The organism is Teichococcus aestuarii (genome assembly GCF_003116135.1).
Classification (GTDB): Bacteria; Pseudomonadota; Alphaproteobacteria; order Acetobacterales; family Acetobacteraceae; genus Pseudoroseomonas; species Pseudoroseomonas aestuarii.
Genome location: NZ_PDOA01000026.1, coordinates 1 through 41,965 on the forward strand (window position 1 = coordinate 1; position 41,965 = coordinate 41,965).

The 41,965-nt window shown below is 72.3% G+C and carries 46 protein-coding genes and 1 pseudogene; 27 read left to right on the forward strand and 20 right to left on the reverse strand.

Going from position 1 to position 41,965, the window contains the following annotated elements; all coding sequences use genetic code 11:
- The 9 genes from CR165_RS21695 to CR165_RS21735 form a co-directional block, all read right to left on the reverse strand.
- Positions 1–115 (reverse strand): transposase (locus tag CR165_RS21695; protein WP_367604219.1); only part of this gene is annotated, 115 nt, incomplete at its 3' end.
- A 213-nt stretch (positions 116–328) separates the two neighbouring features.
- Entirely contained in the window at positions 329–1,111 is a 783-nt protein-coding gene (locus CR165_RS21700; RefSeq protein ID WP_109519008.1) for an amino acid ABC transporter ATP-binding protein, read from the reverse strand.
- 49 nt (positions 1,112–1,160) lie between these two features.
- Positions 1,161–1,841 (reverse strand): amino acid ABC transporter permease, encoded by a 681-nt coding sequence (locus CR165_RS21705; protein ID WP_109519009.1) that lies wholly within the window; start codon positions 1,839–1,841, stop codon positions 1,161–1,163.
- Positions 1,842–1,853: 12 nt separating this feature from the next.
- Complete coding sequence (locus CR165_RS21710; RefSeq protein ID WP_219929826.1) at positions 1,854–2,522, reverse strand: amino acid ABC transporter permease; 669 nt, start codon at positions 2,520–2,522, stop codon at positions 1,854–1,856.
- 87 nt (positions 2,523–2,609) lie between these two features.
- The gene (locus tag CR165_RS21715; RefSeq protein WP_109519010.1) at positions 2,610–3,497 is read right to left on the reverse strand and encodes a transporter substrate-binding domain-containing protein; all 888 of its coding nucleotides are present in this window, start codon (positions 3,495–3,497) and stop codon (positions 2,610–2,612) included.
- Positions 3,498–3,573: 76 nt separating this feature from the next.
- A complete protein-coding gene (locus tag CR165_RS21720) occupies positions 3,574–4,815 on the reverse strand; it encodes a D-amino acid dehydrogenase (RefSeq protein WP_109519011.1) in 1,242 nt (413 codons plus the stop codon).
- Between the two features lie 9 nt (positions 4,816–4,824).
- Positions 4,825–6,054, reverse strand: a complete 1,230-nt coding sequence (gene thrC / locus CR165_RS21725; RefSeq protein ID WP_109519012.1) for a threonine synthase — start codon at positions 6,052–6,054, stop codon at positions 4,825–4,827.
- 82 nt (positions 6,055–6,136) lie between these two features.
- Positions 6,137–6,904 (reverse strand): SDR family oxidoreductase, encoded by a 768-nt coding sequence (locus CR165_RS21730; RefSeq protein WP_109519013.1) that lies wholly within the window; start codon positions 6,902–6,904, stop codon positions 6,137–6,139.
- Positions 6,905–6,932: 28 nt separating this feature from the next.
- Positions 6,933–7,622 carry a GntR family transcriptional regulator gene (locus tag CR165_RS21735; protein ID WP_109519014.1) on the reverse strand — a complete coding sequence of 230 codons (690 nt, stop codon included), beginning with the start codon at positions 7,620–7,622 and terminating at the stop codon, positions 6,933–6,935.
- A 140-nt stretch (positions 7,623–7,762) separates the two neighbouring features.
- Between CR165_RS21735 and CR165_RS21740 the strand changes: the two genes are divergently transcribed.
- The 7 genes from CR165_RS21740 (at position 7,763) to CR165_RS21770 (ending at position 16,655) form a co-directional block, all read left to right on the forward strand.
- Positions 7,763–9,001, forward strand: a complete 1,239-nt coding sequence (locus CR165_RS21740; protein WP_109519015.1) for an ABC transporter substrate-binding protein — start codon at positions 7,763–7,765, stop codon at positions 8,999–9,001.
- An 83-nt stretch (positions 9,002–9,084) separates the two neighbouring features.
- On the forward strand, positions 9,085–9,960 hold the full coding sequence (locus CR165_RS21745; RefSeq protein ID WP_109519016.1) for a branched-chain amino acid ABC transporter permease: 876 nt from the start codon (positions 9,085–9,087) through the stop codon (positions 9,958–9,960).
- A gap of 10 nt (positions 9,961–9,970) precedes the next feature.
- On the forward strand, positions 9,971–12,484 hold the full coding sequence (locus tag CR165_RS21750) for a branched-chain amino acid ABC transporter ATP-binding protein/permease (protein WP_245906678.1): 2,514 nt from the start codon (positions 9,971–9,973) through the stop codon (positions 12,482–12,484).
- Between the two features lie 124 nt (positions 12,485–12,608).
- Positions 12,609–13,544: a 3-hydroxyacyl-CoA dehydrogenase gene (locus CR165_RS21755; protein ID WP_181378289.1), complete on the forward strand. Its 936-nt coding sequence runs from the start codon at positions 12,609–12,611 to the stop codon at positions 13,542–13,544.
- A 1-nt stretch (position 13,545) separates the two neighbouring features.
- On the forward strand, positions 13,546–14,472 hold the full coding sequence (locus tag CR165_RS21760) for a BKACE family enzyme (RefSeq protein WP_109519017.1): 927 nt from the start codon (positions 13,546–13,548) through the stop codon (positions 14,470–14,472).
- A 180-nt stretch (positions 14,473–14,652) separates the two neighbouring features.
- Positions 14,653–15,597, forward strand: a complete 945-nt coding sequence (locus CR165_RS21765; protein ID WP_109519018.1) for a transglutaminase family protein — start codon at positions 14,653–14,655, stop codon at positions 15,595–15,597.
- Between the two features lie 245 nt (positions 15,598–15,842).
- On the forward strand, positions 15,843–16,655 hold the full coding sequence (locus CR165_RS21770) for a transglutaminase-like domain-containing protein (RefSeq protein WP_109519019.1): 813 nt from the start codon (positions 15,843–15,845) through the stop codon (positions 16,653–16,655).
- A gap of 29 nt (positions 16,656–16,684) precedes the next feature.
- Here CR165_RS21770 and CR165_RS21775 read toward each other — a convergent pair whose 3' ends face one another.
- Positions 16,685–17,173, reverse strand: coding sequence for a GFA family protein (locus CR165_RS21775; protein WP_109519020.1), 489 nt, complete (start codon positions 17,171–17,173; stop codon positions 16,685–16,687).
- 153 nt (positions 17,174–17,326) lie between these two features.
- Here CR165_RS21775 and CR165_RS21780 point away from each other — a divergent pair, with 153 nt between their 5' ends.
- The gene (locus CR165_RS21780; protein WP_109519021.1) at positions 17,327–17,485 is read left to right on the forward strand and encodes an aa3-type cytochrome c oxidase subunit IV; all 159 of its coding nucleotides are present in this window, start codon (positions 17,327–17,329) and stop codon (positions 17,483–17,485) included.
- 148 nt (positions 17,486–17,633) lie between these two features.
- Here the strand turns inward: CR165_RS21780 and ndk are convergent, their stop codons facing one another.
- Positions 17,634–18,056, reverse strand: a complete 423-nt coding sequence (gene ndk, locus CR165_RS21785; RefSeq protein WP_109519022.1) for a nucleoside-diphosphate kinase — start codon at positions 18,054–18,056, stop codon at positions 17,634–17,636.
- A 225-nt stretch (positions 18,057–18,281) separates the two neighbouring features.
- Between ndk and CR165_RS21790 the strand changes: the two genes are divergently transcribed.
- Positions 18,282–19,322: an AI-2E family transporter gene (locus CR165_RS21790; protein ID WP_109519023.1), complete on the forward strand. Its 1,041-nt coding sequence runs from the start codon at positions 18,282–18,284 to the stop codon at positions 19,320–19,322.
- Between the two features lie 12 nt (positions 19,323–19,334).
- On the opposite strand, the gene CR165_RS26065 is transcribed toward CR165_RS21790, so the two are convergent.
- Positions 19,335–20,528 (reverse strand): energy transducer TonB, encoded by a 1,194-nt coding sequence (locus CR165_RS26065; RefSeq protein WP_109519024.1) that lies wholly within the window; start codon positions 20,526–20,528, stop codon positions 19,335–19,337.
- 225 nt (positions 20,529–20,753) lie between these two features.
- On the opposite strand from CR165_RS26065, the gene CR165_RS21800 reads away from it, so the two are divergent.
- From CR165_RS21800 to CR165_RS21810, 3 genes are all read left to right on the forward strand, one after another.
- Positions 20,754–21,530, forward strand: coding sequence for a class I SAM-dependent methyltransferase (locus tag CR165_RS21800; protein WP_181378290.1), 777 nt, complete (start codon positions 20,754–20,756; stop codon positions 21,528–21,530).
- A 152-nt stretch (positions 21,531–21,682) separates the two neighbouring features.
- Positions 21,683–22,705: a Bug family tripartite tricarboxylate transporter substrate binding protein gene (locus CR165_RS21805; protein WP_181378291.1), complete on the forward strand. Its 1,023-nt coding sequence runs from the start codon at positions 21,683–21,685 to the stop codon at positions 22,703–22,705.
- A gap of 69 nt (positions 22,706–22,774) precedes the next feature.
- Positions 22,775–24,661 carry an ABC-F family ATP-binding cassette domain-containing protein gene (locus CR165_RS21810; RefSeq protein ID WP_109519027.1) on the forward strand — a complete coding sequence of 629 codons (1,887 nt, stop codon included), beginning with the start codon at positions 22,775–22,777 and terminating at the stop codon, positions 24,659–24,661.
- Between the two features lie 22 nt (positions 24,662–24,683).
- Here the strand turns inward: CR165_RS21810 and CR165_RS21815 are convergent, their stop codons facing one another.
- A complete protein-coding gene (locus CR165_RS21815; protein ID WP_109519028.1) occupies positions 24,684–25,142 on the reverse strand; it encodes a DUF2171 domain-containing protein in 459 nt (152 codons plus the stop codon).
- Positions 25,143–25,332: 190 nt separating this feature from the next.
- Between CR165_RS21815 and CR165_RS21820 the strand changes: the two genes are divergently transcribed.
- The 7 genes from CR165_RS21820 (at position 25,333) to purQ (ending at position 31,057) form a co-directional block, all read left to right on the forward strand.
- On the forward strand, positions 25,333–25,797 hold the full coding sequence (locus CR165_RS21820; protein WP_181378292.1) for a DUF4267 domain-containing protein: 465 nt from the start codon (positions 25,333–25,335) through the stop codon (positions 25,795–25,797).
- 362 nt (positions 25,798–26,159) lie between these two features.
- Complete coding sequence (locus CR165_RS21825) at positions 26,160–27,662, forward strand: tripartite tricarboxylate transporter permease (RefSeq protein ID WP_109519030.1); 1,503 nt, start codon at positions 26,160–26,162, stop codon at positions 27,660–27,662.
- Between the two features lie 111 nt (positions 27,663–27,773).
- The gene (locus CR165_RS21830; protein ID WP_281262124.1) at positions 27,774–28,781 is read left to right on the forward strand and encodes a Bug family tripartite tricarboxylate transporter substrate binding protein; all 1,008 of its coding nucleotides are present in this window, start codon (positions 27,774–27,776) and stop codon (positions 28,779–28,781) included.
- 209 nt (positions 28,782–28,990) lie between these two features.
- Complete coding sequence (gene purC, locus CR165_RS21835) at positions 28,991–29,755, forward strand: phosphoribosylaminoimidazolesuccinocarboxamide synthase (RefSeq protein WP_109519032.1); 765 nt, start codon at positions 28,991–28,993, stop codon at positions 29,753–29,755.
- Positions 29,756–29,784: 29 nt separating this feature from the next.
- Positions 29,785–30,024 (forward strand): phosphoribosylformylglycinamidine synthase subunit PurS, encoded by a 240-nt coding sequence (gene purS, locus CR165_RS21840; RefSeq protein WP_109519033.1) that lies wholly within the window; start codon positions 29,785–29,787, stop codon positions 30,022–30,024.
- 36 nt (positions 30,025–30,060) lie between these two features.
- Positions 30,061–30,315, forward strand: a complete 255-nt coding sequence (locus CR165_RS21845; RefSeq protein WP_109519034.1) for a hypothetical protein — start codon at positions 30,061–30,063, stop codon at positions 30,313–30,315.
- 43 nt (positions 30,316–30,358) lie between these two features.
- Entirely contained in the window at positions 30,359–31,057 is a 699-nt protein-coding gene (gene purQ, locus CR165_RS21850; protein ID WP_109519035.1) for a phosphoribosylformylglycinamidine synthase subunit PurQ, read from the forward strand.
- A 30-nt stretch (positions 31,058–31,087) separates the two neighbouring features.
- Here purQ and CR165_RS21855 read toward each other — a convergent pair whose 3' ends face one another.
- Positions 31,088–31,441, reverse strand: a complete 354-nt coding sequence (locus CR165_RS21855) for a hypothetical protein (protein ID WP_109519036.1) — start codon at positions 31,439–31,441, stop codon at positions 31,088–31,090.
- Positions 31,442–31,566: 125 nt separating this feature from the next.
- Between CR165_RS21855 and CR165_RS21860 the strand changes: the two genes are divergently transcribed.
- Together CR165_RS21860 and CR165_RS21865 are read left to right on the forward strand one after the other, a co-directional pair.
- Complete coding sequence (locus CR165_RS21860) at positions 31,567–31,983, forward strand: pyridoxamine 5'-phosphate oxidase family protein (RefSeq protein WP_109519037.1); 417 nt, start codon at positions 31,567–31,569, stop codon at positions 31,981–31,983.
- A gap of 106 nt (positions 31,984–32,089) precedes the next feature.
- Positions 32,090–33,136, forward strand: a complete 1,047-nt coding sequence (locus CR165_RS21865) for an SDR family oxidoreductase (protein ID WP_109519038.1) — start codon at positions 32,090–32,092, stop codon at positions 33,134–33,136.
- Positions 33,137–33,211: 75 nt separating this feature from the next.
- On the opposite strand, the gene CR165_RS21870 is transcribed toward CR165_RS21865, so the two are convergent.
- Genes CR165_RS21870 through CR165_RS21880 form a run of 3 tightly spaced genes read right to left on the reverse strand, consistent with a single transcriptional unit; the run spans position 33,212 to position 35,204 of the window.
- On the reverse strand, positions 33,212–33,463 hold the full coding sequence (locus CR165_RS21870) for a hypothetical protein (RefSeq protein ID WP_181378293.1): 252 nt from the start codon (positions 33,461–33,463) through the stop codon (positions 33,212–33,214).
- Positions 33,460–34,650: an MFS transporter gene (locus CR165_RS21875; protein ID WP_109519039.1), complete on the reverse strand. Its 1,191-nt coding sequence runs from the start codon at positions 34,648–34,650 to the stop codon at positions 33,460–33,462. The genes CR165_RS21870 and CR165_RS21875 overlap by 4 nt, the downstream gene beginning before the upstream one ends.
- A complete protein-coding gene (locus CR165_RS21880) occupies positions 34,647–35,204 on the reverse strand; it encodes a TetR/AcrR family transcriptional regulator (RefSeq protein WP_219929827.1) in 558 nt (185 codons plus the stop codon). Before CR165_RS21880 ends, CR165_RS21875 begins: the two co-directional genes overlap by 4 nt.
- 118 nt (positions 35,205–35,322) lie before the next feature.
- Between CR165_RS21880 and CR165_RS21885 the strand changes: the two genes are divergently transcribed.
- From CR165_RS21885 to CR165_RS21905, 5 genes are all read left to right on the forward strand, one after another.
- Positions 35,323–35,925 carry a transposase gene (locus CR165_RS21885; protein WP_109519041.1) on the forward strand — a complete coding sequence of 201 codons (603 nt, stop codon included), beginning with the start codon at positions 35,323–35,325 and terminating at the stop codon, positions 35,923–35,925.
- Entirely contained in the window at positions 35,925–38,225 is a 2,301-nt protein-coding gene (gene purL / locus CR165_RS21890; RefSeq protein ID WP_408887548.1) for a phosphoribosylformylglycinamidine synthase subunit PurL, read from the forward strand. The genes CR165_RS21885 and purL overlap by 1 nt, the downstream gene beginning before the upstream one ends.
- A gap of 47 nt (positions 38,226–38,272) precedes the next feature.
- Positions 38,273–38,515 (forward strand): BolA family protein, encoded by a 243-nt coding sequence (locus CR165_RS21895; protein ID WP_109519042.1) that lies wholly within the window; start codon positions 38,273–38,275, stop codon positions 38,513–38,515.
- 11 nt (positions 38,516–38,526) lie between these two features.
- The gene (grxD, locus tag CR165_RS21900; protein WP_109519043.1) at positions 38,527–38,865 is read left to right on the forward strand and encodes a Grx4 family monothiol glutaredoxin; all 339 of its coding nucleotides are present in this window, start codon (positions 38,527–38,529) and stop codon (positions 38,863–38,865) included.
- A 179-nt stretch (positions 38,866–39,044) separates the two neighbouring features.
- Complete coding sequence (locus tag CR165_RS21905) at positions 39,045–39,845, forward strand: hypothetical protein (RefSeq protein WP_109519044.1); 801 nt, start codon at positions 39,045–39,047, stop codon at positions 39,843–39,845.
- 59 nt (positions 39,846–39,904) lie between these two features.
- On the opposite strand, the gene CR165_RS21910 is transcribed toward CR165_RS21905, so the two are convergent.
- Positions 39,905–40,234: a glycosyl transferase family 39 gene (locus CR165_RS21910; RefSeq protein ID WP_109519045.1), complete on the reverse strand. Its 330-nt coding sequence runs from the start codon at positions 40,232–40,234 to the stop codon at positions 39,905–39,907.
- Between the two features lie 131 nt (positions 40,235–40,365).
- Between CR165_RS21910 and CR165_RS21915 the strand changes: the two genes are divergently transcribed.
- Positions 40,366–41,283: a LysR family transcriptional regulator gene (locus tag CR165_RS21915; RefSeq protein ID WP_109519046.1), complete on the forward strand. Its 918-nt coding sequence runs from the start codon at positions 40,366–40,368 to the stop codon at positions 41,281–41,283.
- A gap of 92 nt (positions 41,284–41,375) precedes the next feature.
- On the opposite strand, the gene CR165_RS21920 is transcribed toward CR165_RS21915, so the two are convergent.
- Positions 41,376–41,705 (reverse strand): glycosyl transferase family 39, encoded by a 330-nt coding sequence (locus tag CR165_RS21920; RefSeq protein ID WP_109519045.1) that lies wholly within the window; start codon positions 41,703–41,705, stop codon positions 41,376–41,378.
- Positions 41,706–41,847: 142 nt separating this feature from the next.
- A pseudogene (locus CR165_RS21925) lies at positions 41,848–41,965 on the reverse strand (IS5-like element ISMex42 family transposase); the annotation flags it as partial.

Here is a 41,965-nt window from a genome sequence, read left to right on the forward strand (position 1 = left end):
CGCGCAATGAATGCTCCCGCTGTCCGACGTCCTCCGGCAGGAGCGTCAGATAGGGCGCGACCAGCACCCATTCTTCATCAGACACATCAGATGGGTACGGCTTGCGGGCAGTCATGCCCCGCAACCTGATCGTTACCAGGCCAGAGGTCCATAACAACCTCTAGAATGAGGGTTTTGTTATGAGATCTTGCTTCTATATAAGCTTTATGACTTTCAAAGCACTTTATAAGCAAAGAATCAGTGTCTGCATCAATTCCGCCAAAATTTGCAACGGCGTTAAGATCCATTTCGATTAACTCCACAATGATTTGTGAATAATTTCAATATTTTATATCCCAAACATCCCGTGAAACCGCCCCAAAAAGCTCCGCAGCCTCTCGCTCTCCGGGTTCCCGAACACCGCCTCCGGCGGCCCCGCCTGGGCCACCCGGCCCTGGTCCATGAACACCACGTGGTGCGAGACCTCCCGCACGAAGAGCATCTCGTGGCTCACCACCAGCATGGTCATGCCGCTCTCGGCCAGGCCCTGCATCACGCCCAGCACCTCGGAGACCAGTTCGGGGTCCAGCGCGCTTGTCACCTCGTCGAACAGCAGCAGGCGCGGCTCCATCGCCACGGCGCGGGCGATGGCCACGCGCTGCTGCTGCCCGCCGGAGAGCTGGTAGGGGTAGTGGCCGCGCCGCTCGGCCAGGCCGACGCGGGAGAGCCAGTGGGTGGCAATCTCCCGCGCCTCGGCCTTGGGTTTGTTCAGCACCTTGGTCAGGCCCAGCATCACGTTCTCCTCCGCCGTCAGGTGCGGGAAGAGGTTGAACTGCTGGAACACCATGCCGATCCGCGCCCGCTGGGCGGAGATGGCGGTCTCGCTCAGCCGCCGCCGGCGGCCGCCTTCGGTGCGGTAGCCCACCGGCTCGCCATCGAGCAGGATCTCGCCGCCATCATGCTCCTCCAGCAGGTTCACGCAGCGCAGGAAGGTGGTCTTGCCGGAGCCGGAGGCGCCGATCAGCGAGACCACCTGCCCCTGGCGCACCTCCAGGTCGATCCCCTTCAGCACCTCCACGGCGCCGAAGCTCTTGCGCACGCCCCGGGCGCGCAGCAGCACGTCATCGGCCATGCGGCCTCCTGCCTGTGTGGGTGGGGTCATGGTTGCCTTCCTCCGCGCGCTAGTAGCGAAGGTAGGAGAAACGCCGCTCCAGCCGCGCGCCGAGCCAGGCGATGGTGGCGTTGATCATCAGGTAGAGCAGCCCGGCAAAGAGGTAGAAATCGACGATCAGGTAGTTGCGGGCGACGATCTGCTGGTTGGTCAGCAGCAGCTCCACCACGCCGATGATGGAGAGCAGCGTGGTGCCCTTCACCACCTCCAGCCCGGTGTTCACCCAAGGGGGCAGCATCCGCCGCAGCGCCTGCGGCAGGATCACGTAGCGCAGCCGCTGGGAGAAGCGCAGCCCGATGGCCTTGCCCGCCTCCATCTGCCCCGCCGGCACCGATTCCACCGCGCCGCGCAGCGTCTCCGCGATATGCGCCGTGGCGAAGGCGGAGAGCGCGATCACCCCCGCCCAGTAGGCCGGCAGATTGATGCCGAACAGCGACAGCCCGTAATAGGTGAACAGGATCAGGACCAGGATCGGGATGCCCCGCATGAAGTCCACATAGATCCGCGCCAGCAGCCGCAGCCACCACCAGCCATAGGCCAGCGCCACCCCCATCGCCACGCCGAACAGGGTGGCGAAGAGGATGGTCAGCGCCGAGGCGCTCATCGTCACCCACAGCCCGTTCAGCAGGGAGAAGCGCGCCACCCAGGCCTCGAACCAGAAGGTGCCGGGGGCGAAGGAGAAGTCGAGCATCGGCGCCCTCCCTCAGCGGATGGTGGCGTAGCGGCGCTCCACCTGCCGCAGCAGGGTGGCGAGCAGCCAGGCGGTGGCGAGGTAGAGGACGCTGGCGGTGAGCCACACCTCCATGACGCGGAAGGTGTTGGCGTTGATCTGCCGCGCCACGAAGGTCAGCTCCGGGATGGCGATGGCCGCGGCCAGCGAGGTGTCCTTGAACAGCGAGATGAGGTTGTTGCTGATGCTGGGCAGGGTGATGCGGAACATCACCGGCAGCACCACCCATCTCTGCCGCTGCCAGGGCCGCATGCCGATGGCCTTGGCCGCCTCCACATACTGCTTCGGGATGGAGGCCAGCCCGGCGCGGAACACCTCGCTCATATACGCCCCCGCATAGAGCGAGAGGGTGAGGATGAAGCTCTGCGTCTTGTCGAGGAAGTAGATGCCGAATTCGGGCAGCCCGAAATAGACGAAGAAGATCAGCAGCAGCAGCGGCGTGCAGCGGATGATCTCGACATAGGCCCAGACCGGCCCCGAGAGCCACCGCTTGCCCGAGACCCGCGCATAGGCCGCCGCCAGCCCGATGACGCTGCCGATCAGCAGCGACACCACGGCCAGCCCCAGCCCCAGCGCGAGCGCCTCCAGGAACAGCCCCCAGTTGCGGGTGATGACGCTCCAATCGAAGTAGTACTGGATCATGCGGCCCTGCTGCCCGGAATGGCGGGGTCCGGGGTGACACTGTCACCCCGGCGGGGGTCCAGGGGGCGGCGCCCCCTGGCGCTTCGGTCAGGAGAATTCGGCCGGATAGCCGATCTTGGGCGTGGCCAGCTCGATGCCGAACCACTTCTTGTAGGAGGCGGCGAAGGTGTCGAAATCCACCCCCATCATGGCTTCCTTGTACACGGTGTTGACCCAGTTCAGCCAAACCGGGTCCCCCGGCTTGACGGCCGAGGCGTAGGAATTGGGCATCCACCCGTATCCGGCATCGACGAAGCGCCCCGGCGCCTGCTGCATCAGCCAGCGGGCGGCGGACTGGTCGGCCATGTAGGCGTCGACGCGGCGGGCGTTGAGCGCCTGCAGCGTGGCGTCCGGGCTCTCGAAGGCATCGACCTTGGCCTGGGGCAGCGCCTTGCGCACCCACTCGGTGAGGAACACGTTCTGCATGCCGCCGATGGTGACGGCGTTGCCCGCCGCCTTGAGCGCCTCGAAATTCTGGTACTTGGCGCCGCGCGCCAGCAGCAGCAGGGTCACGCCCTCGCGGTAGTAGGGGATGGTGAATTCCACCTGCTGCGCGCGGCCGGGCGTCACGGTCATCCACTGCACCACGATGTCCACCTTGTCGGTGACCAGCGAGGGGATGCGGGCGTCCGAGCCCTGGAGCACGAACTCCACCTTGCTCTCGTCGTCGAAGAGCGACTTGGCGAGCAGCCGCGCCAGGTCGATGTCCATGCCCTGCAGCTTGCCGTCGGCGCCCTCGAAGTGCCAGGGCGGGTTGGTGCTGCCGGTGCCGACGATGAGGCGGCCCCGCTCCTTGATCACCTGGAGCTTGCTCTTGCCCAGCGTCTGGGCAACGGCCCCCTTCGGCGCGAAGAGGGCGGCGGCGCCGCCCAGCATCGCCCCCAGGCCGAACAGCCCGCGCCGCTCCATGCCGGCGGCCTTGTCCTTCTGGTCCATGGTCGGTCCCCTGCTCTCCCTCGCATGCCTTGGGTGGCATGTCCGGGGAGAAGGTCAGCAAGAAACGCGCCGCTTGTCACGCCACCGCAGCGAGTGAATTGCGGCGGCCGTCGATGATCTCGGCGATGCGCTGGCCGGAGCCCGCCCCCATGGTCCAGCCCGTATGGCCGTGGCCGGCATTCAGGTAGAGCCCGCCCAGCCGCGTGGGGCCGATGCGCGGCAGGCCATCCGGCACCATCGGCCGCAGCCCGGCCCAGCGTATGGCGCCCGCCGCCGAGTCGGCCCCCTCGAAGGCGGGGAAGAGCTGCGTCACGCCGCGCATCAGCGCGCCGATGCGCGCCGGCGAGGGGGTGGTGTCGAAATCCGCCACCTCGGCCGATCCGACGATGCGGTAGCGGTCGCCGAGCGGGGTGAGGGCGAATTTGCGGCCATCGTCGAGGATGGCGTTGCGCGGCCCCTCCGGCCAGACGGCGCGCGGCAGGGTGACGGAAAGCCCCTTCACCGGGTGGATCGGCACATGGATGCCGAGCGGCCGCAGCAGCGTGGCCGAGTGCGGCCCGAGCGCCACCACCACCGCGTCGCACGCCATCTCGCCGGCGGAGGTGGCCACCGCCGCCACCCGCCCGCCACGCTGCACCAGCTTCTCCACCGTGGTGCCGTAGTGGAACTCCACCCCGCGCGCGGCGCACCAGGCGGCCAGGCCCTGGCTGAACTTGCTGCAATCCCCCACCTCGTCCTGCGGGAAGTGCAGCCCGCCCGCCACCTTCTCGGCCACCGGGGCCAGCGCCGGCTCGCGGGCAATGCAGGCGGCGCGGTCCAGCCGCTCCGTCACCAGCCCGTGCGGCGCCAGCGCCTCATGCGCCCGGGCGGCGGCCTCCCACTCGGCGGCGGTGCCGAAGGTCTTGAGCACGCAGCCGCCGGCATAGTCGTATTCCACGCCCGTCCCGGCGCGGATCTCGGCCATGCAGCGCGCCGAGTGCAGCGCCAGCTCCAGATTGGCCAGCGCCCCCGCATTGTGCACGGCGGTGCGGGAGGCGGCGAGGAAGCCCAGGCCCCAGCGCCACATGCGCGGCAGGGCGGAGGGGCGCAGCAGGAAAGGCGCGTCCTCCTGCCCCAGCCATTTCAGCACCTTGAGCGGCATGCCCGGCGCCGCCCAGGGCTGCACCGAGCTGACATGGATGATGGCGCCATTGCCCCAGCTGGTTTCCAGCCCGGCGGCCTCGCGCCGCTCCACCACGCTCACCTGATGGCCGGCGCGCAGCAGCCAGTAGGCGCTGCTGACGCCGATGACCCCGGCGCCCAGGACGATGATGCGCATATCCCTGCCTCAATCCTTCTCCGCCAGCGCAGACTCACAGAGGCGGGCCACGGCGGCAAGGTCGCCCGGCTCCGGCACGGGGTGGATGCGCGCCGGCATCTCCTGGTAGGCCCGCCCGTCCTTGAAGCCGTGGCCGGTGATCAGGCAGACCACCACCGCCCCCTCCGGCACCAGCCCGCGCGCCAGCAGCGCCGGCAGGGCGGCGATGGGGCTGGCCCCCGTCGGCTCGGCATAGAGCCCGGCGCGGCGGGCGAGCAGGCGCATGGCCCCGCGCAGGGCGTCGTCGCTCACCGCCACCGCCGTGCCGCCGCTCTGGCGCACCAGGCGCAGCGTGTGGGTGCCGTCCCGCTCATAGCCGATCAGCGGGTCGCTGATGCCGGAGGCGATGGTGTCGGGCATCCCCCAGGCCTCCACCCGCTCCGCCCCCGCCTCGAAGGCCCGCACGATGGGCGCGCAGCCTTCCGCCTGCACGGCGACGAGGCGCGGCCCCGCCGCCCCGGCGAAGCCCTCGGCCGCGAAGCCGCGCGCCACCCCCTCGACCAGCGGCCCGCTGCCGGTGGGCACCAGCACGAGGTCCGGCACCCGGCCGCCGAGCTGGGCGCGGATCTCGGGCCCCACCAGCTTCAGCCCGTCCACCGCCCAGGGGTTGATGAAGGTGGTGGTGAGGTTGGCGTAGCCGTGGCGCTCGGCCAGCGCGGCGGCGAGGTCGTAGGAGCGGCTGTAGTGCCCCGGCACCTTCAGCAGCACCGCGCCATGCGCCGCGATCTGTGTCACCTTGCCGTCCGGCGTGTGGGCGGGCACGATAATGATGGCCCCCAGCCCCGCCCGCGCCGCATAGGCCGCGACCGACGCCCCGGCATTGCCGGAGGAGGCGCAGACCACCCCCCGCGCGCCCAGCTCGATCGCCTTGCTGATGCCGGCGCTGATGGCGCGGTCCTTGAAGGAGCCGGAGGGGTTGCGGGTCTCGTCCTTCAGCCACAGCTCGCCGCGGAAGCCGGGGATCGCCGCCTCCAGATGCGGGGCGCGCAGCAGCGGCGTCTCCCCCTCCCCCAGCGAGACGATGGCGCCGGGGTCGGTGACGCCGAGGCGGGCGGCGTGGCGCCACATGCCGGGCGGCAGGCCGGGGGGCGGGGCGAGCCCGCTCTCGCCCTCCACCCGCAGGATGCCGCCGCAGGCCGCGCAGGCATAGCGCAGCGTGGGCGGGTGAGTGTGGCCGCATTCGATGCAGCGCAGGTACATGGCACGCCTCCCGGAGCTTCCTCGGCGGCCACTCTGCGGAAAGCCCGCCCCGGAGCCAAGCGGCGGCGGGGCGGGCGGCGGGTCAGGAGAGCATGCGCGTGTCGCCATCCACGCTGATGGCCTGGCCGGAGATGGTGCGGCCGCGCGGGCTGCACAGGAACATCACCTGGTCCGCCAGCTGCCGCGCCGTGACGTATTCCTTGATGGAGGTGAAGGAGAAGGCCAGCGCCTCCATCTCGCTGAAAGGAATACCCTTCTGCTGCGCCTTGGCCTCCAGCACGCGGCGCTGCCGGTCGCCGGCCACCAGCCCGGGCAGGATGGCGTTCACCCGGATGCCGTCATCCCCCAGCTCGATCGCCAGCGACTTCGTCAGGCCGATGACGCCCCACTTGGCCGCCGCATAGGGCGCCCGCAGCGCGAAGCCGTGCTTCCCCGCCGCCGAGGAGAGGTTGACGATGCTGGCGTTGGACGAGCGCCGCAGATGCGGGATGGCCAGCCGCGCGCAGTTGAACTGGCTGGTCAGGCACACCTCCACGCAGCGGTCCCAGTCCTCCGGGTTGATCTCGTCGAGCCGGCCCGTGGGGCCGGCGATGCCCGCGTTGTTCACCAGGATGTCGAGCCCGCCCAGCTCCGCCAGCGCGGCGTCGAACAGCGCGGCGACATCGGCGCGGTCCGCCACGTCGGCGCGGCGGTGGCCGACGCCCGCCGGCAGGGTGGCGAGCCCGGCCTCGTCGAGGTCGCAGGTGAAGACCTTCGCCCCCTCCTCCACGAAGGCCTCGACGATGCCGCGGCCGATGCCGGCCGCCCCCGCCGTCACCAGCACCCGCGCGCCCTGCAATCCGAGATCCATGTCGTATCCCCCTGTTCCGGGCGGTGCCTCAGGCTTCGGGAAGCCCGCCCTTGTCGATGATGAAATCCGCCGCCCGCGTGATGTCCTCGGCGATGGCGGCGCGCGCCGCTTCCGCATCCCGCGCGCGGATGGCGCGCAGCGCCGCGGCGTGGCAGCGCAGCGCGTGCCCCGCCGTCAGCCGGTCGCGCGAGTGGCGCAGGTCGAGGTTGATCACCGGCCCCGCCTTCAGCCAGAGCGCGCCGATCACGTCGAGCAGCGTCGGCAGCCCGGCGGCGGCGTAGATGGCGAAGTGGAAGTCGCGGTTCAGCGCCACGGCGTCGCCCAGGTCGGCGGTGGCGCTGCCCTCGCGCATGGCGGCCTCGGCGCTGGCGATGGCGCGCAGCTGCGCCGGGCCGCGCGCCAGCGCCGCCCGCGCCGCCGCCCAGCCCTCGATGCCCGCGCGCGTCTCGGCCAACTCGCGGAACTGCGCGCGGGTCATCACCGGCACGCGCACGGCGCGGTTCGGCGCCACCTCCAGCGCATGGTCGGCGATCAGCCGGCTCACCGCCTCCCGCACCGGCATGACGGAGACGCCGAGCGCCTCGGAGAGGTCGCGCAGCGAGAGCTTCTCCCCCGGCGCCACACGCCCCGAGGCCAGCAGGTCCCGCAGATGCGCGTAGGCCGCCTCCGAGAGGGTGCGGCGCTCCAGCAGCGGCAGGCTGGCGATGGCGTGGTTCACGCATTCCCCTCTGGACAATCCGGTGCGGATACGCAACCCTGCCTGTGATCACAGATCACGACAAGGGATCGGATCGCGGCAGGGGCGGAAAAACGCCCCGCTGAACGAGGCCCGCTGAACAAGGGTAGAGGAACACGAGAATGACCGAGCTTCCCCGCATCACGCGGCGGGGCGCGCTGCTTGGCGCCGCCACGCTGCTCGCCGCCCCCGCCATCTCCTACGCGCAGTCCGATGTCATCCGCATCGGCCACCTGACGCCGCGCACCGGCTTCCTCGGCCCGCTCGGCGAGTTCGCCGTGCAGGCCGGCCAGCTCGCCATGGACGAGATCAACGCCGCGGGCGGCATCCTCGGCCGCAAGCTGGAGATCACCTTCGAGGACAGCGTCAACCCGCAGACGGCGAGCGCCAAGGCGGAGCGCTACATCCAGCGCGACAAGGTCAGCTGCATCGTGGGCGAGATCAACTCCGCCTCGGCGCTGGCCATCGGCCAGGTGGTGCAGCGCGAGAAGGCGCTGTTCATCAACACCGGCGCCAATTCCGACGCGCTGCGCGGCAGCGACTGCCGCAAGTTCATGTTCCACATCGAGGGCCAGAACTCGATGTACGTGAAGGCGGTGGGCCGCGTGCTGGTGCAGCAGGGCCTCATCAAGGGCAAGAAGGTCTATGCGCTCACCGCCGACTACGCCTTCGGCCACGACCTGCTGCGCGTCGCCAAGCGCTTCATGGGCGAGAATGGCGGCACCGTCGCGAACGAGGACCTGATCCCGACCGACCTGACCGACTTCTCGCCCTTCCTGCTCAAGATCCGCCAGGCGCGGCCGGACGTCATCATCGCCAACCTGGCCGGCGCGCAGATCACCAACTTCCTCAAGCAGTATTCGGAGTTCGGGCTGCGCTTCCCGGTGGCGGGCTTCGGCTTCGACACGGCGCTGGCCTGGGGCGCCGGCCAGGGCAACTTCCTCGGCACCTGGCCGACCATGTGGCACCACCGCCTCGACAACCCGGCGGCGAAGAAGTTCACCGCCGATTTCCGCCAGCGCTTCGGCCGCCCGCCGGAGAACCAGGCCTGGGGCGACTACAACGCCATCAAGATCGTCGCCCAGGCGATGACCGAGACCAAGGGCACCGACGGCCCGCGCATCGTCGAGTACCTGGAGAGCGGCGCCAAGTTCGGCGTGCTGAAGGCGCGCGAGAGCTATTTCCGCGCCCGCGACCACCAGATCATGACCGAGATGTACGCCATCACCGCCCTGCCGCCGGCGGAGCAGAAGGACCGCTACGACATCTTCACCGCCACCGCCACCGTGCCGGGGCCGGAGGAGAGCCTGGAGGCCATCGGCGCCACGCCGGAAGAGAACAGCTGCACCTTCCCGGCCTGACGCGGGCCTCGGCCTGAACACCCCCCGCCGCACGCCTACATGGCGCGCGGCGCGGGCGCCCCATCGGCGCAGGAGCCTCCGCCTTGGAAATCGTCTTCCTCATCGAGCAGATCCTCAACGGGCTGCTGATCGGCGCCTATTACCTGCTGATCGCGCTCGGCCTGTCGCTCATCTTCAGCCTGGGCGGCATCGTCAACCTGGCGCATGGCGCCTTCTACGCCATCGGCGCCTACCTCACCGTGGCGCTGGCGCCGACCATCGGCTTCGGCGGCGCCTTCGTGGCGGCGCCCGTGCTGGTGGCGCTGCTCGGCCTCGTCATCGAGCGCTTCCTGCTGCGCCGCTTCTACCGGGCCGACCCCATCCTCTCGCTGCTGCTCACCTTCGGCCTGGCCATGGTGGCGGAGCAGACGCTGCGCATGGTGTTCGGCGCGCCGCCGCTGCCCTTCTCCATCCCGCTCGCGCTGCGGGGCCAGGTGTTCATCGGCGATTTCATCTATTCCCGCTACCGGCTGATGATCCTCGGCGTCGCGGCGCTCTGCGTGCTGGGGCTGTGGCTGCTGCTGCAACGCACCCATTTCGGCCGCGTCGTCCGCGCCGGGGTGCAGAACCCGGACATGGTGGGCGCGCTCGGCATCTCGCTGCGCCCCTACATGTCGGCGGTGGTGATGATCGCGGTGGGGCTCGCGGCACTGGCCGGCGTCATGCTGGCGCCCGTCATCGGCGTGCACCCGGCGATGGGGGCGGAGATCCTCACCTTCGCCTTCGTCGTCGTCGTCATCGGCGGGCTCGGCTCCTTCTGGGGCGTGGTCGTCGCGGCGCTGATCGTGGGCGTGGTGCGCGGCATCGCCGCCTATGCCTATCCGCCGGCCACCGAGGCCTCCGTCTATCTCCTCATGCTGCTCGTCCTGCTGCTGCGCCCGCGCGGCCTGTTCGGCGAGCGCATCGCGAAGTTCGAGTGAGCGCCACGCCATGATGACCCGCGAACTCCGCCCCCTGCTCATCGCGCTCGCCGCGCTGCTGCTGCTGCCGGTGCTGCTGCCGGCGCTGGGCCTGACCCTGAAATCCGCCACCGACGTGGTGGTCTTCGCCATCGCCGTGATGGGGCTGAACATCCTGGTCGGCCACACCGGCCTGGTCTCCTTCGGCCATGGCGCCTGGTTCGGCATCGGCGCCTATGCCGCCGGCATCCTGCAGCGCCACTTCTTCCCCGGCGACATGGTGCTGCCCGCGCTGATCGGGCTGGCGGTGGTGGCGGCGCTGGCCGCCCTGATCGGCATGCTGATCCTGCGCCGCAGCGGCGTCTATTTCTCGCTGCTGACGCTGGCGCTCACCGCCATGCTGTTCACCATCGCCTTCCGCTGGACCGAGCTGACCGGCGGCGAGGACGGCTTCGGCGGCATCACCCGCTACGCCTTCCTCGACGAGCCGGCGGCCTACTACGCGGTGGTCGCCACCATCGGCTTCGCCGTGGTGTTCGCGCTGTGGCGCTTCCACCACGCGCCGGCCGGCACCGTGCTCGTCGCCATCCGCGAGAACGAGCAGCGCGCCCGCTTCGTCGGCTACGACACCACACGCTACAAGCTGCTGGCCTTCACCCTCTCGGCCAGCGTCACCGCACTGGCGGGCATGCTCTCCGCCTACAACCACCGCTTCGCCTCGGCCGAGCCCATCGCCATCGCCTTCTCGGGCGAGCTGCTGGCGATGGTGGTGATCGGCGGCATGCGCTCCTTCCTGGGTCCGGCCCTCGGCGCACTGTTCTACATCCTGTTCCGCGAGTTCCTCTCGATCTACACGGCCAACTGGCTGCTGATCTTCGGCCTGCTCTTCGTCGGCTTCATCGTCTTCTCGCCGGACGGGCTGGTGGGCGTGGGCCAGAGGCTGCTCGCCCCCTTCCGGAAGAAGGTGGTGGAGGACGCGGCGATGTCCGCCCGCCGCACCGCGGCGCCGACGCCGGTGCCCACGCGCTTCATCCGCCCCGGCGCCGCCGCCGGCGGCCCGGTGCTGGCGGCGGAGGCGCTGGAGAAGAAGTTCGGCCGCATCCAGGCGGTGCGCGGCGTCTCCTTCCAGGTGGGCGACCGCACCCTGCACGCACTGATCGGCCCCAACGGCGCCGGCAAGACCTCGGCCTTCAACCTGCTCTCCGGCATGTTCCCGCCGGATGCCGGGCGCGTCACGCTGGACGGGCGGGATGTCACGGGCTTCAGCCCGCAGGCCATCACCCGCGCCGGCATCGGCCGTTCCTTCCAGATCACCAACCTCTTCCCCGGCCTCTCCATCGCCGAGAACCTGCGGCTGGCCATCCAGGCGCGCCACCCCGCGCGCTTCGGCCTGTGGCACGACGCCCATTCCTATGACGACATGGCGGACGACACCGCCACGCTGCTGCACTGGATGGGCCTGGCCGGCATCGAGCGCGCCGAGGCCGGCGCCCTCTCCTATGGCGGGCAGCGGCTGGTGGACATGGCGGTGGCCGTCGCCACCCGCCCGCGCATTCTTCTGCTCGATGAGCCGCTGGCGGGGCTGGCGACGGCGGAACGCACCCGTGTCGGCGAGCTGATCAAGCGCGTCTCCACCGACATCCCCGTGCTGCTGGTGGAGCACGACATCGACCGCGTCTTCGCCCTGGCCGACCGCGTGACGGTGATGAACGACGGCGAGGTGCTGGTGGACGGCACGGTGGAGGATGCGCGCACCGACCCGCGCGTGCAGGCTGTCTATCTCGGCTCCGGCAACACCGCCATCGCGGCGAAGGAACGCGCCTCGGCGATGACCGACGCGGTGCTGCTGAAGCTCGACGGCATCAACACCTTCTACGGCAAGAGCCACATCCTCCAGGGCGTCTCGCTGGAGGTGCGGCAGGGCGAGATCCTGGCCCTGCTCGGCCGCAACGGCGCCGGCAAGTCCACGCTGCTCAAGTCCATCATGGGCATCGCGCGGCCGGCCAGCGGCAGCATGACGCTGGCCGGCGAGCCGGTCGCCGGCCTGCCCTCCGACCAGATCGCCCGTCGCGGCGTGGGCTTCGTCCCCCAGGGGCGCGGGCTGTTCGCCGGCATGTCGGTGGCGGAGAACCTGGCGCTCGGCCGCCTCAAGCGCCTCACCGGCGCCGGCGACCACTGGACGGAGGAGAAGGTGCTGGAATTCTTCCCGCGCCTGAAGCAGCGCTGGCGCACGCCGGCCGACGCCCTCTCGGGCGGCGAGCAGCAGATGGTGGCGGTCGCCCGCGCCCTCTCCGGCGACACCCGTCTGCTGCTGCTGGACGAGCCCTTCGAGGGCCTCTCCCCCGCCGTGACGGAGGAGCTGTTCGAGGCCTTCGACAAGCTGCGGCGGGAGATCTCCATCATCATCGTCGACCACAACCTCGACCTCGCCCTGGCGCTGTCGGACGGCACGGTGGCGCTGGAGCGCGGCGCGGTGACCTGGGCCGGCGCCTCGCGCCTGCTGCGCGACGACCTGGAACTGCGGCGGAAGGTGCTGTGGCTTTGATCGGGCAAGATCAGGGGAGAATGAATTCTCCCCCGAACCCCCTCATCTTTTTTCTGCAAGTTTCCCTGATGGCGGGGTCCGGGGAAGGCAGCGCCTTCCCCGGCAGACACACGGGACACAACCGATGACCATGCATCCCTCCAAGGTCGCCATTGTCGGCGCCGGCCTGATCGGCCGCGCCTGGGCGATGATCTTCGCCCGGGCCGGCTGGCAGGTGGCGCTGTTCGACCCCGCCCCCGGCATCGCCGCGCAGGCCGAGGGCCTCTGCGCCCAGGGCCTGACCGACCTCGCCGAGCAGGGCCTCTGCGAGGACCCGGCCGGCGCCGCGCGCCGCATCCAGGCGGTGGGCAGCCTGGCCGAGGCGGTGTCGGACGCCGCGCTGGTGCAGGAGAACGGCCCGGAGCGGCTGGAGGTGAAGCAGGAGTTGTTCGCCGAGCTGGACCGGCTGGCGCCGCCCGGCTGCATCCTGGCCTCCTCCTCCTCCGCCATCCGCGCCTCGCTGTTCACGGAAGCGCTGCCGGGCCGCGGCCGCTGCCTCGTCGCCCACCCGGTGAACCCGCCGCACCTGATCCCGCTGGTGGAGCTCTCCGGCGCGCCCTGGACTTCGCCCGAGAGCATCGCCCGCGCGCGGGAGATCTATGCCGCCATCGGCCAGGTTCCCATCGCCGTGCTGAAGGAAGTGGAGGGCTTCATCCTCAACCGCCTGCAGGGCGCGCTGCTGGCCGAGGCCTTCCGGCTGGTGTCGGAGGGCTATGTCAGCCCGCAGGATCTCGACCACACGGTGAAGGACGGGCTCGGCCTGCGCTGGTCCTTCATGGGGCCGTTCGAGACCATCGAGCTGAACGCGCCGGGCGGCATCCCCGATTACTGCGCGCGCTACACCGGCTTCTACAGGCGCCTCGCCGCCGACCCGGCGCGGCCGGAGGTCTATGAGGCACCGGCCGTCGGGCGCATCCTGGAGGAATGGGGGGCGCCGCCCGACCTGCCGGAGAAGATGCGCTGGCGCGACCGGCGCCTCGCCGCGCTGCGCGCGCACAAGCTGACACAAGAGGAGGGCTGACATGGCCACGCGGAAAGTCGTCATCACCTGCGCCGTCACCGGCGCGATCCACACGCCGAGCATGTCGCCCGCGCTGCCCGTCACCGCCCAGCAGATCGCCGACGCGGCGATCGGCGCGGCGGAGGCAGGCGCCGCCATCGTCCACCTGCACGCGCGCAACCCGGTGGACGGACGCCCGGACCAGACGCCGGAGGGCTTCTCGCCCTTCCTCCAGGTCATCAAGCAGCGCTGCGACGCGGTGATCAACATCACCACCGGCGGCGCGCCGACCATGACCATCGAGGAGCGGGTGCGCCCGGCCGCCACCTTCAAGCCGGAGGTGGCCAGCCTGAACATGGGCAGCATGAATTTCGGCCTGTTCGGCATGCTGAACCGGTTCAAGGAGTTCAAGCACCCGTGGGAGAAGGAATACCTCTCCGACAAAGGCATCATCTTCCGCAACAGCTTCGCGGATATCGAGTACATTCTGACCACCTGCCGCGAGAACGGCACGCGCTTCGAGTTCGAGTGCTACGACACGGCGCATCTCTACAACCTGAAGTACTTCTTCGATCAGGGCATCGTGACGGGGCCGCTGTTCATCCAGACGGTGTTCGGCCTCCAGGGCGGCATCGGCGCCCACCCGGAGGACGTGATGCACATGAAGCGCACGGCCGACCGGCTGTTCGGCGACAATTACCGCTGGTCGGTGCTGGGCGCCGGGCGCAACCAGCTCCCCATCGCGGCGATGGCGGCGGCGATGGGCGGCAACATCCGCGTCGGTCTGGAGGACAGCCTGTGGGCCGGCCCCGGCAAGTTCGCCGAGAGCAACGCCCAGCAGGTGCGGCTGGCGCGGCAGATCGTCGAGGGGCTGGGGCTGGAGATCGCCTCGCCGGACGAGGCTCGCGAGATCCTCGACCTCAAGGGCCCGGACCGCGTGGCCTTCTGAAGCGGCCGGCGGCGGGGGCGCGCACCGTCCCCCCGTCCCGCTTGCCAGCCGGGCCGCCATGCGCCATGGCAGGGCTTCCCGGTGGCCGGCACCCCCGCCACCCGCCGGGCGGGACGAGCCGGAGCCACAGCCGATGCGCCTTCCCCGCCTGCCGCCCGCCCCACCGGGGCGCGCCCCGGCATGACGCTGTTCAACGTTCGCCACCTCACCGAATACCGCTATGCGAAGCCGGTGCGCTTCGGCGAGCACCGGCTGATGTTTCGCCCGCGCGACAGCCACGACCAGCGCCTGCTGGAGGCCACGCTGGCGGTGGACCCCGAGCCGGCCGAGCTGCGCTGGATCCACGACGTGTTCGGCAATTGCGTGGCGCTGCTGCGCTTCGGCCGGCCCGCCGCGCGCCTGAGCTTCGACACGCGCATCCGGCTGGAGCACACGCCACAGCACGGGCCGGCCTTCCGCACCGACACCGCCGCCCTCACCTACCCCTTCGCCTACGACGCCGAGGACCTGCCGGACCTGCTGCGCACCATGGCGCCGCACCACCCCGATCCGGGCGGCGAGGTGGCGCGCTGGGCGCGGCAGTTCATCCGCCCCGGCCGGCCCAGCGAGACGGGCCACCTGCTGATGACGCTGTGCTACGCCATCCGCGAGAGCTTCTCCTACGCCCGCCGCACCGAGCCCGGCACCCAGCCGCCGCTGCAGACGCTGCACCTGCGCCGCGGCACCTGCCGCGACTTCGCGCTGCTGATGATGGAGGCGGTGCGCCACCTCGGCTTCGCCGCCCGCTTCGTCACCGGCTATGTCTATGTGCCGGACCGCGACGGCTCCACCACGCTGGGCGGCGGCTCCACCCATGCCTGGTGCCAGGTCTACCTGCCCGGCGCCGGGTGGGTGGAGTTCGACCCGACCAACGGCATCGTCGGCAACCGGGACCTGATCCGCGTCGCCGTCACCCGCACGCCGGAGCAGGCGGTGCCGCTGCAGGGCAGCTACCACGGCGCGGCGGAGGACGGGCTCGGCATGCGCGTGCAGGTCAACGTCACCACGGAGGCCGCCCTGCCGCCCGGCCAGGATGCGGCCCCCCGGCCGGGTGCCGGCGGCCTCCTGAGGGCCCGCCCGGGCTGAGGGCCCCCGCCCGATCCAGGGGTCCCGCCTGATCCAAGGGTCCCGCTTCGGGGCCGCCGGGCGGCGAACCCCGTATCGCCGCCTGGCAAGGACGGCGTATAGGAACAGCATGAGCAGGGCCGGCGCAACGGCCCGCCACAGGGATTGCGGCGGCGCAGCAACCGGCGGTGCCGGGGCCGCGTTCCGTCGGACACGGCCCCGCCCACATTCAAGCCCGGCGCCCCTCGCGGCGCCCCGGAGACGCGATGAAGATCCGCGCAGGCTTCACCCTGGCCTATGAGTGCCCGCAGCCCACGCCGATGCTCCTGGTGCTGAACATCCACCCCTCGCGCCGTGCCGACCTGCTGACCGGGCAGACCCTCTCCTACGACCGCCCGGTGCAGGCCCGGGAATACATCGACGGCTTCGGCAATGCCTGCACGCGCATCCTGGTGCCGGCCGGCCGCACCACCCTCTCCACCCGCTTCGAGATCCGCGACAGCGGCCTGCCGGACCCGGTGACGCCCGAGGCCGCGCAGCACGAGATCCAGGACCTGCCGGACGCGGCGCTGGTCTACCTGCTGGGCAGCCGCTACTGCGACACGGACCGGCTGGCCGACTTCGCCTGGGCGCAGTTCGCCCACACACCGCAGGGCTGGGCGCGGGTGCAGGCCATCTGCGACTTCGTGCACGGCCACATCACCTTCGACTACCAGAAGGCGGATTCCACGCGCTCGGCGCATGACGGCTTCACCGGCCGCTACGGCGTCTGCCGGGACTTCGCGCACCTGGCCATCACGCTGTGCCGCTGCATGAACATCCCGGCGCGCTACTGCACCGGCTATCTCGGCGACATCGGCGTGCCCGCGGTGCCGGACCCGATGGATTTCAGCGCCTGGTTCGAGGTCTATCTGGGCGGCCGCTGGCACACCTTCGATGCCCGGCACAACCGCCCGCGCATCGGCCGCATCCTCATGGCCACGGGCCGGGACGCGACGGATGTGGCGCTCTCCACCAATTTCGGCCCCGCCACCCTGGCGCGGTTCGAGGTGGTGACGGAGGCGGTGCCCAACGCCTGAGCCTGCCTATCGCCTGAAAGCCGGGCGGCTCAGTCCACCCACAGCCCGCGCCGGCGGTGCCACTGCTCGATCGATTCCTCTGGATAGGCGTCGAAGCAGGCATCGCCGGGGCCGGTCTGCGGCTCCACCCAGGGGGCCTTGTCCTTCAGCATCAGGTGGACGCGCGCGGGCGGCACGGGCAGCGCGGTGTCGATGGCCGAGGCGAAGGGGTGCACCAGATCGGGCCAGGAGGGGTCGGCCATCCACAGCGCGCTGGCGCAGCGGGGGCAGAAATGGCGCTCGCCGCTGCTGGTCTCGCAATGCCCGTCATCGGCGCGGATCTCGGCGTGGTAGATGGCGGTGCGGCCGCTGTGCCGCAGCGTCTCCGCCACCCCCATGATGTTGATGGCATAGCCCCCGCCCCCCGCCGTCTTGCGGCAGATGCTGCAGTAGCAGCGCTGGTAGGGGTGCGGCGTGTGGCTGGCGACCGAGAAGCGCACGGCGCCGCAGCGGCAGGAGCCTTCCAGGGTGATCGGCATGGGCTTGGTCCTCCTGCCGGGGGCAACGCCCTCCAGGGGGGGAGGGTTCCTGGAAGCGGCGCCCTCGGCACCGTGCCCCCGCCAAGCCTCTTGCCGATGCGGCGCGCGATCCGTATTCCTGCGCGCTCAGGCTGGCGCAGCAGAGGGAACCCCATGGCCGAGGTGAATCACGAGATCGACTTCGTCGAGGTGAAGTCCGAGGACATCCTCGCCGAGCGCACCCATGGCTGGGACATGTTCACGAAGGCCACCAAGTGGGGCATCGGCGCCGTCATCGTGCTGCTGCTCTTCCTCTACGTCTTCTGGGGCTGAGGCCCCGCCCCGCCGGCGTCCTGTGGCCGGCGGCGGGAGGAAAGCGAAAAAAAAAGGCGGGCCGCTCCGGCGGCCCGCCTTTTTTCATGCGTGTGTCACGCCCGCCGGGCGGGCCGGAGGCGGGGGGAGCGAACCCCCCGCGCCCGCTTCAGCCGACGATCTCGGTGCCGGCGAAGAAGAAGGAGACCTCGCGGGCCGCGGCCTCGGGGCCGTCGGAGCCGTGCACGCTGTTCGCCTCGATGCTCTCGGCGAACTCCTTGCGGATGGTGCCCTCGGCGGCGTTGGCCGGGTTGGTGGCGCCCATGATCTCGCGGTTGGCGGCGATCGCGTTCTCGCCTTCCAGGACCTGCACCACCACCGGGCCGGAGGTCATGAAGGCCACCAGGTCGTTGTAGAAGGGGCGGGCCTTGTGCTCGGCGTAGAAGGCGCCGGCCTGCGCCTGGGAGAGCTGGATGCGCTTCTGCGCGACGATGCGCAGGCCCTTCTCCTCGAACTTGGCGTTGATCTTGCCGGTCAGGTTGCGGCGGGTGGCGTCCGGCTTGATGATCGACAGGGTGCGCTCGGTGGCCATGGGAATGTCCTCACGGATAGGGGGCGGTTGCCGCCGCCGGATAGGCGGGCTGGCCGATCGGCGCAAGGGGCCATGGCCCGGCGCGGGCATGGGCGCCGGCATGGGCATGGGCATGGGCATGGGCATGGGCGCCGCCCCTCGGCAGTTCCTCCCCGGCGCAACCCCGGCCGCGCCCGGGCTTTAACCGCCCGCCTCCCCGGCGGGAGCGCTTGGGGGAGGCCCGGCATGCCGCGCAAGACCGTTTCACTGCTCATCCTGGCGGGCGCGCTGCTGCTGCTGCTCTGGATGATGCCGGAGGTGCCGCTGCTGGTCTTCGCAGCGGCGCTGCTCGGCGTCTTCCTGCATGCGGGGGCGCGGCTGCTGCGCCGGGTGCTGCCGGTGCCGCACGGCGCGGCGGTGGGGCTGTTCCTGCTGCTGCTGCTGCTGCTCGCCGCCGGCATCGGCATGCTGGCGGCGCAGCCGATCGCCGAGCAGCTCAACGAGTTGTGGCGCCAGGTGCCCGCCGCCACCCGGCGCCTGACCGACATGCTCTCCCGCTACAGCTGGGGGCAGGAGATCCTGCAGCGCCTGCAGCCCGGCAACATGGAGCTGCCGGCGGGCGGCAGCAGCACCGCCTTCTCGGCGCTGAACACCACCTTCGGCGCCCTGGCCAACGTGGTGCTGGTGGCCTTCCTCGGCCTCTACTTCGCGCTGGACCCGAAGCTCTACCGGCGCGGCATCGAGGCGCTGGTGGCGCCCTCGCTGCGCCCGCGCGCGCGGCAGGTGTGCGAGGAGGCCGCCGCCACGCTGCGCGGCTGGCTCGGCGCGCAGATGGTCTCGATGGCGGTGGTGGGCATGCTCACCGGCCTCGGCCTGTGGCTGATCGGCATTCCGCTGGCGCTGGTGCTGGGCCTCATCGCCGCGCTGCTGGCCTTCATCCCCACCCTCGGCCCGGTGCTGGCGGCGGTGCCGGCGGTGCTGCTCGGCCTGTCCGAGGGCTTCTCCGGCGCGTTCTCCGTCATCGGCGTCTATCTCGTGGTGCAGTCGGTCGAGAGCTACCTGATCACCCCTTATGTGCAGAAGCGCAGCGTGGACCTGCCGGAGGCCGCCACCATCATCGCCCTGGTGGCCTTCGGGCTGATGTTCGGCTTCCTCGGCATGCTGCTGGCGACGCCGATGGCGGCGCTGCTGCTGATGCTGGTGCGCCGCCTCTATGTCGAGGACTACCTGGAGCACGAGCCGGCGGAGGAGCAGCTGGTGCAGCGGCCGGTGATCCTGCGGAGCTGAGGCGCGCCGCGCTCAGCGGTAGACGATGCGGTAGTTCACCGTGAAGGTCAGGGTGGTGCTGTCGCCCTCCATCTCCGCCGTGAAGGCGGGGCCCACCTGGTCGCGGAACAGCGAGAGCGCCGCCGCGTCCAGCCAGCGGGAGCCGGAGCGGCCGGTGATCTGCACCGCCTCGATCCGCCCGTCCCGCGCCACGGTCACGCGCAGCACCACGGGGCCGTCCTCGCCGGCGGCGGCGGCCTGCGGCGGGTAGAAGCCGCGCGACTGCACCCAGGCCTGGAAGGCCCGCCCCCAGTTCCGCCCCGGCCGCGCGCCGCTGACATGCGCCATCGCGGCGCTGCCGCTGTAGGCCGGCTGCCCCGGCGCCAGCGAGCGCTGCGGCACCGGCCCGATCGCCATGTCGAGCTGGCCGGGGCGGCCCGGCGCGGGGCGGGCCTGCGGCGCCGGGGCGATCGGCCGCGCCGCCTGCGGCCCCAGGCTCAGCGTGCCGGCCAGCGGGTTCGGCCGCGGCGGCGCCTCGGGCTGCGGCGGCGCGAGCGGCAGGCGCGGCGGGCTCAGCCGGAAGGGGGTGGGCGGCGCCAGCTCGGCCGAGAGGTCGGGCAGGGGCGCGGGCGGCGGCGGCGCGGGCAGCTCGCCCTCCGGCACCGGGGGCGCCTCGGCCACCAGCGGCGGGGCGGCGGGCGGGGCGGGCGGCGCCTCGGCCGGCGGGGCGGGCGGCGGCGGTGCCTCGGCCACGGGGGGCGGCGGAGGGGCGGCCGTGGGCGGCGCGGCCAAGGGCGGCGTGGCCAGGGGTGTCTCGGGCTGCGGAGGCACGGCCAAGGGCGGCGCGGTCAGGGGCGGTGCGGGGGGTACTGGCGCGGCCTGCGGCGGGGGCGGAGGCGGCGGCTGGCTGGGGCCGGGCGGGGCCGAGACATCGGGCGGCTCCAGCGGGGCCGGGGCGCCGCCCGGCACCTCCGGCGCGCCCACCGGCGCCTGCGGCTGCGGCAGGGCCGGCCCGGCCTCGCCCGCCGCCGATTCGAACACCACCGGCACCCCCTCCCCCTCGGCGGGGCGGGGCAGCGGCTCCGGCGTGTGCGACCACAGCAGCCAGGTGGCCAGCGCGGCGTGCAGCAGCAGCGAGGCCGCCAGCCCCGGCCCCAGCCGCAGGCGCGGCCGCCCGGGCCGCCCGCCGGAGGGCGGGGCGGTGACGCCTGTCAGGCTCGTGCTCATGCGTGGCTCGGGGGCGGGAAAGGCGGCAAGGGCAAAGGCGATCCTGTCTGCCGCGCCGGGCCATGGCGCGGGGCACCCGACCCTAGAGCAGATCGCCCCCGCCCGGAACGCCCGATGCCGGGACGAGCCGCAGCCGCAACGCTCGCGCGGGGCAGCCGGACGGATGGCTTTACGGCCGTAACGTTCCGGGCCTAGCTAGGACCATTCCCCTGCATGGAACGCCCGATGCCTGAACTGCCCGCGGTCGACGCCCTCCATCTCCGCAACCCCGCCGCCCTGTTGCTGGGCCAGGTCTCGCGGGAGCTCTCGCCGGAGGATGGCATGTTCCACGGCAATGCCGAGCACTACCTGAGCTGCGGGGCATCGGCCTACAACGTCATCTCCGCCGCCCTGGACCTGTCGGGCGTCCGGCCGCGGTCCATGCTGGATTTCGGCGCGGGCGCCGGGCGGGTAACGCGCTGGCTGCGGGCGGGCCATCCGCAGGCCGCCATCGCCACCACGGATATCCGCCCCCGGGACATCGCCTTCTGCCAGGCAGCCTTCGGCACCCGCTCCTGGCTCTCCGGCATCGACATCGACCGGCTGTCCGCGCCGGAGACCTACGACCTCATCTGGGTCGGGTCGGTCATCACGCACCTGTCCGAGGAGAACTCGCTCCGCCTGATGCGGAAGCTGTTCTCCTGGCTCAATCCGCTCGGCCTCCTCGTGGTCAGCCTGCATGGCCGCTTCGTGCAGCACCGGGCGGCGCAGTTCGACCATTACGGCGTGGGCGCCGGGCGCTGGGCCGACATCGAGCGGGACTACGCGGCGCGCGGCTTCGGCTATGCGGACTATCCCGGCCAGGAAGGGTACGGCATCTCGCTGTGCTCGCCCGCCTGGATGGCCGCGGCGGCCGAGCGGGTCGCGGGCGCCAGGGTCGTCCTCTTCAGCGAGCGCGCCTGGGACGGCCACCATGACGTGGTGGCGCTGCAGAACCGGCCGGTGACGGGACAGTCCGGCTGACGCCCCGCGGCCGGGCGGCGGCGGCGGCAGCCCCGTCCGGCCGATTTCCGGATGAGGCTGTGGCCAGCCCCGCCGGCCGGTGTCTATGCTGCCTCCCTGCAACGCAGGGGCGCGCCGATGCAGCCGCCCCGCATATGGGAGAACAACCAAGAATGACGCGACGCCCCCTGCTGGCGGCGCTGCTGGGCCTGTGTGCCCTGTCCGCGCCGCTGTCCCGCCTCTCCGCCCAGACCGCCGACCGCCCCTTCCCCGACCGCGCCATCAGCCTGGCCACCGGCTACGCCCCCGGCGGCTCCACCGACATCGCCGCCCGGCTGCTGGCCGAGCGGCTCGGCGTGCACCTGGCCGGCCCCGGCGGCGAGCCGGCGCGGGTGGTGGTGGAGAACCGCCCCGGCGCCGCCGGCGTCGTCGCCAGCGAGTGGCTGCGCCGCCAGCCGGCGGATGGCCACACCATCATGCTGGTCGAATCCGGCTCGCACGGCATCGCCCCATCCGCCCTGGTGGGCGGCACGCGCTACGACCCGGTGAAGGACTACACCCAGCTCGCCGTGCTCGGCACCGGGCCGCTGGTGATCATCGCCAGCCCGGACTTCCCGCCGCGCGACGCGAAGTCGCTGCTCGCCGCGCTGCGCGAGGCGCCGCCCGAGAGCATCACCTACGCCTCCTCCGGCGTGGCGACGCCCAACCACCTGGCCTCGGAGATGCTGGCGCTGACGCTCGGCGCGCGCTTCGTGCATGTGCCCTACCGCAGCGGCGGGCAGCAGGTGCAGGCCATCCACCAGGGCCAGGGGCAGTGGGGGGTGGCGGTGCTGGCCTCGGCGGCGGGGCAGATCCGCGGCGGGCTGGTGCGCCCGATGGCGCTGACCGCGCCCGAGCGCTTCCCCACCTTCCCCGAGATCCCGACCCTGGCCGAGAGCGGCCTGCCCGGCTTCGACCTGCAGACCTGGAACGTCATCCTCGGCCCGCCGGACATGCCGCCCGCCGTGGTGGCGCGGCTGAACAAGGCGATCAACGCGGCGCTGGGCGAGGAGGCCTTCCGCAACCGGCTGATCGAGACTGGCGTGGCGCCCTGGCGCCAGGCCAACAGCCCGGCCGACGCCCGCGCCTTCCTGGAGCGCGAGGTCGCCAAGTTCAAGGACGTGGTGCAGCGCACGGGGGTGAAGCTGGAGCAGTAGGGCGGCGGGGCGGGCGGCGGCGCCACACGCCGCTTCCGCCCATGGCCCCGGATGCTCTAAACCCCGGCCATGACCGTCCTCGCCATTCGTGACCTGACCATCCGCATCGCCGGCCGCCCGCTGCTGGAGAATGCCGAGCTGATGGTGGACCCCGGCCGCAAGATCGGGCTGGTGGGGCGCAACGGCGCGGGCAAGTCCACGCTGCTGCGCGCCATCACCGGCCAGTTGCAGCCCGATGGCGGCGAGATCCGCCTCTCCGCCCGCGCCCGCATGACGCATGTGGCGCAGGAGGCGCCGGGCGGCAGCCAGGACCTGCTGGAGACGGTGCTCGCCGCCGACACCGAGCGCGCCGCCCTGCTCGCCGCGCTGGAGACGGAGAGCGATGGCGCGCGGCTGGCCGAGATCCACGAGCGGCTGATCGCCATCCGCGCCGACAGCGCCCCCTCCCGCGCCGCCATCGTGCTCTCCGGCCTCGGCTTCGACGCGGCGGCGCAGGCGCGCCCCGTGGGCGAGTTCTCGGGCGGCTGGCGGATGCGCGTGGCGCTGGCCCAGGCGCTGTTCCTCGAGCCCGACATCCTGCTGCTCGACGAGCCGACCAACCACCTCGACCTCGAGGCCACCATCTGGCTGGAGGGGTGGCTCGCGCGCTTCCCCGGCGCCGCCATCGTCGTCAGCCACGACCGCGGGCTGCTGCAGCGCTGCGTCGATTCCATCGCCCATCTCGACCGGCAGAAGATCACCCTCTATCCGGGCGGCTTCGACAATTTCGTGCGCATCCGCACCGAGCGGGCCGCGCAGCTCGCGGCCCAGGCCGAGAAGGTGGCGGCGCAGCGCGCGCACATGCAGTCCTTCGTGGACCGCTTCCGCGCCAAGGCCACCAAGGCCCGGCAGGCGCAGTCCCGCCTGAAGGCGCTGGAGAAGCTGCCCGAGATCGAGACGGTGGTGGAGGACGCCCCCACCCGCTTCGCCTTCCCCGAGCCCTCCGAGCTGGCACCGCCGATCCTCGGCCTCTCCCGCGTTGCCATTGGCTATGACGGGCGGCCGATCCTGCGCGAGCTGAACCTGCGGCTGGACCAGGAGGACCGCGTGGCCCTCCTCGGCGCCAACGGCAACGGCAAGTCCACGCTCGCCAAGCTGCTGGCCGGGCGCCTCGCGCCGCTCGCGGGCGAGGTGCAGCGCGACCGGCGCCTCAAGGTCGGCTACTTCGCGCAGCACCAGGCGGAGGAGCTGGACCTTGCCGGCACCCCCCTCTCCCACATGCAGGAGGCGCTGGGGCCGAAGGCCACCGAGACGCAGTGCCGCGGCCAGCTCGCCCGCTTCGGGCTGGACGAGGAGCGCGCCACGACCAAGATCGGCGCCCTCTCCGGCGGCGAGAAGGCGCGGCTGCTGCTGGCGCTGTGCACGCGCGACGCCCCGCACCTGCTGATCCTCGACGAGCCGACCAACCACCTCGACATCGACGCGCGCGACGCGCTGGTGAAGGCGCTGGCCGGCTTCGGCGGCGCCGTGGTGCTGATCACCCACGACCCGGACATGGTGACGCTGGCGGCCGACCGGCTCTGGCTGGTGGCCGATGGCAAGGTGACGCCCTTCGAGGGCGACCTCGACGACTACCGCGCCCACCTGGCCGAGCGCGCCCGCGCCGCCCGCGCCGCCGCCGGCGGGGGCGCCGCCGATGCCGGCGCCACCCGGCGCGACGAGCGGCGCGAGCGGGCCGAGAACCGCCAGGCCCTCGCCCCCCTGCGCCAGCGCGTGGCGAAGGTGGAGGCCGAGATGGCGAAGCTCCAGAAGGAGGCCGCGCTGCTGGAGCGCAAGCTCGGCGACCCGGACACCTATGCCCGCTTCAAGGCGGAGGACATCGCCTGGGCCACCCAGCGCCAGGGCGCCATCGCCAAGCAGGTGGCGGCGCTGGAGGAAGAGTGGCTCGAACTGCAGGAGAAGCTGGAGGCCGCCTGAAGGCGGCCTCCGCCCCGCCGCCCTACCGGCCGCGCTGGTTCTCGATGGTGTTGTGGGTGGTCCGCTCCGGCGCGGCGTCGGTCGCCCCCGGCCGCCGGCGCTCGATGTCGCCGGGGCTCTGGCCCTTCGGCCCGCCATGGGCGTGGCCGCGGCTGCCATGCGGCGCGTCGTCGGTCGGCCGGCCGAGCTGCGCCGCGGCGTCGGGGTCGAGCGACAGGCGCTGCGCCATCTCCGCCTCGTCCACGCAGGCATCGGCCGCCTGCGCGGCGGGCATGGAGAGCCGCACGACGCCGCCCTCCAGCCCGGCCACCGTGCTGCGCGGCAGGTAGCGGTGCCGCCCGCCCGCCGTGGGGTCGTTGCGGGCGAGCTTGATGTAGTCGCCCTCCACCCGGTCCACCACGCCGAAGGCCTGGCCGTCGCTGCCCACCACGGGCATGTGGTCCTGCACCTCGCCCTGCTCGATCTTCGCTGCGTTGACCATCCGGATTCTCCCTGTTGCCGCGGCCATGGCGGCGCTTCGGATCGAAGGTCCCGCCCGTGCAGCACACTCTCGCGCAGGCGGGTCTGCGCCGGGCCGCGGATCAGGGAGGAAACGGCGCCCCCCCGCGCCGGTTCCGGCAAGGGCCCCCGCCACCGCCCCTCTTTCACAGCCCTTTTCCACGGAGCAGCGCATGACCCCGCCTCCCGGCCCCGACCGGCTTCACCGCGCGGAGGCCGCCCTGGTGCTGGCCCTGGCGGGCGTGTTCCTGCTGCTGGGGGCGCTCTTCCTGGCCGCGCCCGGCGTGGGGGCGGCGCTGTTCGGCCTTCCCGCCCCGGGCGCCGAGGCGCTGGCCTGGGTGCGCACCGTGGCGCTGCGCGACCTGGCGCTCGGCCTCTACCTCGCCGGGCTGTGGTGGCTGGGCAGCCGGCGGGGGCTGGGGGTGGTGCTGGCCGCCACGGTGGTCATCCCCCTGGGCGACATGCTGATGGTGTTCCTCTGGCATGGCGGCGCCACGCCGTGGCTGCTGCCGCACGCGGCCAGCGCCCTCGCCACCGCCGGGTTGGGGGGCTGGCTGCTGCGCCGGCCGCGAGGGCTGCCTCCCGGCCCGGAAAAGGTGGAGAATTCTTCACATGAAAGGCGGTTCACCCGGCGGTGAAGCCTTGCCTATGGTGGCCGCCGAGAACGAGAACCGCAGGGAAACGTCGCCGGGACATGCCCGCCCACCTCCGCGCAGGCCCGCATGGCTGAGGCACAGCACGCCTTCCGCAGCGCCGTCAGGGCGCGCGGGCGCGCGCCCGTGCGCCGCTGGACCCTGCGCGGCACCGGCCGTTCCTCCGAGGGTGCCCGACAACCCGCGTGACGCCGCGCGCGCCTGAACCCGGCGCCGCGCCCACCCCTGCCTCCCCTCGACCTCACCGCAGCGACCGCGCGGCCGCCCCGCCCTGCGTCCCGGCTTCACGTGCCGGGCCCTGGCGGGCGCGTGGCCGCCTGCGCGCCGCCCACCGGGAATGACTGTCCATGCTGGAGAATCTGGCGCTCGGCTTCGATGTCGCGCTGTCCTTCCAGAACCTGTTCTTCGCCTTCCTCGGCGCGCTGATCGGCACCGCCATCGGCGTGCTGCCGGGGCTCGGCCCCACCGCCACCATCTCCCTGCTGCTGCCGCTGACCTTCGGGCAGGAGCCGGTGACGGCCATCATCATGCTCGCCGGCATCTACTACGGCGCGCAGTATGGCGGCTCCACCACGGCCATCCTGCTCAACCTGCCGGGCGAGATCTCGGGCGTCGTCACCGCCATCGAGGGCCACCAGATGGCCAAGCAGGGCCGCGCCGGCGCCGCGCTGGCGGCGGCGGCGATCGGCTCCTTCTTCGCCGGCACCGTCTCCACCGCCGTGGTGGCGGCGGCGGGGCCGGCGCTCACCTCGGTGGCGCTCTCCTTCGGGCCGCCGGAATACTTCGCGCTGATGGCGCTCGGCCTCGTCGTCTCCTGCGTGCTGGCGCAGGGCAGCGTCTTCAAGGCGGTGGCCATGGTGGTGCTGGGCGTCATGCTCGGCCTCGTCGGCACCGACATCCAGACCGGCCAGCAGCGCTTCACCTTCGGCGTGCCGGAGCTGGCGGACGGCATCAACTTCGTGGCGCTCGCCATGGGGCTGTTCGGCGTCTCCGAGATCATCCTGAACCTGATCAACCCGGAGAACCGCGAGGGCACGGTGGCCAAGCGCGGCCGGCTGTGGCTGACGAAGGAGGAGTGGCGCTACGCCGCGCCCGCCAGCGTGCGCGGCACGCTGCTCGGCACCATCCTCGGCATCCTGCCCGGCGGCGGCGCCTCCATCTCCTCCTTCGGCTCCTACATGCTGGAGCGCAAGATCACCCGCCGGCCGGAGCGCTTCGGCAAGGGCGCCATCGAGGGGCTGGCGGGGCCGGAGAGCGCCAACAACGCCGGCGCGCAGAGCGCCTTCATCCCGCTCCTCACCCTCGGCATCCCGTCGAACTCGGTGATGGCGCTGATGGTGGGCGCGCTGATCATCCAGGGCATCCAGCCCGGGCCGCGCATGATCGAGGCGCAGCCGGAGCTGTTCTGGGGCCTCATCGCCTCGATGTGGGTGGGCAACCTGATGCTGCTCATCATCAACCTGCCCATGGTCGGGCTGTGGGTGCAGCTGCTGCGCGTGCCCTACAAGTTCATGTACCCGTCGATCCTGGTGTTCTGCTGCATCGGCGCCTACAGCCTGAACAACAGCGTGTTCGACATCTACGTGATGATCGGCGCCTCGGGGCTGGGCTACGTGCTGACGCGGCTGGGCTGCGAGACGGCGCCGCTGCTGCTGGGCTTCGTGCTGGGCCCGATGATGGAGGAGCATCTCCGCCGCGCCATGCTGCTCTCGCGCGGAGACTGGATGACCTTCGTCGAGCGGCCGATCAGCGCCTCGCTGCTGGCCGTGGCGGCGATCGCCCTGGCGCTGATGATCTCGCCCTCCATCCGCCGCAAGAAGGACCAGGCGCTGGCCGAGGAAGCCGCCTGAACGGGGCGCTGGGCCGGGGCGCGCCTCCGGCGCGGCGCCCCTTGGCGGCGGCGCCCGGCCATGGGATTGAGCGGACAACGCCAAAGCCCCATGGGAGAGGGAACCGCCGCCATGCAACGCCGCACCTTGCTGCTTTCGGGGCTGCACTCGGGCCTCGCCGCCACGGCCCTCGCCGCCACCGGCCTCGTCGGCACCGGCCTCGCCCGGCCGGGTCTGGCCCGCGCCCAGGCTGCCACGCCGCTGCGCATCATCGTCCCCGCCCCGCCCGGCGGCCCCACCGACATCCTGGCCCGTGCCCTGGCCGAGCGCGCCCAGCCGGCGCTCGGGCGCCCCGTGGTGGTGGATAACCGCGCCGGCGCCGGCGGCATCATCGGCACCGAGGCGGCGGCGCGCAGCGCGCCGGATGGCGACACCATCGTGCTCGGCCACAACCAGACCCATGCCAGCAACCAGGCGATGATGGCCCGCCTGCCCTACCATGTGTCCGAGAGCTTCGCCCCCGTGGCCAAGCTGGCCACCGTGCACCACGCGCTGGTGGTGCCGGCCAACTCCCCCTCCGCCACCCTCGCCGCGCTGATCGCGCGCGGGAAGCAGGGGCGGCTGACCTACGCCTCCTCGCAGGCCGGCTCGGCCAGCCATGTCATCGCCGAGACGCTGGTGCGGCGGGAGAAGCTGGACGCCACCCACGTGCCCTACCGCGGCGCCGCGCCGGCCGCGACCGACACGGTGGCCGGCATCGTCGATTTCTACATCGCCACCTTCCCCTCCGTGGCGGGGCTGGTGCGGGACGGGCGGCTGCGCGCGCTGGAGATCGGCGCCCCCGCCCGGCTGGCGGACTTCCCCGACGTGCCGACGGCGGCCGAGGCCGGCGCGCCCTACCTGGCGGTGGATGCCTGGTTCGGCCTGTTCGCCCCCGCCGGCACGCCGGACGCCGCCATCCAGCGCATCGCCCGCGCCATGCTGGACGCGCTGGGCGAGGCGGAGGTGGAGGCGCGGCTGATGGCCGCCGGCTTCACGCTCGACCCGCTGCTGCCCGCCCCCTTCGGCGCGTTCCAGCGCCAGGAGATCGCCCGCTGGGCGGAGATGGTGAAGCTCACCGGCGTGACGATGGAGGGCTGAGGCGCCCCAGGGACGGAAGCCAGGGGCGCACGCCAGGGGCACAGCCCGGGTGCGCCAGGCCGGGCGCGCGCCCCGCCCCGCTCCAGCCTCCCTTTGCCGTCATGCGCGCAATGCGGCCATGGGCGGTGGCGATCCGCGCCACCCCCTGCTATACGGCCAGCCGCAGAAACCGCCGGCCCCCGCTTCGGCGGCGAGAGGGATTCTGGATCATGGCGCGACGCCGGCAGCTCTATGAAGGCAAGGCGAAGGTCCTGTTCGAGGGGCCGGAGCCCGGCACCCTGGTGCAGTACTTCAAGGATGACGCGACGGCCGGCAACGGCGCCAAGAAGGGCGTCATCACCGGCAAGGGCGTGCTGAACAACCGCATCAGCGAATACCTGATGACGCGGCTGGCCGAGATCGGCGTGCCGACGCACTTCATCCGCCGCCTGAACATGCGCGAGCAGCTCATCCGCGAGGTGGAGATCATCCCGCTCGAGGTGGTGGTGCGCAACGTCGCCGCCGGCAGCCTGGCCAAGCGCCTCGGCCTGCAGGAAGGCACCCGCCTGCCGCGCTCCATCGTCGAGTACTACTACAAGAACGACGGCCTGCAGGACCCGATGGTCTCCGAGGAGCACATCACCTGCTTCGGCTGGGCCTCCACCCAGGACCTCGACGACATCGTGGCGCTGACGCTGCGGGTGAACGACTTCCTCTGCGGCCTGTTCCTCGGCGTCGGCATCGTGCTGGTGGACTTCAAGCTGGAGTTCGGCCGCCTCTACGAGAATGACGAGATGCGCATCGTCCTGGCCGACGAGATCAGCCCGGACAATTGCCGCCTGTGGGACGCCAACACCGGCGAGAAGATGGACAAGGACCGCTTCCGCCGCGACCTGGGCAAGGTCGAGGAAGGCTACCAGGAGGTGGCGCGCCGCCTCGGCATCCTGCCCGAGGCCGGGCTGCGCGACCTCAAGGGCCCCGAGGTGATGCAGTGACCGCCCCTCTCCCCGCTGCGGAGCAGACCATGAAGCTGATCGTCACCGTCATGCCCAAGAACGGCGTGCTGGACCCGCAGGGCAAGGCCATCGAGCACGCGCTCGGCACGCTGGGCTTCGAGGGCGTGGGCGAGGTCCGCACCGGCAAGGTGATCGAGCTGGAGCTGGCGGGCAGCGACCCCGCCGCTGCCAAGGCCCAGGCCGAGGAGATGGCCCGCAAGCTGCTGGCCAACACCGTCATCGAGAGCTTCAGGGTGGAGCTGGCCTGAGGGCCGGCCCCGCCCGGCGGCCGGAGTAACGCACGGATGGTCAAGGCCTCCCTCTTCCTGATGGCCCTGCTCACCGTGCTGATCGGCATGGGGCTGCGCTGGCGGCAGGACCGGCTCAACCCGGTCCGTGCCGAGGGCCGCGCCGAGAGCCGCGCCCGCGCCCGCCGCCCCGGCCTGCTCGCCCGCGGCAAGGCCCGGCTCGATCTCTGGATCACCGCCGCCGCCATCGCCTCCGTCGCCACCATCCTGCTGATGGGCGGCCTGCACTGGATCCGGGTCTGGCTGCAATGAGCCGCGCCCTCCCCTCACCTTCGCGCGCCGAGGCCGTCACGCCATGAACGCCGTCATCCTCCTCTTCCCCGGCACCAACCGCGAACGCGACATGGCCATCGCGCTGCACAAGGCCACGGGGCGCAAGCCCGCCATCCTGTTCCACCAGGAGACCAGCCTGCCCGCCGGCACCGACCTGGTGGTGCTGCCCGGCGGCTTCTCCCATGGCGACTACCTGCGCTGCGGCGCCATGGCGGCGCGCTCGCCCATCATGCCGGCGGTGCGGGACTTCGCGCTCAAGGGCGGCCATGTGCTGGGCGTCTGCAACGGCTTCCAGATCCTCACCGAGGCCGGGCTGCTGCCGGGCGCGCTGCTGCGCAACGCCTCGCTGCGCTTCCTCTCGATGGACTGCCACCTGCGCGTCGAGACCACCCGCAGCCCCTTCACCGCGCGCTGGCAGAAGGGCGAGACCTTCCGCGCCCCCATGGCGCATGGCGACGGCAACTATTTCTGCGATGACGAGACCCTGGCGCGCCTCCAGGCCGAGGACCGCGTCGCCTTCCGCTACGCCACCGCCCGGGGCGAGGCCACGGCCGAGGCCAACCGCAACGGCGCGCGCGACAACATCGCCGGCATCCTCAGCGAGAACCGCCGCATCCTCGGCATGATGCCGCATCCGGAGGATCTGGTGGACCCGCTGATGGGCGGCACCGACGGCCTGCCGCTGTTCGAGAGCATCGCCGAGGCCCTGGCCACCGCCTGAGCCGGGCGCGGCGGGCGCGCCCCGCCGCCCTCAATCCTCGCCGTCTTCTTCCTCTCCGGGCGCCCCCGCCACCTCGAAGGCGGCCACCACATGCGCCAGGTTCACGGTGGCGCGGGGCCGCCCGGTGCGGGCCAGCAGCACCGGCTCCGGCACCACCACCCCTTCCGCCTCCGTCTCCATCAGCATTTCCACGTCGAGCAGCACCTGCCCGCCGGGCGAGAGGTGCACCGCCTCGATCCGGCTGATCAGCATGGTCTGCCCGGTGGATAGCAGCAGGCCGAACTTCCACTCGTCGGCCAGCATGCGGCCGGCGAACCATGCCGGCATCACCTCGCCAAGACGCAGGTCGTCGGGCCCGTCGATGGTTGTCCAGCTCTCGTCCATGCACAACCTTAACTTGTGCTTTATGGCGGAACAATGCCCCCATCTTGGGCATTCCAAGACATTTTCGCAGCTTCCCGCCCCAATCCGCGTTGTCCACGCATCGCCACTGACCAAGGACACGCCTCATGGGCCAGAAGACCCTGCCAGAGCTTTCCGAGCGCATGCGCCAGATCGACATCGCCATGCTCGCCACCCACACCGAGGGCGGCGCCATTGCCAGCCGCCCCATGAGCAACAATGGCGATGTCGCGTATGACGGCCACTCCCACTACTTCTCCTATGGCGATGCCCGCACCGTCAGCGACATCGAGGGCAACCCGAAGGTCACCCTCTCCTTCCAGGGGCCGAAGCGCTTCGCCGTCGCCGTCGAGGGCAAGGCCACGCTGATCCGCGACAAGGCCGCCTTCCGCGAGCACTGGACGCCCGAGCTGGACAAGTGGTTCGAGCAGGGCATCGACACGCCCGGCATCGTGCTGATCCGGGTGGATGCCGAGCGCGTCCACTACTGGGACGGCACCGAGCAGGGCGAGCTGACCCCCTGAGCCGCGCCCTCTGAGCGCGTCCGGGCGGCGCCCAGCGGCGCCGCCACCCCCGCCCCCGCGCGGGCGGCCCCTCGGCCTCTCCCCCCTTCCTGACCGGAACCGCCCCATGAGCAGCACGCCCCCCGCCTCCCGCCGAGACCTCGTGCGCGGCCTCGCCGCCGGAGGCCTGGCCGCCGGCAGCCTCGCCGCCGCCCGCCCCGCCGCCGCCCAGCCGGCCGCCACCCAGCCGCAGGGCGCCGCCCCGGCCGGCCAGCCCGCCCCCACGGGCGCGCCTGTCCTCGCCAACCCGCAGGACCGCTTCCCCAAGCCGCCCTTCCCGGCGCAGTCCCAGCCCTGGCCCGCCCTGCAATCGAAGATGGACCCGGTGCCGGATTGCGGTGAGGCCTCCTACCGCGGCTCCGGCCGCCTCGCCGGCCGCCGCGCCCTGATCACCGGCGGCGATTCCGGCATCGGCCGCGCCGCCGCCATCGCCTATGCGCGGGAGGGGGCGGATGTCGCCATCAACTACCTCGAGGCCGAGCAGCCGGACGCCGAGGATGTCGCCCGCCACATCCGCGAGGCCGGCCGCAAGGCCGTGCTGATCCCCGGCGACCTGCGCGACGAGGCCTTCTGCACCCGGCTGGTGGAGCAGGCGCGCGAGCAGCTCGGCGGGCTGGACATCCTGGTGAGCAACGCCGCCTACCAGCACGCGCAGCAGAAGCTGGCCGACATCAGCACCGAGCAGCTCGACCAGACGATGAAGACCAATGTCTACGCCATGTTCTGGCTGACCAAGGCGGCGCTGCCGCATTTGCCGCCGGGCGCCGCCATCATCGTCACCTCCTCGGTGAACGCCGACCGCCCCTCGCCCATGATCCTGGACTATGCCTGCACCAAGGCCGCCAACGAGGCCTTCGTGAAGGCGCTGGCGAAGCAGGTGATCGGCCAGGGCATCCGCGTCAACGGCGTGGCGCCGGGGCCGTTCTGGACGCCGCTCCAGGTCGGCGGCGGGCAGACGGAGGAAGGGCTGAAAAATTTCGGCACCACCGTGCCGATGGGCCGCCCCGGCCAGCCGGTGGAGCTCGCCTCCACCTATGTCGAGCTGGCGGCGGCCACCTCCAGCTACATCACCGGGCAGATCTACGGCCAGACCGGCGGCGTCGGCTGGCCCTGAGCCGGGGCTGACCGGAGGGGAGGGCCGCCCGGCCCTCCCCCACCCGTCACGCCCGCCGGGTGCGGCGGCGGCGCCTCAGCGGTTGCCGCGGCCGCGCTGCGCCGGGTTCACGCCGCCCTGCGCCGTGGTGTCGTTCAGCGTGTCGCCCTCATCCGTGTTCTCGCCCTGCAGCACTTCCGGGTCCGTGCCGCGCCCGAAGGTGCCCTTCGAGGCGCCGATCCCCGGGTTCCGCTCCAGGTCGCCGGGCGGCTGCGGCGTGTCCTGCATCAGCCCCTTCTCGCGCTCCTCGGCGCTGTGCTGACCCTTCGGGTGCTTGGAACTGGTCATGGCCGGTCTCCCTTCTGGTGCCGGGAAGCAACCGGGGCGGCGGCGGCGGGTTGCGGCGCCGCGCCCATCCGCCACGCCATCGCGCCGCCGGCCAGCGCCGCGGACAGCGCCAGCGCGGCCAGCGCGCCGCTGCCCGCCAGCACCGCGCCGAGGAGCGGCGCGCCCACCATCTGGCCGACCGCGATGGCCAGGAAGGGGATGCCGAGGCCGAGGCCCGCCCGGTCGGCGAGCAGCGCGGTGCCGCGGATCAGCAGCACGCCGCTCGAGGCGATATAGGCGGCGCCGAACAGCGCCATCGCCGCGAAGGCGAGCGTCGGCAGGGCGGGGGCCATGGCCAGCAGGGCATAGCCGAGGACCATGCCGGAGAGCGCCAGGCGGTGCGCGCGGCCGGTGCCGAGATGGCCGACGAGACGGCCGGTCAGCCCGCCGGCCAGCCCGCCGAGGCCGAGCACCATCCAGGCGGCCGCGATCCGCGCCCCGGCGAAGCCGGCCTCGCCGCGCAGCATGTCGGCGCCGAAGGTCCAGACCACGGTGCTCGAAGCGCCCATGAGGAAGGCGGCCGCGCAGAGGGGGGCGAGGCCCGGCCGCGCCAGCCCGCGCGCCGGCGCGCCGGCGGAGGGGCCATCGCGCCCGGGCGGCACCGCGAACCACAGCCAGGCCGTGACGGCGGCGCCGGCCAGGGCGAACAGCGCGTAGAGCTCGCGCCAGGCCGCCGCGAAGGCCAGGGCCGCGGCACCGGAGAGCACGATGCCGGCCGCGGTGCCGGCGTTGATCGTCCCGTTCGCCGACGGGCGCGCGGGCGCCGCGAAGCGGCGCGCGACGGCCGAGGCCAGGGGCGGCGAGGTGAGGCCCGTGCTGAGCCCGGCGAGCGCCAGGGCGGCGCCCAGCACCGGCACGGAAGGCGCCAGCGCGACGAGGCCGAGCCCGGCCGTCGCGGTCAGGCCGGCGAGCACCGCCACGCCCCGCTCGCCGAGCCGGTCTCCGCCGAGCGCCGCGAGCAGGACGCCGGCGCAATAGGCCGCGAAGGCGCCGCCGCCGATCCACCCCGCCGCCACCGTGCCGAGGGAGAGCGCCTCGCGAAGCTGCGGCAGCAGCAGGCCATAGGCGAAGCGGCCCAGCCCGTAGGTCAGGGCGGTGAGCGCGAAGCCCGCGGCGACGAGGTTGCCGTCCCGCGCGGCGGGCCTCATGCGGCGGCGCCCCGCGCGGCGCCGAGCAGCGCGGCGGCGGCCGCCTTCGCCGCCTCCACCACCTCGGGCTCGGCGACGCTCGCCGCCGCCGTCGCGCCCTCGAACAGCAGCCAGATCTGGGTCGCGAGCCGCGCATCCTCCCGCCCGAGGGCGGCCGCGACGCGGGTGGCGACCAGGGCGCGGAACTCCTGCTTCTGGCGGCGGACGAGGGCCACGATCTCGTCGCTGGCCCCGGCATACTCGGCGCGGGCGCGCAGCAGCATGCAGCCGCGCGCGCCATGCTCGCCGAGCCAGCGGCGGAGCGTGTCGAACAGCACCGCCACCGGCTCCGCCCCCGATCCCTCGCCGGCTCCCTCAGGAGCCGCCGCCTCCAGCGCCTCGGCGAAGCGGCGGTGCCTCTCCTCCAGCACGGCGAGGACCAGCCCCTCCTTGGAGCCGAAATGCTTGTAGAGCGTGCGGGTCGAGGCGCCCGAGGGCGCCAGCACCCGGTCCACGCCCAGGCCCCGGAAGCCATCCGCCTCGAAGGCGGCGACGGCGGCCGCGATGATGTCCATCCGCTTGTCCATGGCCGGAGTGTAAAGCGGTCGTTTTACAGCGCAAGGCGGCCGCGCAGGCAATCGGGTTTATAGGAATACTTGCCTACAGCTCCAACCCCGCGCTAGACTCCCGGCCATGCGCCCCCCGCCCCGCCCTTCCCGCCCCGGCCCTTCCCCCGCCTTCACCGGCATCAGCGATTCGGAGTGGCTGGCGCTGCTGCCCTTCCTCCTGCACCGCTCCCCGCAGGGCCGCCCGCTGAAGGAATTGCGGACCCGGATGGAGGGCATCTTCCACATCGCCGCCAGCCACGCCCCCTGGCGGGAACTGCCGGAACGCTTCGGCAAGGCGGAGACCGTGGCGCGCTATTTCCGGCGGCTGACCCATGCCGGGCTGTGGCAGCGGCTGCTGGAGGCGCTGGCCGAGGCCGGCCCCCGCCATCCGCTCCAGGGGCTGCGCGCCGTCATCGCCCGCGCCTGCCGCCGGGCGCTGCGCATCGCGGGGCCGCCGCTGATGCTGCTGGCGCGCAGGCTGGAGATCCGCCAGGCCCTGCCCGGCCCGCCCTGGCTGCTGCCGGACCCGGATTTGTCCGAAACCTGCAACCGCGCCCTGCGCCATCTCGCGCGCCCCGGCGCCCCGCCCGGCCTGCTGGAAACCGCCCTGCCCAGCCTGCGGCAACTGGCGAAAAACGCCGCCGGGCGGCGCCGCATTCCGCGCAGCGTGCGGCTGGGCTGGGGCTGATGGAACATCCTCTGGACAAGCGCCGCGCGGGTGACGACAAGGCCCCCATGTCCAGCCCCGCCCCCAGCCCTGCCGGCCGCCCCGCCCCCGAACTGCTGGCCCCCGAGCGTGCCCGGCAGCTCGCCGCCGAATTCGGCCTGAAGCCCGAGGAGCACGAGCGCGCGCTCGCCATCCTCGGCCGCCAGCCCTCCCTCACCGAGCTCGGCATCTTCTCGGTGATGTGGTCCGAGCACTGCTCCTACAAGTCCAGCCGCGTCTGGCTGCGGCAGCTCCCCACCAAGGCCCCCTGGGTGATCCACGGGCCGGGCGAGAATGCCGGCGTCATCGACATCGGCGAGGGGCTGGCCGCCATCTTCAAGATGGAGAGCCACAACCACCCGAGCTTCATCGAGCCCTACCAGGGCGCGGCCACGGGGGTGGGCGGCATCCTGCGCGATGTCTTCACCATGGGCGCGCGGCCCATCGCCAACCTCAACGCGCTGCGCTTCGGCGACCCGTCCCTGCCCAAGACGCGGCAGGTGCTGGATGGCGTGGTGCGCGGCATCGGCGGCTACGGCAATTGCGTGGGCGTGCCCACCGTGGGCGGCGAGGTGAACTTCCACCCCGCCTACAACGGCAACCCGCTGGTCAACGCCATGACGGTCGGCATCGCGCCGCGCGACCGCATCTTCCTCAGCGCCGCCGCCGGCATCGGCAACCCGGTGGTCTATGTCGGCTCCAAGACGGGCCGCGACGGCATCCACGGCGCCACCATGTCCTCCGCCGAGTTCAGCGCCGACAGCGAGGAGAAGCGCCCCACCGTCCAGGTCGGCGACCCCTATGCGGAGAAGCTGCTGATCGAGGCCTGCATGGAGCTGATGGCGACCGACGTCATCGTCGCCATCCAGGACATGGGGGCGGCCGGCCTCACCTCCTCCTCCGTCGAGATGGCGGGCAAGGGCGGCGTCGGCATCGAGCTGGTGCTGGACGACGTGCCCCAGCGCGAGACGGGCATGAGCGCCTACGAGATGATGCTCTCCGAGAGCCAGGAGCGCATGCTGATGATCCTGAAGCCCGGCCAGGAGCACGTGGCCGAGGCGATCTTCCGCAAGTGGGAGCTGGATTTCGCCGTCATCGGCCACCTGACCGACACGGGCCGCATCGTCATCCGCCACAAGGGCGCGCTGGAGGCGGACATCCCGCTGGCGCCGCTGGAGAGCGAGGCGCCGCTCTACCACCGCCCCACCGCCGAGACGCCGAAGCAGCCGGTGCTGGACGCCGCCGGCGTGGCGGACCCGGCGGGCATCGCCCCCGCGCTCCTCACCCTGATCGGCTCGCCCGACCTCTGCTCGCGCCGCTGGATCTGGGACCAGTATGACAGCACGGTGGGCGGCCAGACGGTGAAGCGCCCCGGCGCCGCCGATGCCGCCATCGTCCGGCTGGAGGACAGCGCCCGGGCTCTCGCCATGACCACGGACTGCACCCCCCGCTACTGCGCCGCCGACCCCGAGGAGGGCGGCCGCCAGGCGGTGGCCGAAGCGTGGCGCAACATCACCGCCACCGGCGCCCTGCCGCTCGCCATCACCGACAACATGAACTTCGGCAACCCCGAGAAGCCGGAGATCATGGGCCAGTTCGCCGCCGCCGTGCGCGGCATGGCCTCGGCCTGCACCGCGCTCGACTTCCCCGTCGTCTCCGGCAACGTCTCGCTCTACAACGAGACGGAGGGCCGCGGCATCCTGCCCACCCCCGCCATCGGCGCGGTGGGCGTGATCGAGGATGCGGCCAAGGCCGTGGGCTACGCGCTGCGCCCCGGCCAGGAGATCGTGCTGGTGGGCGAGACGAAGGGCTGGCTCGGCCAGTCCCTCTGGCTGCGCGAGATCGCGGGCCGCGAGGAGGGCGCGCCGCCGCCGGTCGACCTCGCCGCCGAGCGCCGCCATGGCGATTTCGTCCGCGCGCAGATCCTCGCCGGCACCGTGGCCGGCTGCCACGACCTGGCCGATGGCGGGCTGCTGGTGGCGCTGGCCGAGATGGCGATGGAAGGCGAGACCGGCGCCACGCTGGAGCCGGCGCCCGGGGAAACGCTGACGGGGGGCATCCCTCCGCACGCCTTCTGGTATGGCGAGGACCAGGGCCGCTACCTGCTGGCCACCACCGACGCGGCGGCGCTGCTGGCGGCCGCGCAGGCTGCCGGCGTGCCGGCCCGCCGGATCGGCCGCGCCGGGGGTGGGGACTTGGTTGTGCCGGGCGCCGACGCCATATCGGTGGCGCGCCTGCGGGAGGCGCATGAGCGCTTCCTGCCCGGCCTGATGGCCCGCTAACCTTGCCTCGTTAACCTTGCAGTGCCCCGCAACGAAGGAGACCCCGCATGGCGATGCCGGCAGCCGAGATTGAAGCCCTGATCAAGGCGGCCCTGCCGGACGCGCAGGTGACGATCGAGGACCTCGCGGGGGATGGCGACCACTACGCCGCCACCGTGGTGTCCGAGGCGTTCCGCGGCCGTTCCCGCGTGCAGCAGCACCAGCTCGTCTACGCGGCGCTCCAGGGCCGCATGGGCGGGGCGCTGCACGCCCTCGCCCTGCAGACCTCCGCCCCGCAAGCGGCCTCCTGAGGAATTTCCCGATGAGCAACCCGACCTTCGACCGCATCCAGTCCGAGATCACCGAGAACCCGGTGGTGCTCTACATGAAGGGCACGCCGGTCTTCCCGCAATGCGGCTTCAGCGCGCGCGTGGTGCAGATCCTCTCCCACGTCGGCGTGCCCTTCAAGGGCGTGAACGTGCTGGAGGATGCCGAGATCCGCGAGGGCATCAAGGCCTTCACCAACTGGCCGACCATCCCGCAGCTCTACGTGAAGGGCGAGTTCGTCGGCGGCTGCGACATCATCATGGAGATGTTCCAGAACGGCGAGCTGACCGCGCTGCTCGACGAGAAGGGCATCCCGCACCAGGCCGCGGCCTGAGCGGTGCGCCCGGGCCCCGCACGGCCCTGGGCTGGAACGCCGGCGCCCGCCCCGGATGACGGGGCGGGCGTTTTCATGTCCGGAACGCGCCTTCACAGCCGGCCAACCGGCCGCCACCTCTGGCGTTGCCCAGAGCGGGGGAGGCGCCTCCCCCCGGCACACCGCACCGGAAGGCCCGCATGACCCGCGACGACACCCGCACCCTGCTGAACCTGGTGCTGCCCATCCTGCAGCCGCTGGCCGGCGCCATGGCGCCGGTCTTCGGCATCGGCCACACCATGGCCGAGATGTCGGCCCGCAGCCAGACGCCGGTGGTGCCGGCGGGCTATGCCTTCTCCATCTGGGGGGTGATCTTCGCCCTCGGCATCGCCTGGGGCATCTGGCAGCTCCTCCCCTCCGGCGGGCGGGACAGCCTGGCGGCGCGCCGGCTGGGCTGGCCGCTGGCCGCCGCCTTCGCCTGCTCGAACCTCTGGATGGTGGTGGCGGCGCTGACCGAGAATGGCTGGCACCTCGTGCTGATCATCCTGCTGATGCTGGCCGCCAGCCTCACTGCCTTCTTCATCAACCGCCGCCTGCCGGCCCATGCGGGCGGCCCGGCCTGGCCGGAGCGCTGGATCATCCGCCCGCTGGTGGGGCTGATGGCCGGCTGGGTCTCCGTGGCCAGCTTCGCCAACATCGCGGGGGCGGCGCGGATCAGCGGCGCCATCCAGCCGGACGGCGCGGGCGAGACCCTGGCGGCGGTGCTGATCCTGCTCGCCGCCGGGGGGCTGGTGCTGGGGGTGCTGTGGGCGGCGCAGGGCTCGCCCTGGTATGCGGCGGCGGTGGCCTGGGCGCTGGTGGGCATCCTCTACGCCAACACCGTGGAGCGGGAGTTCGACGCGGCCGTCGCGGCCGTCTCGTTGGGGCTGCTGGCGGTGGTGCTGGCGATGGCCTGGCAGCGGGCGCGCTTCGCCCGCACCGGCCCCCAGCCGGCCCCATGATGCGCCCGGGGCGCGCCTCCCGGATGAAGACGCGCCCTGAGATCGCGGGCCTGGCTGCCTCAGCCGAGGCGCGGGCCGGTGCCGAAGCCGCCCTGGGCCGAGGCGCTGTTGCCCACGGGGCCGGGAACGCGGCCGGTGGCGTTGTGCCGCTCGGTGGTGCTCACCGAGGCCACCAGCGGGCTGCCGCTGGGCGAGGCGCTCTGGCCCACATTGGCCGGCAGGCCGCGCTCGGAGGCCTGCGTCGTCGCCATGGAGTAGGCGAAGGGGCTGCCGGTGATGGGGGTGTTGTTCACGTTGTCGAACAGGTCGGCCGCCATCGACAGGCCGGGGGCGGCCACCGTCAGGCCGGCAGCCAGGAACAGGGCGCGGAAGGCGGAAACGTTGCGCATGATCGTGTCTCTCATCTCGTGTGTTGCTCAGGCTCTGGCGGGATCGCCCACCGTCGCAGAGAGAGATGGGCCCCCAGCGGCATCATCAAAACTGCTGAATAAATGATCGTACCCATCAGCCGGAGAGATGGATGATTGACCCCCTGACACTCGACCAGCTGCGCGTCCTGGTGGCCGTGGCGGAGACGGGCAGCTTCTCGGCGGCGGCGCGGCGGCTGCGGCGGGTGCAGTCGGCGGTCAGCCAGTCGATCCAGGCGCTGGAGGGCACGCTGCGCCTCTCCCTGTTCGACCGCACCGGCCGGCGCCCCACGCCCACCGAGGCAGGGCGCGTCATCATCGAGGATGCGCGGCTGATGCTGAAGCAGGCCGAGGTGCTGCGCGCCCGCGCCGACAGCATCACGGGCGGGCTGGAACCGGAGCTGACCATCGCCATCAACCCGCTGATGCCCCCCGCCCCCGCCATGGAGGCGCTGAAGGCGCTGCGGCAGGAATTCCCCAACCTGCCGGTGACGCTGCTGACCGAGGGGCTGAGCTCGCCCGAGCGGCACCTGCGGGACGGCACGGTGCGGCTGGCCATCTATCCGGTGGAGGCGGTCGGGCCGATGGAGCTGGCGGTGGACTTCCTGATGAACGTGCCGATGATTCCGGTGGTGGCCGCCGGCCACCCGCTGGCCCGGCTGGAGGCCCCCCTGGCGCGGGAGGAACTCGCCATGCATGTCCAGCTGGTGCTGACCGATGGCGGGCCGAAGAGCAACTGGTCACGCGGCGTGATCAGCCCGCAGCACTGGCGCTTCGCCGACCTCAACACCCGGCTGGCCTTCCTGCTGGAGGGCTTCGGCTGGTGCAACATGCCGGAGCACATGGTGGCCGCGCATGTCGCCGAGGGGCGCCTCAAGCGGCTGCATCTGTTCGAGGAGAACGGCTTCGCCATCCCGCTGCATGTGGTGCATGAGCGCAGCCGGCCGCCCGGCGTCGCCGGGCGGTGGCTGGTCAACCGGATGCGCCAGGCCCTGGCCCATCACGGCGTCCAGCCCCTGGCGGCGGCCTGAGCACCGCGCATGCGGAAAGGGCGCCCCGCCGTCCGGCGGGGCGCCCTTTCAGAGAACATCGCGCCTGCCCGGGCCTGAGCCCGGAGGCTGCCTCAGCCGAGGCGCGGGCCGGTGCCGAAGCCGCCCTGGGCCGAGGCGCTGTTGCCCACGGGGCCGGGGACACGGCCGGTGGCGTTGTGCCGCTCGGTGGTGCTCACCGAGGCCACCAGCGGGCTGCCGCTGGGCGAGGCGCTCTGGCCCACATTGGCCGGCAGGCCGCGCTCGGAGGCCTGCGTCGTCGCCATGGAATAGGCGAAGGGGCTGCCGGTGATGGGGGTGTTGTTCACGTTGTCGAACAGGTCGGCCGCCATCGACAGGCCGGGGGCGGCCACCGTCAGGCCGGCGGCCAGGAACAGGGCGCGGAAAGCGGAAACGTTGCGCATGATCTTTGATCTTTCTTCTTCTTGAAATCCGGCGGGCAGGTTGTCCTGCCGTCTGGCAGTGAGATAGGCGCTTGGAGCCATCGCCGGAACCGCGGAAGAAATGATCAAAAGCATCAGATATACTGATGGCGACTAGGGCCTGTTAGAGCTTGAGCCAGTCGGCGGCTGCTGCGAGGCAGAGGATGCCGATGAAGGATCGGGCGGTCTTCTCGTAGCGGGTGGCGACGGCACGCCATTCTTTGAGGCGGGCCCAAAGGTTC

Coding starts and splice junctions, on each gene's coding strand:
- CR165_RS21700 (WP_109519008.1), bottom strand. CDS start 1,111: ATGGCCGATGACGTGCTGCTGCGCGCCCGGGGCGTGCGCAAGAGCTTC.
- CR165_RS21705 (WP_109519009.1), bottom strand. CDS start 1,841: ATGCTCGACTTCTCCTTCGCCCCCGGCACCTTCTGGTTCGAGGCCTGG.
- CR165_RS21710 (WP_219929826.1), bottom strand. CDS start 2,522: ATGATCCAGTACTACTTCGATTGGAGCGTCATCACCCGCAACTGGGGG.
- CR165_RS21715 (WP_109519010.1), bottom strand. CDS start 3,497: ATGGACCAGAAGGACAAGGCCGCCGGCATGGAGCGGCGCGGGCTGTTC.
- CR165_RS21720 (WP_109519011.1), bottom strand. CDS start 4,815: ATGCGCATCATCGTCCTGGGCGCCGGGGTCATCGGCGTCAGCAGCGCC.
- thrC (WP_109519012.1), bottom strand. CDS start 6,054: ATGTACCTGCGCTGCATCGAATGCGGCCACACTCACCCGCCCACGCTG.
- CR165_RS21730 (WP_109519013.1), bottom strand. CDS start 6,904: ATGGATCTCGGATTGCAGGGCGCGCGGGTGCTGGTGACGGCGGGGGCG.
- CR165_RS21740 (WP_109519015.1), top strand. CDS start 7,763: ATGACCGAGCTTCCCCGCATCACGCGGCGGGGCGCGCTGCTTGGCGCC.
- CR165_RS21750 (WP_245906678.1), top strand. CDS start 9,971: ATGATGACCCGCGAACTCCGCCCCCTGCTCATCGCGCTCGCCGCGCTG.
- CR165_RS21755 (WP_181378289.1), top strand. CDS start 12,609: ATGACCATGCATCCCTCCAAGGTCGCCATTGTCGGCGCCGGCCTGATC.
- CR165_RS21760 (WP_109519017.1), top strand. CDS start 13,546: ATGGCCACGCGGAAAGTCGTCATCACCTGCGCCGTCACCGGCGCGATC.
- CR165_RS21765 (WP_109519018.1), top strand. CDS start 14,653: ATGACGCTGTTCAACGTTCGCCACCTCACCGAATACCGCTATGCGAAG.
- CR165_RS21770 (WP_109519019.1), top strand. CDS start 15,843: ATGAAGATCCGCGCAGGCTTCACCCTGGCCTATGAGTGCCCGCAGCCC.
- CR165_RS21775 (WP_109519020.1), bottom strand. CDS start 17,173: ATGCCGATCACCCTGGAAGGCTCCTGCCGCTGCGGCGCCGTGCGCTTC.
- CR165_RS21780 (WP_109519021.1), top strand. CDS start 17,327: ATGGCCGAGGTGAATCACGAGATCGACTTCGTCGAGGTGAAGTCCGAG.
- ndk (WP_109519022.1), bottom strand. CDS start 18,056: ATGGCCACCGAGCGCACCCTGTCGATCATCAAGCCGGACGCCACCCGC.
- CR165_RS21790 (WP_109519023.1), top strand. CDS start 18,282: ATGCCGCGCAAGACCGTTTCACTGCTCATCCTGGCGGGCGCGCTGCTG.
- CR165_RS26065 (WP_109519024.1), bottom strand. CDS start 20,528: ATGAGCACGAGCCTGACAGGCGTCACCGCCCCGCCCTCCGGCGGGCGG.
- CR165_RS21800 (WP_181378290.1), top strand. CDS start 20,754: ATGCCTGAACTGCCCGCGGTCGACGCCCTCCATCTCCGCAACCCCGCC.
- CR165_RS21805 (WP_181378291.1), top strand. CDS start 21,683: ATGACGCGACGCCCCCTGCTGGCGGCGCTGCTGGGCCTGTGTGCCCTG.
- CR165_RS21810 (WP_109519027.1), top strand. CDS start 22,775: ATGACCGTCCTCGCCATTCGTGACCTGACCATCCGCATCGCCGGCCGC.
- CR165_RS21815 (WP_109519028.1), bottom strand. CDS start 25,142: ATGGTCAACGCAGCGAAGATCGAGCAGGGCGAGGTGCAGGACCACATG.
- CR165_RS21820 (WP_181378292.1), top strand. CDS start 25,333: ATGACCCCGCCTCCCGGCCCCGACCGGCTTCACCGCGCGGAGGCCGCC.
- CR165_RS21825 (WP_109519030.1), top strand. CDS start 26,160: ATGCTGGAGAATCTGGCGCTCGGCTTCGATGTCGCGCTGTCCTTCCAG.
- CR165_RS21830 (WP_281262124.1), top strand. CDS start 27,774: ATGCAACGCCGCACCTTGCTGCTTTCGGGGCTGCACTCGGGCCTCGCC.
- purC (WP_109519032.1), top strand. CDS start 28,991: ATGGCGCGACGCCGGCAGCTCTATGAAGGCAAGGCGAAGGTCCTGTTC.
- purS (WP_109519033.1), top strand. CDS start 29,785: ATGAAGCTGATCGTCACCGTCATGCCCAAGAACGGCGTGCTGGACCCG.
- CR165_RS21845 (WP_109519034.1), top strand. CDS start 30,061: ATGGTCAAGGCCTCCCTCTTCCTGATGGCCCTGCTCACCGTGCTGATC.
- purQ (WP_109519035.1), top strand. CDS start 30,359: ATGAACGCCGTCATCCTCCTCTTCCCCGGCACCAACCGCGAACGCGAC.
- CR165_RS21855 (WP_109519036.1), bottom strand. CDS start 31,441: ATGGACGAGAGCTGGACAACCATCGACGGGCCCGACGACCTGCGTCTT.
- CR165_RS21860 (WP_109519037.1), top strand. CDS start 31,567: ATGGGCCAGAAGACCCTGCCAGAGCTTTCCGAGCGCATGCGCCAGATC.
- CR165_RS21865 (WP_109519038.1), top strand. CDS start 32,090: ATGAGCAGCACGCCCCCCGCCTCCCGCCGAGACCTCGTGCGCGGCCTC.
- CR165_RS21870 (WP_181378293.1), bottom strand. CDS start 33,463: ATGACCAGTTCCAAGCACCCGAAGGGTCAGCACAGCGCCGAGGAGCGC.
- CR165_RS21875 (WP_109519039.1), bottom strand. CDS start 34,650: ATGAGGCCCGCCGCGCGGGACGGCAACCTCGTCGCCGCGGGCTTCGCG.
- CR165_RS21880 (WP_219929827.1), bottom strand. CDS start 35,204: ATGGACATCATCGCGGCCGCCGTCGCCGCCTTCGAGGCGGATGGCTTC.
- CR165_RS21885 (WP_109519041.1), top strand. CDS start 35,323: ATGCGCCCCCCGCCCCGCCCTTCCCGCCCCGGCCCTTCCCCCGCCTTC.
- purL (WP_408887548.1), top strand. CDS start 35,925: ATGGAACATCCTCTGGACAAGCGCCGCGCGGGTGACGACAAGGCCCCC.
- CR165_RS21895 (WP_109519042.1), top strand. CDS start 38,273: ATGGCGATGCCGGCAGCCGAGATTGAAGCCCTGATCAAGGCGGCCCTG.
- grxD (WP_109519043.1), top strand. CDS start 38,527: ATGAGCAACCCGACCTTCGACCGCATCCAGTCCGAGATCACCGAGAAC.
- CR165_RS21905 (WP_109519044.1), top strand. CDS start 39,045: ATGACCCGCGACGACACCCGCACCCTGCTGAACCTGGTGCTGCCCATC.
- CR165_RS21910 (WP_109519045.1), bottom strand. CDS start 40,234: ATGCGCAACGTTTCCGCCTTCCGCGCCCTGTTCCTGGCTGCCGGCCTG.
- CR165_RS21915 (WP_109519046.1), top strand. CDS start 40,366: ATGATTGACCCCCTGACACTCGACCAGCTGCGCGTCCTGGTGGCCGTG.
- CR165_RS21920 (WP_109519045.1), bottom strand. CDS start 41,705: ATGCGCAACGTTTCCGCTTTCCGCGCCCTGTTCCTGGCCGCCGGCCTG.